This window comes from Mesorhizobium sp. BHscii (assembly GCF_053848065.1).
In genome coordinates this window covers 51,293-99,287 of record NZ_JBSPKW010000024.1, presented here as the reverse complement: position 1 = coordinate 99,287, position 47,995 = coordinate 51,293, and the positions used below count along the sequence as shown (strand labels likewise).

The following is a 47,995-nucleotide window of genomic DNA, read 5'->3' as shown; positions in this document are numbered from 1 at the left end:
GACCAGACCGCGGGCATCAGCATCGTGCGTCGCGCGCTGCAGGCTCCGGCTCGCCAGATCGCGTCCAACGCCGGTGCGGAAGCATCGATCGTTGCCGGCAAGATCCTCGAGAACAAGGGCCCGACCTTCGGCTTCAACGCCCAGACCGGCGAATATGGCGACATGATCGCCATGGGTATCGTCGATCCGGTCAAGGTCGTGCGCACGGCTCTCCAGGATGCGGCCTCGGTCGCCGGCCTGCTGGTCACCACCGAAGCCATGATCGCCGAGGCTCCGAAGAAGGAGTCGGCTGGCGGCGGCATGCCTGGCGGCATGGGCGGCGGCGGCATGGGCGGCATGGGCGGCATGGATTTCTAAGGAAATCCATCAGCACGACCATGAACTGATAATGCTCAAGCCCGCAAGCGGGCTTGAGTGGCGGCATGGATTTCTAAGGAAATCCATCAGCACGCCCATGAACTGATAATGCTCAAGCCCGCAAGCGGGCTTGAGTGGCGGCATGGATTTCTAATCCAGCCCATCAGCCTTCAGATACGGAAAGGGCGGCAGCGATGCCGCCCTTTTTATTTGTTACGCACCTCAATCGCCGTGGCAGCCGCGATCGGCGGGCGAGACCTCCTGTACCGCTGTACGCTTTGGCAATAGTTACGGCATGGATCGCAGGGCTGGAGCCATCTCTTGTTCGGCCTTCGGCGTTTTCGGCAGGGCTCCGCGCCGGCTTCGATGCGATGAAGGCCATAAAATATCAGCCCGCCGTTACCGCGACCTCTTTGGCAGGCAAGGCACCTTCTATCAGCGCGGCGACCTCATCAGCCACCGCCAGCACCGGGGCGCGGTCGCGGGTGGCGCGCGCGATCACCATCAGCCCTTCCAGCGATGATTCGACAAGCAGCGCCAGAGCGCGGGCGCGGCGCTCGGGCACCCCTGCCCTGACGAAGCCCGCCTGCAGCAAGCCTATCCATTGCTCGAAAGCCGACCGGCACAGTTCGGCCAGCTCCGGCACGTCGGTCGGCGAGTCCAGCACCACGGGCGCGATTGGGCAGCCAAGCGTGAACTGGTTGTCCTCCAGCATGCGCGCGACCGACTGATAGATATGGTGGACGGCCACCGCCGGATCTTTTTCGGCAGCCAGCTCTTCGCCAAGCCTTTGAGTCACCTTGTCAACGCTGTCGCGCGTCACTTCGATGACCAGTTGGTCCTTGCCGCCCGGAAAATGAAAATAGAGCGATCCTCGTGGCGCACCGGAGGCGCTCAAAATGTCGTTGAGCGAAGTACCGTGATAGCCGCGCTGCCTCAGCAGCAGCGCCGTCGCCTCGATCATGCGGGTACGGGTATCGTTGGCCATGTCAACCTCTGTCAGGAGTCAGCATTATAGACCTTGCACTAGATATGACAATCGGTTTACATAATATGTAGATCAGTCTATATATCTCGACGGCATTCGTGTAGGAGGAGAACGATAAAATGACCATCCGTGAAGCAGAGGCCCAATGGCAGGGGTCGTTAAAAGAAGGTTCGGGCCGCCTGCGGCTTGGCAGCGGCGTGTTCGAAGGCGCCTATTCCTTCCCGTCGCGCTTCGAAAACGGTCCCGGCACGAATCCGGAGGAACTGATTGCGGCGGCGCATGCCGGCTGCTTTTCAATGGCGCTGAGCGCCATACTAGGCAGCGGCGGCCATGTCCCCGTACGGATCCACACCGTTGCCAAGGTGCATCTCGGCACCAGCACGGCCGGGCCGACGATCACCCGCATCGAGCTTGAAACGGAAGCCGAAGTCCCGGGGCTGGCGCCCGAGGAATTCCAGCGGCTTGCCCAATCCGCGAAGACGACATGCCTGGTCTCCCGAGCTTTGGCCGGGGTGGCGGATATCAGGCTCAAGGCCGACCTCGTAACGGCCGCCGCTGCGGAAAATGAAATCAGGAGGTGCCAAGATGGAACAGAATAGCATCATGCTCGTCCATCCAGACGACCAATCCAGACGGACGGCCGAGATCATGCGGCGCTTCAACGACGTGTTCCAAAATCATGATCCGTCGGCACTCCCGGGCCTGGTGGCCGAGGACTGCGTCATCGAAAATACCATGCCGGCGCCAAATGGCGCCCGCCATGCCGGGCGGGAGGCGTGCGTCGGCCTATGGTCGGCGATCGCCAGCGAACCCGGCACGCGCTTCGACCTTGAAGAGACGTTCGTCGCCGGTGAACGGGCGACAATCCGCTGGCGTTACTGGCGTGCCGACGGCAACTCCATCCGCGGCGTCAATCTGATGCGCGTAGCGGACGGGCAGATCGTCGAGGCGATGGGATACGTCAAGGGATAGCCAACGGGTGCTACCGCTCGGTCAGCGCCAGTTTTGCGCCGAGCGCGACGAAGGCGCCGGCGAAGGTGCGGCGCATCCAGGTCAGCACCATCGGCCGCGACACGACATGGCTGCGGATCGAGGCGGCGAAGATGCCGTAGCCGACAAAGATGACGAAGGTCAAAAGCATGAAGACGGTGCTGAGCTCCAGCATCTTCGACAGGGCATGCGGCTCGGTGGTGCTGACGAACTGCGGCAGGAAGGCGAAGAAGAAGATCGACAGCTTCGGGTTGAGGATATTGATGAGGATGCCTGAGGTAATCACCTTGCCGGCCGAGCGCGGCGCGGCAGCGTGCCCGACGCTCAAGCTGCCGCTCTCTTTCAGCGTGTTCCACGCCATGTAGAGCAGGTAGGCGACGCCCAGATATTTCAGCGTCTCGAAGGCGAGTGCGCTGGTGTGCAGCAGCGCCGCCAGACCGGTGATGGCGGCCGCCATATGCGGAATGATGCCGAGCGTGCAGCCGAAAGCAGCGATGATGCTGGCGCGCGCGCCACGCGAAAGCCCGGCGCTCAGGGTATAGAGAACGCCAGTGCCGGGCGAAGCCACGACAATCAGCGAGGTCAACAAGAATTCGATGCTCACGGATGATCCTCCTGTGCCCTGCCCGTCGGCAAGGTAGCCAGCAAGATCAGTGTGCACAAGCCGTGGCGATTGGCGGTTCCTCGCCCCCATCCTTATGGGGGAGAGGTGTCTCGGCGAAGCCGAGACGGAGAGGGAGGAATAGCGCGAGCCTGCGCTCAAGCACCTTGTTCGAAGGGTCGCGTTTCCTGAACCGACCGCTTCGGCCACCTCTCCCCCACTAGAGTGGTGGCGAGGAACTCAAGCTTCCAAAAAGGCAAGACCCTACAGCGTCGGCAGGCCATTGCTGCGACGCGCCATCAGGCAATCGTCGCCACCAGGCATGCAGGCGCGGCAGACGTCCGGTCGGACCTCGTAGATGCCGCAGGCGGTCGACTTGCCGACCTCGCCGGCAAGCGCCGAGCAACGCATGCCGTCACAGCGCATGCCCGATTCGTCGACGGCCACATAGTCTCGCGGGATCAGGTCGAGCTGCGCGTCGTCCTCGGTCGAGAAGCGGGGCCATTCGGATGAATAGGAACAGCAGGCGCCGCAGCTCTGGCAGTCGAAGAGAGGGGCGGCGCGCTCCTCCAGAGGCGAAAAATCTCCAGCGCTCGCCAAGGCAAGCAGCCCTGACGCAACCGGATTCAGATCGGCGTTTCGCGGCAAAGGCGCTATTTTTTCTTTTTGGTCTTGCGCGACGCCACTTCTGCCGGCGACGTGAACAGATCGGTCGCGGCCTCGGCGGGAACGTCGGCTTTCGGCGCGGCGGCCGGCTTGGCCAGCCTTGCGGTGACAGCAGATGCCGCCGGCTGATCCTTGGCTGAAAATTTTATGGCCATATCAATCCTCGTCGGAGAAACGCGATGATGGCGCATTCGGGTTGCGAAGGCGGCCGATCAGCGCCGAGACCGCCGTGATGTTCATTTCCTCGGGCGACCAGTTCCTGGTCTCCTCGATGTGCCGGGGCGCCAGCTCGCGATGCGTGCTGCCGCTATAGGCGGCATCCTGATGGGTGACGCGCTCGTGGGTCTTGGCATTTTCGCGGACATACTCGATCAGATAGTTCGGGCATTCGGAGCGGCCACGCACGCCGAGCCTGACCTGGGCATCGCCATGGGCGCGCTTGCAGCGCTCCAGCTTCTCGAGCACCCGGCGGACATATTCGACCGGCTTGTCGAGCTCTCCCACGACATCGGCGATGGTCGAATCGGCGGCGATCGCCTTTTGCGGGACGCGCTTGGTGGCCATCAGCGTTTGCCCACGCGCTTCGGCGAGGCTGCGAGCGCGGCGGCCGCAGCCATCTCGTCGGCTTCCTTTTCCAGGCGCAGTTCGCGCAGCCGCGCGGTCTTGGCTTCCCGGGCCTCGCTGACAGCATCCTGTTCGGAAATGATGCGGTTGAGCGACATGGACTGGGTCTGGGCCTTGCTGAAGATGGATTCGGCCTGGTCGCGGGGTTTCTTTGAAGTAGCGGTCAAGGTCTTTCTCCCGGTTCGGAGCATGATGCCGCAAAATGGCGAGACCGGTCTTTCGACCAGGACCACGCACAAAGCAATACGGCAGTCGGATTCAAATTGCTGAGCATCCTTAACACGTTCAAGCGAACGCGCGGTGCTCTTTTCCAATTTTTGAAGCGCGAAATGCAAAAGGCCAGGCATTGCCTGACCTCCCGCTGAAGCGCCGCGCGTCCGGTTGAACCCGCCGACACTTTTCATCTGCGCATGATCCTTTCTGGAAACTGATTTCCCGGGTCATGCGCTGGAATTCGCCGTTCACCGGTGCCAGTACATCCGTGGTCACCGGCGAAGCTGAATTCCGTTTTAGGCCGCCTTCAACTGATCGGCGGACATCTTGCCCGACTTGTTGTCGCGGACCATCTCGTAGCCGAGCTTCTGGCCCTCGACGATGTCGCGCATTCCGGCGCGTTCTACGGCCGAGATGTGGACAAATACGTCGGTCGAGCCGTCGTCAGGCTGAATAAAACCAAAACCCTTGGTGGCGTTGAACCATTTAACTGTGCCTGTGCTCATAACGAACCCTTTCCGTGGCAAATATTCGTTCGCCGTCATGCGAATGCACAACAGCGTTTGTCTCGATTTTGATGGGGGAAGTTCGTCAAAGGCGCGCCTGGACACGCGGATAACAAAAGTCGGTCAAACAAATATCGACGAATTGCTTTTAGACTTCTTTTGCCACCGTGTCAATTTTTGCTTTTGGCGCCCGGTAACATCTCGCGCCGCTGTCTGCGCGGAATCGACGGGAGCCCGACTGCAAAATCACACCGACATGCGGGAACCGATTTGGCTCTCGTGCATTTTGCATATGTCGAAAGTTATTTTGAAAGAGCGATCTTGAGAAAGGCTGACGACAACAGGACGCCCCCCGCGCAGAAGCACGAGGGGCGTTCTTGTATGCGTCGGAGGAACCGCGCTCACGTCACCGCGGTGATCAACGGCAGGATCTCGTAGCGGAAGCCCAGCCCGGAGCGCACCGTGGGATCAGCTTCGGTCAGTTCCCTGGCGCCCTGTTCGTCTTCGGCCCGCACGATGCCAAGGCCCCATGGCCCGGCTGGATCGGCGACCGGTCCGAACAAAAGCACCCTGCCCTCGGCGAGTTTGCGGTGCAGATAGTCCGAATGCTGCTTCATCAGTGCCTCTTCCGCAGCGGTCATCGTGAAGGCGAAATCGGACCGTGGCGGTATGAGCCTGCAGTGGAACACGGCCTGTGGCTTGCCGTGCCCCTCGCTGGTGAGGAAATCGCCCAGCCAACCGAGCACGTGCTCCCAGCCGGAGCCGTGGGCGCGGCACGACTCCTTGCGCGCACCAAAACCTTGATGGCGCAGGGTCAGCCGGGTTCCTGCCTCGACCGCTTCGAGCATGTATACGACGGTAGTAACATTGTCGCCGGCCCACGGCGCCTTCCACGTCATCACCAGCCTGTGCGGCGGGTCGACCTCCAGATACTCACCCTGGACATGGAATTCCTCGCCGTCGGCGCCCTTGCCTTCCGAACGCCAAGCGCCGCCCGGCCGCACGTCTGCGATATGTCTGGTCGTTCGGTACTGTTCGTCCGAACCCCACCAGAGCGGGATCTGGTCTTCAGCGGTCAGTGCGTGAAACACGCGCTCCGGCGGCACTGCGATCGTCACAGTGGCAAGGATGGTGCCCGACGAAACGTCTGCGATCGCGCGCGGTCTGTCGTTGCTGGTCATCTTTCGCTCTCCAGATAGGATTTCAGATTGCCGAGGCTCGCCTGCCAGAAATCGCGATAGGGCAAGATCCAGTCGGCCACGTCCTTGAGCTCGGCCGGCTCCAACCGGTAGAGCCGCTCGCGGCCGATCTTCTGCTCGGAGACGACGCGCAGCTCACGCAGGACCCGCAGATGCTTGGAGATCGCCGGCCGGCTCTGCGAAAAGGCCGAGGCAAGTTCGTTGACGGGCGCCGGCCCCAGGCGCAATCGGTCGAGGATGGCGCGTCGGGTCGGGTCGGCGATGGCCCGGAAAACGGAACGATCATGGTCAGCCTGCGGCATAATACGTATCCATTTGGTTACCTATTATGCCGATCCTCTCCTCTTGTCAACTGCAACTCGTGTTCAGCGTTCCTGTTCGGATGGCCTGATGACGATTTTGTTGACGCGCGCCGCTGATCGAGGCCTGCTTTCGCAGGATTGGTGATGTGCCAGCCGGGCCCGGTCGGCACAGAGCCGTCTCGAACGGCGTCTCCAGACCTGCCTTCGCCAGATCGCCCGGCGGGTGAAGAAAAAGGCGGCTCGGCCGCCGGCTAGAAACTAAGACGCTTGGAGAAAGCGTTGGTGAAAGCGACCTCGCCGTTGTCGCCGGTGGCTTCGCCAAGCACAACGTCCATGCTGTCGCTGGTCACTCGCGCCAGCGCGAAGCCGCCCATATAGGCGGCCTTCGGCTTGAACAGGTCGAGCCCGTCGCGGCGGTAGATCATTGGTGTCTCGTGCTGGTGGCCGTGGAATATGCCGATGACATTGTAGCCCTTCAGCGCCGCCAGAAGCGCCTGCCGGTCCGCCTCGCTCCACCAATGCGGCGGACCGGTACCGTCATCGTCGAAGGTTCCTTTGGCGGCATTCCACCGTTCGGTCGAAAAAACATCCCAGCCATAGTGCTGGTACAGGATGACGGGGCGGCGATCCGCTGCATAGGTCGCCAGATCCTGCTCCAGCCATGGTAGGCTGGATACCGCGCCTTGGCCGGCGTCGCCGGCAAAACGGTGCGTCTGGACGAGATGCAGGCCGCCCCAGTCCCATGAGTAGCAGTCGGTGTCGACATCGTAACTGGTGGCCGGCACCGGCGGCTTGAAGAACACGCCGGCACGATGGTTGACCTCGACATAATCGCGCATTTCGCGGCGGTACCAGTCGACGTGCTGCGGCGGGCCGTTCTGGTCGAGATCATGGTTGCCGAGCCCGACATAGACCGGCATATGCACGCGATCGGGACCGACGCCCTGCTGGTAACGCTGGCTGAACTGGAGCAGTTGCGTGCCTTCGCTGGGTTGGGTGACCTGGCCGCCGCCGTCATCGGTCATGTCGCCGCCGACGACGAGGCCGAGCGGCGTGCCGATGCGGCTGCCGGCTGAGCGCAGGCCGGTGGCTATGCCGTTGATTTCGGCCGGCCAGTCCTTCTCGCCGATGGCGTTCAACGCGGCGACACTGCGCAGCAAGGCGGCGTCGGTCTTGCCTTCCTGCTGACAATTGGGGCTCAGCCCGCTGGCCATGCGGCAGGCATGGACATCGGCGACGAACAGGAAGGTGGCGTCGACAGGCGGAATGCCCTGCCCGGTCCCTCCGAGCGCCGGTCGCACAAGAGCGCCGGCTGCAGCAAACGCTGCTGCCTGTGCCAGGAAGCTGCGCCGGGAGACTGATCTTGCCGAGATGCGGTTCATGACGCGAGATTCAGCACAGCCGGCGCCTCTTCGTCTAGTTGGCTCGAACGGTATGTCGACACGGTGCCGCAGGTCTGGCATTCCTTCAGTGTCAGGACTCAACTTGCCGGGCAGACGAGGACGCTATGAAGACTATATCCATCGGCACGGCACTCACCATCCTGGCGAGCGCCGCTCATGGTGCCGAGTGCATCGACGCCAAAGCCGCCAAGGCCGGCTTCATTCTCGAAAGGCCCGGCATCCACAGCGAGTTTCGACCGGCGGCGGCTGGAATGGTGTCGGTTGCCAACGAATACCAATCCCAATCGCCGCAGACGCAGTTTCTGTTCGGCGGCCTGATCGAGGTGTTTCGCGACAGCGAGACCGGTCAGCTTGCCATGATCCCGTTTTCCGATCTCAGAAAGCTGTTTCCGCTCAAGGCCGGGGCGAAGAGCAAGACCATATTCGTCCGTCTCGCAGCAAACAAACAACCGAAGGGCACCGAGACGCTCGAGATCAACGTCAAGGGCAAGGAGACCTTCAGCCTGGGCGACTGCAAATACAACGTGCTCGCCGTGAGGCAGACGATCAAGAACGAGGCCGGCAAGACACAGGATGAATTCACCGCGCTGTACGCGCCCGACCTGCAGGCCGTTCTGGCCAGGCGCTATGACGAGGGCACCAGCGGCGAAAGCGTGGTCGGCTACGAGGTGATCAAACCGCTGCCAAATTAAGTCCCGGCAGGGCAGAGGGCGACTGGCGCTCCGGCATTAAAAGGCTTTGTACTGCCGCAGCACCCTGCGACGTCGCTTCGCTCCTGCTCCGCCCTTGGATGACGAAACTGGGGAAGCGCCCTGCTCCAGCGCGTTCAGGCAATCGCGCAGCACACCAGAATCCTGCGTCGTCTTGGCCATCGACATGGCGCCGGAATAGGTCGCGACCGCAAGCGCGGCGAAGCGCTGCGGATCGGTGTCCTGCTCCCTGCCCGCCTGCTGGTCGGCCCGAACCTTGTCGGCGATTGCCTGGCGCCATGCCGAAAAGATGCCGGCAAGGGCAGCGCGAAAATCCGCATCGGCCAGCGACAGTTCATGCGCCAGATTGTTGAGCGGGCAACCGCGCACGAAACCCTGTTGCTCCAGTTCCGCCGCCACGGCCTCGAACACGCTGCGCACGCCCTCGCGCGCCGAGCCTGCCGCCTGCACCGGCGCGATCCATGTTTCTTCGACGGCCGCGGAGACCCGCTCCTCGATCACCGCCAGCGCCAGCGCCTTCTTGGTCGGGAAATGATGATGCAGCGCGCCGCCGGTGACGCCCGCCGCCGCCATCAGGTCGCCGAGGCTGGAAGCGTGGTAGCCGCGCGCCTGAAAGGAGGCTTCGGCGACATCGAGCACGCGTTTGCGCAGGCCGTCCGGGTCGTTGGTGCGTTTCCCGGGCCGCATCTTCAGGCGAGCGATCATCTCTGCTGACATTTCCATACGATAGCAGATTGACAAAACAGGACAACCGGTCTGTTTATAAAACAGGATGAACACCCTGTTTTGGAGATTGTGCGATGAGCCTGCCCCCGAATGCCCCGTCGAAATCCAGCCTCAACGCCTCGCCGGTCGTCGAGCTCAGGCAATACACACTGAAACCTGGCCGGCGCGACACGCTGATCGACATCTTCGACGGTCACCTGATCGAGGGTCAGGAAGCGGCGGGGATGACGATCATCGGTCAGTTCCGCGATCTCGACCGGCCTGACATGTTCGTCTGGCTGCGCGGCTTCGAGGGTATGGAAGCGCGGAAAAATGCGCTGACCGCTTTCTACGAGGGACCCGTATGGGCGGCCTGGCGCGATGCCGCCAACGCCACGATGATTTCCTCCGACGACGTGCTGTTGCTGAAACCGGCATGGCCGGGCGCGGGTTTCCAGCTGACAGGCTCACAACGGACAGCCGTGCCGGCTTACGAAAAGCCAACCGGAGACAATCGCTTGTCGGATAGTGTTGTCATCAAGATTCATCATCTGCGGCCCGGCGCCGAGGCCGATTTCGCCAGCCGCTTCGAAACCGACGCCATCCCCACGCTGGCGGAATTTGGCGCACGGCCACTTGCTGCGTTTGTCACCGAACATGCCGAAAACAGCTTTCCCCGCCTGCCGGTGCGATCAGGCGAAAACGTCTTCATCAGCGTCACCGCCTTCGACAGCGCGGACGTCCACGATGGCGTTGAAGCCGCGCTTGCCGCTGCGCCGGCCTGGCAGGCATTGCTGTCGAGCCTGGCCAGACCGACGGAAACGCTGCGCCTATCTCCAACCTCACAGTCGCTGCTTGGTCAGTGAGAGAGGAGCCTCTTCCTTCTCCCCCCTGCGGTTGAAGGAAGTGAGGTTCCTTCAACCGATTTGCATCCTTGCGGCTCGCAATCTCCGCTTGAAGCCATTTCTGCAACGCGATACGCCGGTGCCGAATTCGACAGACTGGAGACACAAGTGAGCGCGCCAGAGACCAGAACCGAAACCGACACGTTCGGTCCCATCGACGTCGCCGCCGACCGTTATTGGGGCGCGCAGGCGCAGCGTTCGCTGGGCAATTTCAAGATCGGCTGGGAAAAGCAGCCGGCGTCGATCGTTCGCGCGCTCGGCATCGTCAAGCGGGCGGCGGCCGAAACCAATATGGAGCTGAAGCGGCTCGACCCGGCCATCGGCAAGGCGATCGTCGAAGCCGCTCAGGAAGTCATCGACGGCAAGCTCGACGATCATTTCCCGCTGGTCGTCTGGCAGACCGGCTCGGGCACGCAATCCAACATGAACGCCAACGAGGTGATCTCCAATCGGGCGATCGAACTGCTGGGCGGCGTCATGGGCTCCAAGAAACCGGTGCACCCCAACGACCACGTCAATATGAGCCAGTCGTCGAACGATACCTATCCGACGGCCATGCACATCGCCGGCGCCGAGCGCATCGTGCACGACCTGTTGCCGGCGCTGAAGCATTTGCATGCGGCGCTCGAAGCCAAGACCAAAGCTTTCGCCCACATCATCAAGATCGGCCGCACGCATACGCAGGACGCGACGCCCCTCACCCTTGGCCAGGAATTCTCAGGCTATGCCGCGCAGGTCGCCTCGTCGATCAAACGCATCGAGATGACGCTGCCCGGCCTGCAGGAACTGGCGCAAGGCGGCACGGCCGTCGGCACTGGCCTCAACGCGCCGATCGGCTTTGCCGAGAAGGTGGCGGCGCGAATCGCTGACATCACTGGCATCGGCTTCGTCACAGCGCCGAACAAGTTCGAGGCCCTGGCCGCGCACGATTCCATGGTGTTTTCGCATGGTGCCATCAACGCCTGCGCCGGCGCCCTGTTCAAGATTGCCAACGACATTCGTCTGCTCGGCTCCGGCCCGCGCTCCGGCCTCGGTGAACTGTTGCTGCCTGAAAACGAGCCGGGTTCATCGATCATGCCGGGCAAGGTCAACCCCACCCAGTGCGAGGCGTTGACGCAGGTCTGCATCCAGGTGTTCGGCAACAATGCCGCACTGACCTTCGCCGGCAGCCAGGGCCATTTCGAGCTCAACGTCTATAACCCGCTGATGGCCTATAATTTCCTGCAATCGGTGCAGCTGCTCGCCGACGCCTCCATCTCGTTCACCGACAATTGCGTCGTGGGTATTGAGGCGCGGGAAGAGAACATCAAGGCCGCACTCGACCGCTCGCTGATGCTGGTGACGGCGCTGGCGCCGACCATCGGCTACGACAACGCCGCCAGAATCGCCAAGACAGCGCACAAGAAGGGTACAACCTTGCGCGAGGAAGCGCTGGCCACCGGGTTGGTCAGCGAGGCCGACTACGACCGCCTGGTGCGGCCGGAGGACATGACGCATCCGGGATGATTTTGAGCTGATCGCAAAAACGTTACTGCTGTGAACAATCTGTAACCAAATCTGCATCTTTGGTGAACAGTCGCCCTACTCTATGTGGACGGGCAACGCAACCCTTCCGGAGAGAGCCCATCATGTCTACCAATACATCCGTTGCCGGTTCCGGCACCGTTTCCAACGCCTCGGCCACCATCCTGCTTGGCCGCGTTCTGCTTTCAGTCATTTTCGTGCTTTCCGGTTTCGGCAAGCTCACTGCGATCGCCGGCACCGCCGGTTACTTCGGCAGCATGGGCCTGCCGATGCCGACCGTAACGGCGATTGTCGTCGGCCTGATTGAGCTGCTTGGCGGTCTCGCCATCCTCATCGGCTTTCAGACCCGGATCACCGCCTGGGTGCTCGCAATCTTCACCGTCGCCACGGGACTGGTCGCCCACACCGGCTGGGCCGATCAGATGCAGATGATCAGCTTCATGAAGAACCTGGCGATTGCAGGCGGCTTCCTCGTGCTGGCTTCCTCAGGCGCCGGCGCCTATTCGGTCGACGCCAGGCGCGGCTGACGCAGGCTAATAACTAGTGCAGCAAGGGGCGCGGAATTTTTCGCGCCCCTTTTTCGTTGTCTCTGTGTGTGCCGATTTGCCGATTTCAGCGACAGCCCTGCGAGGTTCGCTGAGCCGGCACGGGCCTGACCGGGCGCCGGCAAGGGGGTGACGATGTTCCGCAATGCGCTGCTTCTCGTCTCCCGGCTGCTGTTCGCTGCCCTGTTCGTCCCTTCCGGCTTCCACGCGCTTGCCGATATCGCCGGCACATCAGGCTATTTTGCCGGGCTCGGCCTGCCGCTGCCGACGCTGGCGGCTTGGGCAACGGGCCTGTTCGAGCTGATCGCCGGGTTGCTCATCCTCGTCGGCCTGCAGACGCCGATCGTGGCGCTGCTGCTTGCCGCCTTCTGCATCGCGGCCGGCTTCATCGGCCATTATGGCCAGGGCGGCGACGATCCGACGCTGACCTTCATGCATTCACAGATGCTGATGAAGGACATCGCCTTATCAGGCGGTTTTTTGGCATTGGCGATGGCTGGCGCCGGCGCCTATTCGCTTGATGGGCGGATACTTCGGATCGGCCCTGAAACGACTTGACCGGCACAAGCTGTTTGTCTGAGCCAGATTACTTGGCTGGCATATTGGAGCCGCCCTCGACCGCCAGCACCAGCCGGCGGTTGGTGACCCTCGCCAGCTGTGCCAGCCGGCCGGCCGGCCGCTCGCCGTAAAGGTCGGCCAGCGACGCCGGCAGCACCAGCGCAAGCACGCCATTGCCGCGGCTCTCCCATTTCAACCGCGGCATGACGCCCGGCATCGCCGCCGTCAGCAGATAGACGACGCGCATCACGGCGGCCAGCACGCGAGCGCGCTCGATATAGCGTGGCGTCGCCAGTGCCTTGATTTCCGGCGCGATCGATTCGTTGAAGATGCCCTCATGACGGTAGGCGTTGGTCAGCGCCAGGAAGGCGCGGCCGGGATGGTCGACGCCGATGAAGGAGGCGTGGGCAATGATGTTGAGCGATTGCTTGCCGCGATATTCGGGATGTGCGCGCCAGCCGATGTCGGCAAGCAGACAGGCGGCCTGGCGGTAACGCGCCTCGTCGACCGTCTCCTCGATGCCGAAGGCGGCGAAGGTCTTGCCCGTCCACTCGACAAGCTCATGCGCGTGGGTGACCGAGCGCGAACGCAGCCGGGCGAGTTCCTCCGAGGCCGAGATCAGCGGATCTGCCTTCTGATCGGCTTTGTCGAGCAGCGAATAGAGGAAGCCCTCGCGCACGCCCAGCGCCGAGACGATGATCTTGGACGGCTGCATCGCCGCCATGATCTCCTGCAGCACGATGGCGCCATAGGGCAGCAGCGAGCGGCGGTTCTTTGAGACGCCCTCGATACCCCTTACCTTCTCGATCTCGCCCTTGGCGACCTGCTTGAGGAAGTTCGTAGCGCTGTCGATGCCGATCTCGTAATGGTGCATGACGCTCAGCGGATAGCTGGTCATTTCCATGTACAGCCGGGCGAGGTTTCGCCAGGTGCCGCCGACCGCGTAGAACGGCCTGCCCTGCCCGCCTTTCAGCAGCTTTGCCCGTGCCAGTTCGTCGCGCGCTATCTTTGCCGCCTGGGCCAGTGAGTTCTTGGCCATGTCCTGCAGACGCAGGCCGCCCAGCGGCAGCGTGATGCCGTCGCCGATTGCCTCGCCATCGACGTCGACCAGTTCGAGGCTGCCGCCGCCGAGGTCGCCGGCGATGCCGTTGGCCGGGTGGAAGCCGGAAATGACGCCAAGCGCGGAATAGTGGGCTTCCTGGCGCCCGCTCAGCACCTGGACCTCGGTCTTGAGTACATCTTCGGCGCGGTGGATGAAATCGGGGCCGTTGACCGCCTCGCGGGCGGCCGCGGTCGCCAGCACATACATACGCTCGGCGCCGACCTGCTCGGATAGCGCGCGGAAACGGCGAAACTCCTCCATAGAGCGGGTCACCGCCTCGGGATCGAGCTTTCCGGTCGAGACGATGCCGCGACCGAGGCCGGCCAGCATCTTTTCGTTGAACAGCGTGGTCGGCGAGCGCGCCAGCCCCTCATAGACGACAAGACGGATCGAGTTCGACCCGATGTCGATGATGGACAGCGGTCGGCGGTCCTGAAGCCGGCCCTGGGACGTTGAAATCATCAGCCGGTCGCTGCGGCGTTTTTCTTGCGGCGCTTGAACTGCGCGATGCGCTTGGGCGCATGCGATTTCAGCGCATCACCGCGTCCGGAAAGGCTCGGATTGGTCATGAAATATTCCTGCGCGTTGAACGGTTCCTCGCCCTCCTCAAGCGTGGCGCGCCGAGAGGTTCCGTCAGCCAATACGTCGAAACTTTGCTGGTTGTCCATGATGTTGCCCAGCATGATCTGGCCGAGGACTTGTTCATGCACCGTTGGATTGGTGATCGGCACCATGGTTTCGACGCGACGGTCGAGATTGCGCGGCATCAAATCGGCCGATGAGATGTAGACGACCGCCCCGTCCGACGGCAGTCCATGGCCGTTGCCGAAACAATAGATGCGGCTGTGTTCGAGGAAGCGGCCGACGATCGACTTGACCCTTATGTTTTCCGACAGGCCCGGCACCTGGGGCCTCAGACAGCAGATGCCGCGCACGACGAGATCGATCTCGACGCCGGCGCGGCTGGCGTCATAAAGCGCGTCGATGATGATCGGATCCACCAGCGCATTCATCTTCATCCAGATGCGGGCCGGCCGGCCTTCCAGCGCATGGGTAATCTCGTCTGAAATATGCTTGAGAATCCGGCTTCTCAGCGTGAAGGGCGAGATAGCCAGCCGCATCTCATCGGTCGGCTCGGCGTAGCCGGTGATGAAATTGAACAGCTGGGCGACGTCGCGGGCGATCGTCGGAGCGGTGGTGAAGAAGGACAGGTCGGTGTAGATGCGCGCGGTGACGGGATGGTAGTTGCCGGTGCCGAGATGCACATAGTTGCGCAGCTTGCCGTCCTCGCGCCGCACCACCAGCGACATTTTCGCGTGTGTCTTCAGTTCGAGGAAGCCGAACACGACCTGAACGCCGGCGCGCTCGAGGTCGCGCGCCCAGCGGATGTTGGCTTCCTCGTCGAAACGCGCCTTGAGCTCGACCAGCGCCGTCACCGACTTGCCGGCCTCCGCGGCGTCGACCAAAGCGCGCACGATCGGGCTGTCGTTCGAGGTGCGATAGAGCGTCTGCTTGATCGCCACGACTTCCGGGTCGGCCATCGCCTGGCGCAGGAACTGCACCACAACGTCGAAGGATTCGTAGGGGTGATGAACGATGATGTCCTTCTCGCGGATGGCGGCGAAACAGTCGCCGCCATGCTCGCGGATGCGCTCGGGAAAGCGCGGATTATAGGGCGTGAATTTGAGATCGTCGCGGGCGATGGCGACGATCTCGGAAATCTGGCTGAGCGCCAGCGGACCGGTGAGCACGCTGATGCGGCTCGATGAGACGCCAAGCTCGCCGGCGACGAACTCGCGCAGTTCGGCCGGCATCAGCTTATCGAATTCGATGCGGATGACCGAGCCGCGGCGGCGGCGCTTGAGCGCCGTCTCGAACAGGCGCACGAGATCCTCGGACTCCTCCTCGACCTCGATGTCACTGTCGCGGATGATGCGGAACGTGCCGGAGCCCTTGACTTCGTAGCCGGGGAACAGCTTGCCGATATAGAGGCCGACCGCCTCTTCCAGCGGAATGAAGCGGACATGATGCTTGCGGTCGGGCAAGCGAATGAAGCGTTTCAGCGCCACCGGCAGACGCAACAGCGCGCTCATCTCCTCGCCATTCCTGCGATGGCGCAATTGCAGGGCCATCGAGAAGCCGAGATTGGGAATGAACGGGAATGGATGCGCCGGGTCGATCGACAGTGGTGTGAGCACCGGAAAGACCTGCTCCTGGAAATGATCCTCGAGCCAGGCCTTCTCGTCCTTGGTCAGCCCATCGCGGCTGATGCTCTCGATGCCTTCCTTGTCGAGCAGCCGCATCAGCGCGGAAAGGCTATTCTGCTGATCTTCCTGCAGACGCTCGACTTCGCGCAGCAATTGTTCGAGCTGTTGTTCGGGGGTGCGGCCGTCCGGGCTCTTCAGCGTGATGCCTTCGCGAACCTGGCCGGCGAGACCGGCGACGCGGACCATGAAGAACTCGTCGAGATTGCCGGCCGAAATCGACAGGAAGCGGACACGCTCGAGCAACGGATGGTTGGCGTTCAGCGATTCCTCGAGGACGCGGCGGTTGAATTGCAGCCAGGAAAACTCGCGGTTCACGAAGCGGTCCGGGTTGCCGCCCTCTGGGCTCGCCACCTCGACGGTGGTGAATTCGCTCTGCACCGGCTTTAGTTCGTTCATGGTTCCTGCTCGTTTCGCACCCGCTGGCCAGAGCATCGCGCGTCTTTCCGGACCCGCAAAGGACGCTCTACCACTCTTAAGCTAGGCATGATCCCCAGCAAAACCGAATTCGGTTTTCGGGCCATGCCTTAACCGGCTTAGCTTATCCTGTGACAGGCTTTTACGACAGTTTGATTTCATCGATCTTGCAAAGAGACAGCTTATGATCCAGATGCAATCCAGGCTACAGCGCGGCGCGCCCTTGGACGCGCAAAGGACGCGGTGGAATTTTGATTTGCGCATGATCCGGGGTCATGCGGCAGATGTAGGAGACGACGATGGCAGGCGGTTCCATTCCCCATTTCCAGAACGATGCGGGCTATGCGGCGATCGACATCGGCGTCAAGGAATTCATGTGCACCGGCGCCAACCCGCCTTTCGACCATCCGCATGTGTTTCTCGACATGGGCGACGACAACGAAAAGGTCTGCCCCTATTGCTCGACGCTTTTTCGCTATTCGCCAAAGCTGAAGGCTACGGAAACGCAGCCTGCCGGATGCCTCTATATCGACCAGGCCGCCTGACGCGCACGTCATCCCCATGGACGACATCCGGTCCCGGCAGGTCGTTATCGCCGGAGCCGGCGTCGCCGGACTGACCGCGGCGCTGGCATTTTCCGAGCGCGGCTATCTGGTGCGGCTGTTCGAACAGGCGCCGCGCCTCGAAGCGGCCGGCGCCGGCATCCAGCTCTCACCCAACGCAACGCGCATCCTTCGCCAGCTCGGCGTGCTCGACCGGCTGTTGTCGGCGGCGGTGCGGCCGGAAGCGGTCGTGCTCAAGGACGCCGCCACGCTGCGCGAGCTGGCGCGGGTGCCGCTTGGCGAAGCAGCCGAAAGGCGCTGGCAGGCACCCTATCTCGTCGCTCATCGGGCTGACCTGCAAGACGCGCTGATGGCGCGCCTTGCCGAACAGCCGGACATCAGTGTCGTCACCGGCGCGCGCGTCGGCGGCGTCGCCGCAGGACCTCGCCGTACCACGGCAACAGTCGACATTCCCGGCAAGACGGTCGAAGCCGACGGCTTTCTGCTGATCGGTGCCGACGGCGTCTGGTCTGCGATCCGCGCTTGTGGCGGGTTTGGGGCCAAAAGCCGGTTTTCGGGCGAGCTTGCCTGGCGCGCCACGACCAGTGCAGACAGTGTCGCAGGAGAAGCCCTGGCGGCGGTCGGCGCCGCCAATTTCGTGACCGCCTTCTTGCATCCCGGTTTTCACCTCGTCGCCTATCCGGTCAGCAACGGCACGGCGTTCAACCTGGCCGCCTTCACCAGGGGCGAGATCATCGCCGAAGGCTGGTCGGGCCACGCCGACCCCAACATTCTCGTCGGCGCCATGCGTGGCACGGCGGCGGCACTGACCCGGCTTGTCGAGGATGCAGGCCCGTGGACCGCATGGCCGATCCATACGGTCGACCAGGCACAGCCATGGACGACGCCCGCCGGCATCGCGCTGATCGGCGATGCGGCGCACGCGATGACGCCTTTTGCGGCGCAGGGCGCGGCGATGGCGATCGAGGATGCCGCAACGCTTGCCGGCTTTGTCGCCGCCTCGCCCGCCGATCTCTGGGGCGCGCTCGCTGCCTGGGAAAAGGCGCGGCGCCCGCGCATCGCCAAGGTCGCCCGCCGCGGTGCTGTCAACCGTCTCGCCTGGCACGCTTCCGGGCCGGTGGCGGTCGCCCGCAACCTGTTTCTGAGATTGCGCTCTCCGGAAAGGCTCGCCGCCGATCTCGATTGGCTTTATGGCTGGCAGGTGCCGGAAACCGTCGGACACTAGTGCCAAGCATCAATTATAAATCCGCATCGACAGGTCGAGCGACGCCGGCAGCGGATTCCACCAGCCTGTCCGAAGGCCGGCGATACGCAGAGCCGCCGCCGTCCAGGTGTTGCAGCCAACCAGCGCATTGAAATGGCCGTTGGCTTCGTAGAAGCGGTCGAACCTGGAATAGGCGGCATTCTCGATCAGGATCGAGCCGTTCGGCCCTTGCTGGAAACTCGCGGTGATGAAGTCGAGCAGCGCTGCAAAACGCTCCTCGCTGATGTCGAAGCCGGAGACGTCGGGGTGCGGCTCGACAATGTTGCCGGCGACATCGACATGCATCACCGAAGCGTCCAGTGTCAGCGCCTTCATCACCGGCACCGCCTTTAGTTCCGACCAGGTCGACGTTTCCAGATAGAAGGCGCGGCCGCCCCAGCCGAAGACGATGTAGCGGACCCCAGCCATGTCGGCCGGAATGCCGTCATCGACCAGGAAATGGAAGCGCTTGCGCACCTCGTCATCGACCGGGACGGCGATATCGGTGTGGATCGGACTTTTCAACACCAGGATGTGCCTGGTGGCTACGGGATCGGCGGCGGCCGCCGGCAAGAGCGGCCGTGGAATGATTGTGCCCAAAACCACGGCAAGCACGATTGCCACCACCAGAATGGCGAGAAAACGCCCAAGCTTTTTCACGAGGGACGGCTTTTTCATGAGGGGCGGCCTCGCAATCGGGGCGCAATCGCCGGCTGAGGGCCCAGACGCAAAAGAGCCCGGCAGGATTTCGGCCGGGCTCTTTTGATTCGCGTAAGAGCGATCAGTGCAGGATCTGCGACAGGAACAGTTTTGTGCGCTCGTGGCGCGGATTGTCGAAGAACTCGGCCGGCGTGTTCTGCTCGACGATCTGGCCCTGATCCATGAAGATCACCCGGTTGGCGACCTTGCGGGCAAAGCCCATCTCGTGGGTGACGCAGAGCATGGTCATGCCCTCTTCGGCGAGGCCGACCATTGTCTCCAGCACTTCCTTGATCATTTCGGGATCGAGCGCAGAGGTCGGCTCGTCGAACAGCATGATGCGCGGGTTCATGCATAACGAGCGGGCGATGGCGACGCGCTGCTGCTGGCCGCCGGAAAGCTGGCCGGGATATTTGTTGGCCTGTTCCGGGATCTTTACGCGCGTGAGGAAGTGCATGGCGATTTCCTCGGCCTGCTTCTTCGGCGTCTTGCGCACCCAGATCGGCGCCAGCGTGCAGTTTTCCAGGATGGTCAAATGCGGGAACAGGTTGAAGTGCTGGAAAACCATGCCGACCTCGCGGCGCACTTCGTCGATCTTCTTGAGGTCGTTGGTCAATTCCTTGCCGTCGACGATGATCTTGCCCTTCTGGTGCTCTTCCAGCCGGTTGATGCAGCGGATCATCGTCGATTTGCCGGAGCCCGAAGGGCCGCAAATGACGATGCGCTCGCCGCGCATCACCTTCAGATTGATATCCTTCAGCACGTGGAATTCGCCGTACCATTTGTGCATAGCGATGATGTCGATGGCGACGTCGGTGGTGGATACCTGCATCTTGGCGGCATTGACCTTGATCTCTTCCGCGCTGACTGCATTTTCTGTGGCCATGGAAGGTTCCCTTTTTTGTTCTTAGCGTTTGTAGCTGGTATCGAGCCGGCGTTCCGTGAACATCGAATAACGCGACATGCCGAAACAGAACATCCAGAAGACGAAGGCAGCGAACACCAGGCCGGACCTGGCCGTCTGCGGCGTTGCCCAGTTGCCGTCGGAAAAATTCTGTTTGACGACGCCGAGCAGGTCGAACATCGAGATGATTGAGACCAGGCTGGTGTCCTTGAACATGCCGATGAAGGTATTGACGATGCCGGGAATGACCAGCTTCAGCGCCTGCGGCAGCACGATCAGGCCCATCTTCTGCCAATAGCCGAGGCCGAGCGAATCCGCCCCCTCATACTGGCCCTTGGGGATCGCCTGCAGGCCGCCGCGCACCACTTCGGCCATATAGGCAGCGGCAAACAGCGAGACACCGATCAGCGCCCTCAAGAACTTGTCGAAAGTGACGCCGGCCGGCAGGAACAGCGGCAGCATGACGCTGGCCATGAACAGGACGGTGATCAGCGGGATGCCCCGCACCGTCTCGATGAAGATGACGCACAGCATCTTGACGATCGGCATCTTCGATCGCCGCCCCAGCGCCAGCACAATGCCGATCGGCAGCGACACGGCAATGCCGACGAAGGACAGGGTGAGCGTCACCAGAAGCCCGCCCCATAGCGGGGTTTCGACATGCGGCAGGCCGAGCACGCCGCCAACCAGCAGGATGAAAGCAACGATCGGCAGCGCCCCGAAGAATAAGATTGCGTTCAGCCCCTTGCGCGGCACCTTCGGGATGAGCAGCGGCACCAGAAGCGCCACGAACAGGATGGCGACGAGGATCGGCCGCCAGCGCTCATCGATCGGATAGCGGCCGAACATGAACTGGCCGAATTTGGCGTTGACGAAGGCCCAGCAGGCGCCCGACCAACCATCCGGCTGGATGCCGCCCTGCGCCACCGTGGCGCAGAACGTACGGTCGGTGCCGGTCCATTGGGCGTTGATGAAAGCCCAGCTGATCAGTTGCGGCACGATCATCGCGACCAGCACGATGCCGATGATGGTCAGGATCGTGTCGCCGGTCGAAGCAATCAGGTTTTTGCGTATCCAGGCGCCCAGACCGCGCTCACTTGCTGGCGCCGACTGTGCCAGCGCCATTTCGACGCGGACGAAGGAAAGGTCGTGCTCCTGCATGTCGCTACCTCTCCACCAGCGCCATTCTGGCGTTGACCACGTTCATGATCGCCGACGTCAACAGGCTGAGCGCGAGATAGACCACCATCATGATCAGCACGCACTCGATCGCCTGGCCGGTCTGGTTCAGCACCGTGCCGGTCGTCGCCGTCAGGTCCGGGTAGCCGATGGCGATGGCCAGCGACGAGTTCTTGGTCAGGTTCAGATACTGGCTGGTCAGCGGCGGAATGACGATGCGCATGGCTTGCGGAATGACGACAAGCCGCAGAATCGATCCCGGCCGCAGCCCGAGGGCACCGGCTGCCTCGGTCTGCCCCTTACTGACGCCCATGATGCCGGCCCGCACGATTTCGGCGATGAAGGCGGCCGTATAGAAGGACAGCGCCAAATAGAGCGACAGGAACTCCGGCTTGACCTGAAAGCCGCCGGTCAGGTTGAAGGTCGATTGCTTTGGATAATCGAAGCTCAGCGGGAAGCCGCTCAGCGCATAGGCCAGCAACGGCAAGCCGATGATCAAAGCCGCTGATGTCCAGAACACAGGGAATTGCTGGCCGGTCGCCATCTGCCGCTGACGCGCCTTGCGGGCGACGAACCACGCCATGGCGATGCCGAGAAGCAGAGCGACCAGGATCAGCCAGGAGCCTTCGCCCCACACGGCGCGCGGAAAATAAAAGCCACGTTGGTTGAGAAAGGAGCTGAACGGCAAATTGATGCTCTCGCGCGGCGGCGGCAGCACCGAAAGCACGCCTGAATACCAGAAGAAGATGACCAGCAGCGGCGGGATGTTGCGGAAGACCTCGACATAGACCGTGCAGATCTTGCGGATCAGCCAGTTGTGCGAAAGTCGGCCGACGCCGAGGATAAAGCCGATTATGGTCGCGGTGATAATGCCGGAGACGGCAACGATGAGCGTGTTGATGAAGCCGACGAGAATGGCGCGGCCATAGGTGGAATCCGACGAGTAGGCGATGGCGCTGTCACTAATGTCGAAGCCGGCGCGGCCCCTGAGGAAACCGAAGCCTGATGCAATGCGCAGGCGCGTCAGATTGTCGATGGTGTTTTGGACGATCCACCAAACCAACGCCACCAGCACGATGACGACCACCGCCTGGAAGAATATGCCGCGGACCTTCGGATCGTTGATGAAGGAGCCGCGGCTTGGCTCCTCGCGAAGAATTTCCTGCGATGCCATTCAACCATCCCCTGGAAAGAGAAACCGGAAGGCAGGAAAGCTGCCTTCCGGATCACATTTCGATCAGCGGATCGGCGGAGCGTATTGTAGGCCGCCCTTGGTCCACAATGCGTTGATGCCGCGCGCGATCTTCAGCGGGCTGCCCGAACCGACATTGCGTTCGAACATTTCGCCATAGTTGCCGACAGCCTTGACGATGTTGACCACCCAGTCATTGGAGACACCGAGATCGGTGCCGATCTTGGTGTCGGGCTCAGTTCCGAGCACGCGCTTGATCTCCGGGTTGTCCGAGTTCTTCATCTCGTCGACATTGGCCTTGGTGATGCCGAGTTCCTCGGCCTGCAGCAACGCGAAATAAGTCCACTTGACGATGTGGTACCACTGGTCGTCACCCTGACGCACGGCCGGTCCAAGCGGTTCTTTTGAGATGATCTCGGGCAGCACAACGTGGTCGGCCGGGGCGCCAAGCGTCAGGCGGATGCCGTAGAGACCCGACTGGTCGGTGGTGTAGACATCGCAGCGGCCGGCGTCATAGGCGGCGTTGACCTCTTCCAATTTCTCGAAGACGACCGGGTTGTACTCCATCTTGTTCGACTTGAAATAGTCGGCAAGGTTGAGCTCGGTTGTCGTGCCGCTCTGCACGCAAACCGCCGCGCCGGAAAGCTGCAGCGCGGAATTCACGCCCGGCAGCTTCTTGGCGTTGATCATGAAGCCCTGGCCGTCATAATAGGTCACGCCAATGAAGTTCAGGCCGAGTGCGGTATCGCGGTTGATGGTCCAGGTGGTGTTGCGCGACAGGATGTCGATCTCGCCGGACTGCAGCGCGGTGAAGCGTTCCTTGGCGCTGAGCGGCGTGAACTTGACCTTGGTGCCATCGCCGAAAACGGCGGCCGCGACAGCGCGGCAGAAATCCGCATCGATGCCTTGCCAGTCGCCCTTGTCGTCCGGCGCCGAGAAGCCGGCCAGACCGGTCGAGACGCCGCATTGGATGAAACCCTTGGCCTTGACGTCGTCGAGCGTGGCCGCCGACGCGGTCGAAGCCACCAACCCAAGCGCGGCGGCGCCCAGAATGCCGATTGCAATGTGTTTCATAACCCACAGACCCTTTTCTGTTTTTTTTCAGGCGAACCTGACTTTTTTCCGTGTGAACGCAGCTTCCGGTTCCGGCCCATTCCCGGAACCCCGCATCGCAACCGACGCGCTGCCTCCCATTCACGAACTGCATCGAAGGCGATTATTTCAGTGAGGTCAAGGGAAATGACCTAAACCGAAAGAGTTTGAAAACCAATTGCCGCAAATCCCTGAATTGCAGACAAACGCGCCTGGAAACTAGCCAGCCGTGCGAACAAAGCCGGCAAAGCCCGGTCAACGCAAATCGGGGACTGGGCCGGCAAAACCCGTCGCTCGGATTTACGGCCCATGACTGACTTGTCGTGCGATGAATTGGCATATCCAAAGTCCGCCGGCTGGCGGGTGGCGAACGGTTGCGCGGCCAATGCCGCCGCACTATGGCTAGCGCTTCATCAGAGGCGAAGCGCAATGGCAAAAGACGGCAACGAAATGGGCATCAACACGCGGCTTGCCCATTCGGGCAACAATCCGCACGACTATTTCGGCTTCGTCAATCCGCCGGTCGTGCATGCCTCGACCGTGCTCTATCCCAACGCGGCGACGATGGCGGCACGCAGCCAGAAATACACCTACGGCACGCGCGGCACGCCGACCACGGACGCGCTTGCCGGCGCGATCGACGCGCTCGAAGGCTCGGCCGGCACGATCCTGGTGCCCTCGGGCCTGGCGGCGGTGGCGGTGCCGCTGCTCGCCTTCCTGTCGGCGGGCGACCATGTCCTGATCGTCGATTCCGTCTATCACCCGACCCGCAATTTCGCCGACACGATGCTGAAACGGCTGGGCGTCGAGGTCGAGTACTACGATCCGCATGTCGGTGCCGGTATAGCGGCGCTGATCAAGCCCAACACCAGGGTCGTGTTCACCGAATCGCCGGCCTCCAACACGTTCGAGGTGCAGGACATACCGGCCATCGCCAGCGCGGCACACGCCGCAGGCGCGATCGTCATGATGGATAACACCTGGGCGACGCCGCTCTACTTCCGCCCGCTCGACCACGGCGTCGACATCTCGATCCATGCGGCGACGAAATACCCGGCTGGCCATTCCGATGTGCTGCTCGGCACCGCGTCGGCCAACAAGGCCTGCTGGAAACAGCTTTGCGAGACGTTCTACACGATGGGCTGCTGCGCCGGGCCGGACGATGTCTATCAGGTGCTGCGCGGCCTGCGCACCATGGGTGTGCGCCTTGACCACCATCAGCGCAGCGCACTGGCCATCGCCGGCTGGCTGGAGGGCCAGCCGGGCGTGGCGCGCGTGCTGCATCCAGCGCTTGCCAGCCACCCCGATCACGCTCTCTGGAAGCGCGACTTCTGCGGCTCGAGCGGCATTTTTTCGATCGTCCTTGCTGGCGGCGGCCAGAAACAGCAGCATGCCTTCCTCGACGCGCTCAGGATATTCGGCCTTGGCTATTCCTGGGGCGGCTATGAGAGCCTTGCCGTGCCGGTGTTCCTCGGCGACCGCGTCGTCGCCAAGGGCCCTTATGACGGCCCGCTCGTCCGCTTGCAGATCGGGCTTGAAGACGTCGACGACCTGAAAGCCGATCTGGCGCGCGGCCTCGCTGCGGCGGCGGCTGCTTGAGCGACGGCAGGGTCTTCCAACAGGCACATCCTCGGCCTGATCACGCAGAACGATCTGCTGGCCGCAACGGCGCGCGCAAGCTGCGGACAAGCTGCTGGTCGAAGCGGTAGCGTAGTCGGGCCGCCGGGAAAAATGTTCGGGAACCTTTTCTCGGTTAGCCCGTCCAATGTTTCGATCGGAGGATTTGCTTCCGGTCAGGAGATTGGCTCAATGAGGAAACCGCTCACGGCTGCGACCGTCATGCCCGCCGCATCTGGCGAGATGCAGCTTGTCGGCCGCGCCCTGGCACGCGAGGGCGGAGCCTTCCGCACGATTATCAAGACGCACAACCAGCGGCTCTATCGTATCGCCCGCAGCGTCGTCCGCAACGACAGCGAGGCTGAGGACATCGTGCAGGAGGCATATGTCAGGGCCTTTGCCCAGCTCGGGGATTTTCGCGGCGAATCCTCTCTCGCCACATGGCTGTCGCGCATCGTCATCAATGAGGCGCTTGGGCGTTTGCGCAAAAGGCGGCGAACGGTAGCGATGCCGCAGAGTCTACAAGCCGAAATCATCAAGTTTCCCCTTAATCCCAGCGACGATCCGGAGCGGACGATGGCGCAACGGCAGATCCTCGAGCTTGTCGAACGGGCGACCGATCGCCTTCCCGATGTCTACCGGACAGTATTCGTGGCGCGGGTGATCGAGGGTCTCAGCATAGACGAGACCGCAGAATTGCTTGATGTGCGGCCCGAAACCGTCAAGACCCGGCTGCACCGCGCCCGCGCCCTCGTCCGCAAGGCCCTGGACGATCAGATCGGCCCGGTGCTGCTCGATGCCTTCCCCTTCGCCGGCCGCCGGTGTCAACGGCTGACCGCAGCGGTGATGCAGCGGCTTGGCTTTACAGACTGATTTTTCCCGAATTCCCGGGAACGTTTGCCCCCGCCCGGCATCCAATCATCGTCAACTGGAAATGCCCGGAGCCATTCGCATCCGGGCGAAGGAGAACGTCATGTTTATTCGATCGACCACCGCACTGGCAGCGCTTTTCCTGCTCAGCACAGCAACGTTGGCGCAAGCCTCCGATAAGCCGAGCGACCCGCAGATCGCCCACATCGCCTACACAGCCGGCGTGCTTGACGTCGAGGCGGCCATGCAAGCGCTGAAGAAATCGAAAAACAAGGAGATTCTCGACTTCGCCAAAGACATGGTGCGAGACCATGAAGCCGTAAACAAACAAGCGCTTGACCTGGTCAAGAAGCTCAACGTAACGCCAGAGGACAACGCCACCAGCAAGGCGCTGACCAAGGCGGCGGACGAGGAACGGGCGAAGCTCGCCAAGCTCGACGGCGCCGCGTTCGACAAGGCCTATGTTGACAACGAGGTCGCCTATCACAAGCAGGTCAACGGCGCGCTCGAAACCCTGCTGATCCCCTCGGCCGAGAATGCCGAACTGAAGAGCCTTCTGGAGACCGGCCTGAAGCTATTCCAGGGCCATGAACAGCATGCCGAACATGTCGCCGGCATGCTGAAATGAGTACAGCACCGACGGTGTCGAAACGGCATCTGTGGATTGCAATGGCGCTTACTATTGCTTCCGCATCCGCCAAGGCCGAAACGATGGAGGTGACGATCGAGAAGCTGGTGTTTTCGCCCGCAAGCATCGAGGCGAAGGTCGGCGACACGATCGAGTGGGTCAACAAGGACGTGTTCGCCCACACGGCGACCGTCACCGGCGGCTGGGAGGTGATGATCCCGCCGAAGACATCGGCGAGCCTGACGCTGAAGAGGGCAGGTTCGTTTGAATATTTCTGCCGCTTCCACCCTAACATGAAAGGCCAAATGACGGTGACGTCGCCCTAGCCAAGCCAGCAGAGACCGCCCTGCACGCGCAGGGCGGTCGGGCGGCATCAAGCCGCCTGGTAGCGAGGCGCCGGCTCGCCGGTCTGCGTCGCGGCGAACAGGGTGGCGCGAACAGGGTGGCAGGCAGCGTCGTAGGCTTCCCACAGAGGTCCGCAAGGATGCCCACGACCGACCGAACGAAACATGCTGTGCTGACGCCACTCGGAAAAGCGATACCAGCAGGCATATGTCGTGTCGGTCGAGGCCAACCGGCGCTTCGAGGCGATTTTGGGGGCGGCCGCGGCCGAAAAGCTGGGGAGCCTCGCCGACGATGTCGCCTCGCAGGACTTTCCCGACGCCTATGTTTCGAAGCCGGCGAGCAGCACCGACTCGTCGAAGCGATAGAGCGCCGCGCATCCTTTGGGACGCGCCACGGACGGTGCGGTCCAGTCTTTCTACGACCAGCGACCGCCGCTCGAATGCAGGCGGACGACAATCTGTGCTAAAGTAACCCTATGAAAGCATGGCTGGAAGCGGCAAAGAGCCGGGCGCGCGACATCAAGCTTGATGTCGTCGCCCTGTGGTTCGCCGCACGCGATCCTCGGGTGCCCTGGTCCGCGAAACTCGTGGCGGGGATGGTGGCCGCCTATGCGCTTTCCCCAATCGACCTGATCCCGGATTTCGTTCCGTTGCTCGGCTATCTTGACGACCTGATCATCGTACCGCTCGGCGTAATCCTGGCCATAAGGCTTGTTCCGCCGCCGCTGATGGACGAGTTTCGAGCGCAGGCTGCCGCGCTCGAAACACGTCCGCAAAGCAGGACGGGAATGTTCTTTATCGTGGCGCTCTGGCTGGCTTTGGCAGCTTTGCTGATCTGGGCCTTTTGGCCCACCCACGCCAGATAGTCCGGAGGCTTGCTTGCACTTGAAACCGCCCTTGCCTGCTGCGCCGGCGACCTAAAACCCAAGCGCCAGCCACGCAGTCCCAGCAAGCAGCGTGATCAGCGTCAGCGGCAGTCCGACCCTGAAGAAGGCTCCGAAAGACAGGGCCTTGCCGGCGGCGCGCGCCTGCTCAGCGACAATCAAATTGGCGATCGAGCCGAGCAGCGTGAAATTGCCGGCCAGAGTCGAGCTCATGGCGACGACAAGCCAGGCGCGCTCGGGGTTCTCCAGGCCGGGTATGAATGGCCGCAGCGCAAGCACCGCCGGAACGTTGCTCATGATGTTGGACAGCACTGCGGTGAAGCCGGACAGCCGCCAGACATCGTCCAGCCCCAGGTCCTTTGCCGAGGCGATGATCTCGGGGGTGAGAAGCGCCTTCTCGGCGCCGGCGACGACGATGAAAAGGCCGGCGAACATGAACAGCAGCGGCCCGTCTATCTCGCGGTAGATGCGCGCCGGCTTGATGGCGCGGGTCACAAGAAGGATGGCGCCGCCGATCAGTGCGGCCTTGGCAACCGGAACGCCGGCAAAGAAGGCAATTGCCAGTCCGATGCAGACGACCACGGCCTTGAGCACCTGTCCCGACAGCATGCGGCCGCGATAGACCTCGGGGCTGAGCTCGGTCTTGCGCGCAAATTCGGCGCGATAGACGATGCGCACGATGACGACGACGGCGACGAGGCCAAACAGCGCGACCGGCGCCAGGGCCGCCGAGAAGGCCGGATAGGAAATCCCCGACAGCGCGCCGATGACCATGTTCTGCGGGTTTCCGGTGATGGTGGCGACGCTGCCGCAATTCGAAGCCGTGGCGGTGGCGATCAGGTATGGAATTGGGTTGCGGTTGATGACCCGGGTGACGTAGACGACGATCGGCGCCATGACCAGGCAGATCGCGTCGTTGACCAGGAACGCTGACAGGACGCCGGTCAGCAGCGTCACCATCACCAGCAGCATAAACGGCGCATGTGCGTGCTCGATGGCAACGGCGCCGAGTGCGCGAAAGGCGCCCGATACCTTCAGATGCGCGACGACGATCATCATGCCGAGTAGCAGCGTGATGGTGTCGAAATTGATGGCGCGGTAGGCGTCCTCCAGGCTGAGCGCGCCGATGGCGATCATCGCCGCACCGCCGAGCAGCGCAATGCCTGCCCGGTCAAGGCGCAAGCCGGGGATCCTGCCGATGGCAACGCCGGCATAGGTCAGGATCAGGATCAGCAGTGCCGCCGCACCCATCAATGTCATTCGTGGGAAAGCCCCGTTCAGATCCGCCCTGCCCCGCCATAGGGTAGCCGGCGCAAGCTGTGATTCCTGCCGCCATACTCACCTGAGCTCAATCCGATCGGGCAAGCCTTGGCAATATCAAACATTGATGCGACGCGCACAGCGTCGAACCATCGAAGAGACTGGCGCACCATCGGCCAACTCATCCAGACAATCACACCAGCAGAGTTTCTCGTAAACGCTGGGTATGCTTCCGTCGAAGCCCAGGCTCATTGAAATCGTGGCTCGATCATGGCGAGGATAGAGACTGTCCCCACCTTTGGGCCGGCCGACCAGCAAAGCGAAGAACGCGCCTCGGCATGGCAAGGCGAGCGCTGAATACCCGACTGACGCTGGAACAAGCAGCCGATTGCGGAGTTGAAACGGCGGTAGAGGTTTGCCGGAATGAGTTCCACTCCCGTGCTGCGGTACATCTATTGGGTAATTGTTCTCGACGTTTCGGTCGTGCTTGCGCCTTACGCTCTTAGCGCGGCGTGGCCGCAATGACGCAGCGCGATCCTAACGCCACTTCACCACAGGAAGACAAGAAAGACGGCATAGGACGAGCACTTGGACTCGGCCTTATCACCGGCGCTGCTGACGACGACTGCTCGGCCATCGGTACCTATGCGAGTGCCGGCGCGCGCTTTGGCCCAGACCTGCTTTGGACCGCTCCTGTAACGCTGCCGATGATGTACACTGTCGTGTATCTCTCGTCGAAGCTTGGACAGGTTTCGGGCCGCGGCCTCTTTCATGCGATCAAGGACTTCTACCCACGGTGGCTGCTCTGGGCTGTTCTTGTGGGCGTGCTGATCGGCAACACGATCGAAGCAGCCGCCGATCTCGGCGGCATGGCTGCATCAATCAACATCTTCCTTCCTATTCCGATCCCCCTCATTGTGATCGTAGTCGCGGCCGCGATCTTTGCTCTCCAGCTTTGGGGCTCCTACACGCTCATTCGTAACATCTTTCGCTGGCTCGCGCTGGCCCTGCTTGCCTATGTCGGCTCAGCCATCATGGCGAAGCCGGATGCGGCAGCCGTGCTGTGGGGCACCCTTGTTCCGAAGATCGAGTTCAGCCGCGAGTTCCTGTCCATCCTGGTGGCCATCATCGGCACCACCCTTTCAGCGTATCTCTACACCTGGCAGTCGAATGAGGAGGTGGAGGAAGAGATTGCCGAGGGGAGAACGACGCTGAAGGAGCGCAAGGGTGCCACGGACGGTGAACTGCGCCGCTCCCGCCGCGATATCCTGATCGGCATGATCTTTTCCAATCTCATCATGTACTTCATCATCCTGTCGACAGGGTCTACGCTCTATGAAGCCGGCGAGCACGACGTAGAGACCGCCGCTCAAGCAGCCGAAGCTCTCAAGCCGCTCGCTGGTGCAGCCGCTGGCGTACTGTTCGCTGCCGGCGTGATCGGGGTCGGGTTCCTTGCCGTTCCGGTCATGACGACAGGTGCGGCATACGATCTGGCGCAGGCAGTTGGATGGAAGCACAGTCTTCATGCCAAGCCGCGTGAGGCGCCAAAGTTCTATATCGCGATCGGCGCCTTCACGCTGATTGCTGTCGGCCTGAATTTCCTGGGTTTCAACCCGATGAAGGCGCTCGTCTGGTCCGGCATCGTGCAGGGCTTTTCTACGCCGCCACTGCTTCTGCTTATCATGCTAATGACGAACAACCCGCGGATCATGGGAGACAAGGTCAATAGCCGCACCACCAACGCTCTGGGATGGGCTACTACGATCGCAATCTTTTCCGCCTCTTTAGGGCTGGTAGCGACCTGGTTTATCTAGTCACCATGACGCTCGCGCCATACCCCGGCATCGAGCTCACTTCCATGAAGGATTCGGTCCGCACATCTCTACCGCGCTCCTGGCGGGGTCGTGGCCAAGTGCGCGTGCTTCTGGAAGATCGCAATCTTGTCGGGATAGGTAATCCGGATTTCGCGTCCGCATCCGTCGCACTTGTAATGGGAAACGACCTGAAACCAGCTGCCGTTCTTGATGACGGTGAAGTTGCACTGCGGGCAGTGGAAAGTCAGGCCAACAGAGAACAGACTGGGAGAGAGAGACATTGCAGCACTTCACATTGTGGAGAGTTTTGAGGCGGCTTGTTAGTCCAGCGTCTCCACGACGAAGGATGCGGCAATCAAATCGTCGGCATCGATTCTGCCCTTGCCGTCCTCCATGACGGCTGCGACTTTTCCAAAGATCTTCAGTTCGTCGTCGGTAATCCGGGCGCCGCGCATCCTCTCGCTGAGGTCGGCCACCCGCATTCGCAGCGCCTGGGACGCTCCAATCTCACGGTTCGACATAATGATCACATTCCTCCCTTGCTGGCTTCCCACCGCACCTTTCGGCACGGCGGGCTGTCCTCCCAGTCGCTTAGGTCATTCAATAATTTTGATGATCTTGCGTGTGCCAGGGTCAACGACAACGGTCCGGTTGTCGACGACCACGTAGCGGTATTCGGTGTCAGGAACTTCATGAAGCTCGACCGTCTCGGGCAGGGTTGAGCCGATATTGAGCTCCACTCCAGGGATTTTCACTGAGGCGAGCGGCTGCTTCTTCACATACTCTCTGATGACCGTCTCCTGTTCAGGCGCGATAACAACGTCCTGAGCGGCAGCGGCGCCGATACCTGCCAGCAGCAGAAACCCCGCGGCTGCAGTGGAAAGACGCATTCTCATAAGTGCCTCCTTTATACGAGCTCTGTTGCGCTGAACGGCATCGTCTTCGCGCCAGCCTCACCAAACCTCGGGCAGCTGCAAACGTTCCTTACCTGGGCTTCGGTCTGATAGGAGACAGGACCTAAGTCTCACCTGTTTTCGCGTAATAGCCCCTGACATTGCGCCACCCGGAACTGCGGTTGCTCGTAGTAGTTGCTCGCTGTGAGTTCACGGGAGGAGGCCAATGGAGAATAGCGTCCACCAAGCCCGCTGGTTGCTCGCTCCGGTCTTCGCCGTCTCCATCGCGTTCCTGGCGATTGGAATGGTCGTTAGCTAGGGCACAATCGGACTTTGACGATTGAACCGAAGAACGAAATTGAGATCTGCGCAGCTAAGTCCCTTCCTGCGCTGATAAAGGACCACCCGCCACTCCTCGATTTGGCGGGTGGTCCGAGCGAGCGCGACTGAGGCGTCCTCGTCGCTGGAGCCCAGCACCGAGGCGGGCGCAGCTCTTCCTCGCCACGGAGATGCCTGATGTGGAGCCTCATGCCGGGGCACAGCGCGGTTCGTCGCGGTTATTATGCCTTCGGTGTAGCCGGTCGCGCGGTTTTGAGTTTCTGACACCGGATTTTAGAGCACTCACCCGGCTCTCGACTTTCTCGAAGCGTTCTCGCAGCCGTGGATGCCCTAGCCATGGAATCCGCCAAAGCTACAAGCACGGATTCGTCCGCAGGTTTCGCGACAAAAGTACCGGCCTCACCGCGGCCCTCGATGTCCGTGGCACTATAAATTACAAAAGGGATATTACGGGCCACGAGTTCTTCAGCAACCGAAGAGCTGATGCAGTCCTGCAAGAGCACGTCCAGGATGACGACGTCAGGCTCAACAAAAATTTATCGTGCACGATTGCAACTTGGCTCTGAGGCCACCGCAAAGCCAGCCTCTCTGGGTGACGTCTCGATATCGATGACGATCATCGGCTCGTCCTCAAAGATGAGCGCTAGAGGCTTTCTCATGTCCTCCTCCTTGACGGGCAGGAGCACGATGTGCGCTGACCTCCCGGCAACGGCGCCCGGATAATCCATAATCCTGTCAGGATCAGAGTCCAAACTCATTTTTAACGAGCGAAAACAGTCGCGTCGCACCTAGTCTTCCCAAAGCCTTGGAAGCGAGCGTGCCGAAGATCGTCCTTGCCGCGCAAGTGCTTCACCCCGGTCTTGATCGGAAGGGGACACCGATCTCGCAGCTTGGTTCACAGGAGATGCGGCAGAAGCCGAAGGCCCTCCCCGAGTCGGCTGTTCCGTACGGAAGTCAAAAAGCCCGCCGCACCTTTCGGCACGGCGGGAGATCAGTCGTTCACCAGGCACAGGGTGGGCGGGGGTGGGTGTGCCCGGATCGTAGGAAATCCTACGCGCGCCGGCTGCATCTCGTCTACCAACCGGCGGTTGGGAGCATCAACTCGTAAGGCTTGCTTTACCCGGGCCTACCGCCCCAGAGCTTGTTTCGAAGCCGACAGAAGTTCTTCCTCGTCCACCACTCCCGCCATGTAATTGGCAATAATTCGGGACGCGAGCGACTCGCGCTGTTGTTCCGATTGGCCGTCAATCTTCAAACGATCGAACACGCGGCCAAGTAGCGCCAGCTCTGACGGGTTGAAAACACCCGAATCCTCTGCTCTTCCACGAAGCGGCATGACAAACCCCCTTCGCCCAGAGATTTTGTTCGTGCAGCATTATTATACACAAAAAAACCGCGCCCCGTTGCAGAATCGCAGACCCGAGATGCGCCCTAGCGGAAGATCGGCGAGCGGGCGAGGACGACCTCACATCAGATCTTCAGCAACCCCGTCGAATTTCTTGAGGCCTTCGCTTGGAGGCTTCTGCTTAAGCAGTCCCTGTGCAGTTGCAGCCGCCTCGAAAGCGGCGAACGCAGCCTGGTGACTGCAATGTCCGGCCAAGCATTCCTCGATCATTCGGATTGCTTCAAGTCGGGACGGCTTGTCCATGAATGGCCATGGTTGCTGAAGCGCTTTCGCAGCGTCGGCTATCGACGCGACCACCATCGGCCTGTGATTCAGGTAGATTGTAATCGGGATGAACGCCGTCATTTTTGTCGCTCCGCAGGATTGAAGGCGGTTAAACGCAAAGACATGGCGGTGGTTGCATGAACGTGCATCATCGTGAATTCAGAGCGCCGCCGCCCGAGCCTTTAGACACGACGCAATCGGAACTGGCCGAGCGATCAAGCGTATCGGTTCCCATGAGAAGGCGGTCACCGTCACCACCTGCGGGCGCATCTGCTACAATCGCAAGAAGATCAACCTCAGCCAGGTCTTCGCCGGCCAGACCGTCGGCGTCAAACAGGTCGAGGACCGAATCTGGCTGGCCAGCTTCATGGACTATGATCTGGGGTATTTCGACGATGAGACATGCAGACTGGAACCACTCGAGAACCCTTTCGGGCCGAAAGTGTTACCTATGTGTCCGGTATAAAATGTAATCTATGTGTCCGGAACGGACCCTGAAAATGCTGGCGATCCCGACAGGATTCGAACCTGTGACCATCGGCTTAGAAGGCCCAAAGCCGATCCCAGTTTTCTGCGGGTTTGCGCCTCATCTGTCTGTAAACCGAACCCATCAATCCGCTTACGAATTTGCCTTTGCTGTAAACGGAAATAGGGAAATAGAGCATGGCTGACCTAACGCCCGAGAAGCGCAAAACCGCGCTGGGAGAGATTGCCGGCCTTGGCCTCTTGACGCCAGACGGTGAACCTGTCCGGGCAGTGGACGCGCTCAAGCCGTGCTCGGTGGTCTACCCAGCATCGGTTGACGAGATGGCTTGTGTGTACCTCAATGAGGTCGGGGCCCTATCTGGGTTCGCCGCCGTCAATGGGATTGAGCCATGACCCTACGCACGATGATCACCATGGCCCCGGTAGGAGTGGTGGTGATTGGTGGATATTGGCTTGGGGTGCGGATGGGCTGGATCTAGCGCCAATCCGCCTTGACGATCCGTCGAGTGTAGGCGCGCTCGACCTCGACGGCCGCCTCCTCCTTTGTCTTGGCCGTCCCACGCGCGCCGCCTTCATGGCATGTCCAGAACCAGGTGCCTACTTCGGAGCCGTGCAGTCTTTTCATGATGCGGCCGACGCTGTCCTGCTGGAACTGTGCGGCAAAGTCATAGGGTGGTGACTGCCCGCCGATCACCGTCCTGCCCCATTGCAGCCAGGCGCGGGCGCCACGGTCAAGTACGAACCGGAAGGCATCCTCCTTCTTGTCGAACGTGCTCAGGATCGCGCTGCCGTCCACGACTTGCCAGCCGCGTTTATAGGCGAACCGGACCTTTAGGCGTTCGCTCATCCTCGGAACCGCTCGACGAACCACTCGATCTTGCCGCCGACCTTCATCGGCTTGTGGATCATGAGACGTTTCGGCAGATGTTCCGGATGCACTTCCAACAGCGTGATCTTGATCGACGGCTTGCACCGATCGCAGCTGAAAGTGAGGCTTTGTGGATCTCTGCCGCCGCCGAACACCATCATCAGATCGGCCGAGCGGTGGTAGCGCACGTTACCGCAACTGCATTCGGCCTTGACCAGCATGTTGTGCCGGGTCGCCTTGCCAAGGGTATCGATCGGATCATGCGCCATGAGAACGAATAAGGAACATTTTCCTTGATCGTCAAGACTGGCTGTGGAATCTTCCAACAAACTGAAGTGAGAAAATATTCGATGGGCGACGAGCTGATCCGCCTCCCCGGTGCAATGGAGCCCGTCACGCGCCCTGGGATTCAGCACCACAGGTGCGAGCATCCCGGCTGCGGCAAGAATGCAGGATGGGGCTTTGCCAAGCCGCGTCAGCCATCGCACTGGTTCTGTTTCGAGCAAGCGCAATGGGTGAGCCGGATCCACAAGGGGAGGCGTCGTGCCCTACCAGATCTTTTTGATGATGCCCTACGCGCTGTCGATCCTGGCCCTTATCCTGGTCGCGCGCCGCGCGACCTATCCGAAAGCGCTGATGATCCCTTACCAGAAAGGCGAAAGATGAGTTCTGACGGCATCGTAAGATGAGGAAGCTCTTAGCGCTAGCGCTCCTGATCGTTTCGCCGCCGCTCGCTTTTTACGGCTGGTTCGAAGTGAGCGTCCGCCGGATCGTGACTGAGCAAGGCCTTGACGGGAGCTATCGCAACGCCCTCAAGCATGCTTCGGCGTCTTCCTATCTCTATTCCGGACTGAGGCTTCTCGGGCTTTCGGAGGCAATAGCCGAAGAGATGGTCGTCCGGTGTGGAATGATCAATGAATTTGCTGAACTCTATGTGAAACGCGGAAAGCCTGACACGACTTTGGAAATCATGAAAGACCTACAGAACAATATGGTCGGTATCGGGGTCGCCAGATGGCTTGAGAACAATTCCGCCGAAACACGTGTCACTCTTTTCGTTGTATTGGGGCAGCAAGGTATCCTTGCCTTGTCCCAAAACACGCTAGGTTTTTCAGACTCCAGGGAATCGGCGGCTGACTATCCAGGCGCTAAAAAGTGGTTCATGGCGCGGCGGGAGCAGATCGACCGGGATGTGCAATCCGCATTGGACATAGTCGCTCGGCGCAACGGCATTTGATTGGAACGTCTATGGGCGAAAGATGAGTTTTTGACCTGATCGTCAAGGGCTGCATCCTGCCCGACGGAAACACCACCGAGCCAAAGGGGAACATTTTATGAGAAGCCGGCAACGCCGCGTTGGTTACCTTCGACAGCCAGACTTGGAGCATACCCGCGGTTGTATGCGCCATCGACAGGATCGCTAAAACGGTCTTTCGACACGCTGTTGTCATAGTTTCCTCCAGAACCGGTCGTTGAGAACATTCCGCATTGGATCGCCGAACGCCAAATTCTTGTTCAGCGGGATGCATGCTTTTCCAGACTTGAGACAAGGAAGCAGCCTGGTAATTCGGCGCTCGGTCACTTTTTCATCGGTGATTTCAAGCGTGATGCGCTTGAGCGCCACTCCCGGCCCGAAGGTGGCGGCGAGATTGTCGGGATCGACCTTGGTGACGGTCTTCGGGTCGGCGATGTCGGTAAAGGTGACCAGAAGAGGATATTTCTCGCGTGGCACATCGCGCACCTCGCGTATCTGTTCGAGAAAGGCTGGCCTCTCATTGCCGATGATTCCAACAGGGATAAAGAGCGACAACGCTCTGCTCGCTTCGCCGTCTAGTAGCGCGAACAAATATCTGCCGGGAGCAATTTCGACAAAAGACGCTTCTCCCTTAATGCTGCTGTGCAGGCCGCCGGCACCGTCTACGGGAATCCACTTTGGTTCCGTAGTGGCATGAACCGCGACCACGCTTCCGCCGGACACGATTCCCGCCGGCGTCTCGACACTAAGGGTCAGCTTCTGATGCCAATCCCAGCTTTGGAAGCCGAGCGCTCGCCAGCCTGCCGCGCCCGTCGCAAGCAATACCGCCGCAACAATTGCCAATTTGACGGCAGCCTGCGCCATCAGCAACTCCCAGCTACCAGTGCAGCCGAGCCACTGCCAAGTGAATTTCCCGTCACGATGGCGTTCCCGCCCTCTATAGCGAACGGGTTTTGGCAAAGGCGTTCTGCGAGCACATGAGCCGACACAGCCATTACAATCGCCATGCCTGGCATGTCGGGGCTCTGGCTCTTTACGCAGTCGGCCGCTTCAGCAGGAGCTGGTAGCAGAATCCCTAGGAGAATTGGCAGGGCCAAACTAAATTGCATGTTATCTCGCCCGGTTACGCACCCGCTCACCACCTTGCGCGCGCTCACCCGCTCACAGTGCATGCAACGGCTCGCCCGCCATGACTCCCACCTTTGGCATCGTAAGGACTAGTCCTTACCAGAGGTCGGCACCGCTGAGAGGATCAATCCGTCGAGATCGAACACTGAACTACTTGACCCGTTGCTTTGTCACGAACCCTTTTCGAAAACACGCGATGAAGGCCCATTGCGCGTGATTCAGCTTCACTGCTCGCAACGAAATCGGGAGTGCCGACATGCATTCGCCAGCGAATGTCTCTGGGGACAGGTTTCCACGTAACTTTTGATCCATAGGCCGCTTTGCCCGGAGCTGTGCTATCGAACCGGCAGTCGATTGCTGCGGGCATCATGCCTTTCTTAGCCATCGCTTCGTCAACCCTGGCAAAATTTGACTTCGTAAGCCATCGATTCGCACCGCTAGTTGAAACTGTAGTGCACCCTCCCAGAGATATGCTCGATATCAAAAGCCCGATGGCCAATGCGCTGCCTACGGATGACCGCCGATTGCCTTCCTGATTCTGTTTCACACCCGCCCCTCAGACTGAAAGTAGTTCGGGCTAGATAGGACGTCGGCGGGAAACAACGCAAGGCCACCTTTTTAGTATTCCTCCCAAAAATCCTGCAGCGAGGCGTGCCGAAGGTCTTCCTGGCCCCGGAGGTGCTTCACGCGGGCTTTGATCCCGGCTTGACCCACTGAGTTGCCAGCCGCTTCATGCCCCTCGGCGCCGGCCCGGCGTGCTCCTGGACGCGCTTCCATAGGCGCTCGCGGATCGCCCGGTTCGAATTGATGAAGGCCGAGCCGACATATTTGCGCGTGCCAATTTCGCCCATCAGGGCGAAAGCCGGCTTGCCAGCCTCACGCTCGACACCAAGCAACTCGAACTCGCCAACCGCGAAGCATTTCGCCTTCAGCCAGTTGGTCGACGGGCCGCTGCGGTACTTGCTGTCCCGGCGTTTGGAGACCATGCCCTCTAGGCCGGCCTGGTCGACCAGGTGATAAATCGCCTTGGCGTCCCCAGGCAGATCCTGGCTGAACTGGATGCGAATATCAGACGGGAGGATGGCAGCGAGGATTTCGCGGCGTTCCTCCAGCGCCATGTCCCGCAGATCATGGCCGTTGAGGTGCAGAAGATCGAAGGCGACGAAATAGAGGTCATGCTGGCGCCGCGTAATCGCCTTGCGCAGTTCCGCGTAGTCCGACAGGCCGGCCCCATTGAGGACTACGATCTCGCCGTCGATGATTGCGTTCTCGACGTCGAGCGTATTGGCGGCCGCAGCGAGATCCCGGTATTTCGCGGTCCAGTCCAGCCCGCGCCGGGTGAAGATGCGAACGCCGCCGGCGTCTATGATGATCTGTGAGCGGTAGCCGTCGAACTTGACCTCATGGATCCAGGCGTCGCCTTCCGGAGGCTTGTCGACCAGGGTCGGCATCAACGGTTCGATGAACTGCAACCGACCTTCGCCGGAACGCTTACGCATACTGGAACCCCACGCCACAGACGCGACTCAAGGCACGAATGGCGATTCAGTTCCGGAACATTTTAGCCAAATTGAATATTATGACTGGTAAGGAGTGGCACCCATGCTGATCAAGGTCTGTCCGCAATGCACAGGCGATGGCTTCCGGCGTTTTCCTATAAATTACATCGACGATCGCTACGACATCGCCGATGCCACCAAGATTGCATCGAGCCGATCCCTGCTTAACTGTGTTCAATTGTAATCTCACGTGCATGCGGGAGGATGCGAATGATCGACGGGAGCTGTACCGCCCTGATCCGAAAGCTCGAGCACTTCAGGAAGCTTTCTGATGAAGACAAGCAGGTGCTTGCCGGGAGCGTGGCCAAATCCGTAGAGTTCTCGGCCGGCAGCGACATCATCACATACGGCGAGAAGCCCACCCACGTCCATCTGCTGGTTGACGGCTGGGCCGGACGCTACAAGCTCCTACCGGAGGGCGGCCGGAACATCATGGCCTATCTTATTCCGGGGGATCTCTGCGACGTGAATGTCGCATTGCTCGATGAGATGGATCATTCGATTGGAGCACTGTCGCCATGCACGGTCGCCCTAATCCCGCTCGACACCGTTCGTGAGATGATGGACGAGAACAGGACGTTGGCCCAAGCCCTTTGGTGGGCCGATTTGGTCGACGAAGCGGTGCTTCGCGAATGGCTGGTAACGGTAGGGTCGCGTGGGGCGCAGCAGCGCGTCGGTCACTTGATTTGCGAGATGCTGATACGCACCGCAGCCGTCGGCTTGGCACGAGACAACAGTTTCGACCTGCCGCTGACTCAGCAGGAACTTGCTGACAGCATGGGAATGTCATTGGTCCATATGAACCGGGCGCTTCAAGGCCTACGGGGCAAAGGGCTCATTAAAAGTGAAGGCAAGCGGATCACCGTCAAGAACGTGAACGGCCTCATGCAGTTTGCGGCATTCGATCCGCTATACCTTCACCAACAGGCAAAACAGTTCAAGGACACGCAATCAGGTTCGTTGACCTCGGCCGCGCGATGAATTTCTGTCGCGAGCTCCGAGTGTCAACGCCGCGATGTCAGCACCCGCGCCTCACGGATCAATGAATTCCAGTTGGTGCCGATCAGTTCTATTAGCACCCGGGCATCAGCCTCCGAGATGCCTGTTTGCTCGGCCAGTCGCCGGGCCAGCGCTTCGCGGGCAGACCCGGCGCCAGGGCTTCCCTTGCCAGCATCTTCGCTCATAAGCGTTCCTTTTGATCCGAACGCCGAACGAAGCCGGAAGTTTCGCTAAAGACAGACGGAGAAGCGAAAAAATCCGCGCCGGCCGATTTCGGGCAGACGTTGCCTTAAGACAAAAAGAGTGACAGCGAAAGAAAGCCCGCGCCCTCCGGGAGAGAGCGCGAGCTTGATCGGAGGACACCGATCGCAGCATCGGTCTGCGAGAGATGCTGCAGGCACCGAACTTTCTTCTCCGGGTTGCGTTCCATCCAGACACGCAAAAGGCCCGCCCCGGCGTGAGCCGAGGCGGGCGATGGTTGAAGAACGAAAGACGAAGGGTGTCAGCCGTAGAATACCCACATCCGAGCGACACCAACTGCCACGATCCACAGGGTGAAGAAAGCCACTCCACCCAGACCAATGCTCCAGAACCGCCAGCCGCTGCCGATGATACTTGGCCGCGCAGTAATGCTGGAGATAAAGATCGCGGCAGGCAAGGCCAGCAAGGCCAAGATCAAGAAGAATAGTTCTGCTGCCAATCGCGTCATGTTTGAAATTTAACAGGGGGTACTAGAACAGTAAAGCGTCGTTGAGAATTTTTCAGAAATGCGGCCAGGGTCAGCGCTCCGGCGGCGAGCGATTCCTTTGCTCGGCAATCGCCTGCATCGTGGCGGTGAGCGCGGATACCGCATTTGACAAGCCGACGATGCTGTCTTGCACCCTGTCGAGGCGGGTAAGTGTGGCGGCCTGAAACTTATCGCTTGAAGCGGAGTCTTGCGCCTGCTTGGTCTCAACTGAGATCAAGCGCTCGTTGACCTTGCCGGCTTGATCGATGGCGGATTGCGCCGCCTTCTCCACCGTCTCCACGCGTGCCGTCGTTAGCTTCGCCTGGTTCTCTGTCGCCTCGCGCTGCGAAGCGATCTTCTGATCCTGGGTGTCAAATTTTCCATCGAGATATTGCCCGCCCAGCCAGGCGACGAAGCCTATGAGGGGCAGCGAGAGCGCCATCGACACTCGCGCTATGGCAAGAAGCAAGACGTTCTCTGCTATCTTCTGTGCGTTTCCGCTCATGTCGTCACCTTCCACAAGCCCAGCCCCTTTCTGGAATGCACTGCGTTATTTCCAGCACTTGCGGCGCTGGCCATTGCGATCGTTGCCGATCACCCGCTCGTAGCCAGGCCGATCGGCGCCGATCAGCGCCACGGTGCCTTCAGGGCTAAGGCTGTTCTTCTGGAACCCCGCGCAGCTGCTCGCAGGCGCCGACTGGCATGCCACTCCCGCGCAGGCCAGAAACACAAAGATCATAGTCGGACATGCCGTGAAGCAACGCATTGTCGCCCTTCCTTTCGAGTTCGGCTTTGAGATCGGCCGCCGCGACTTCGGCGACGCGGCGGCTGTAGCCGGCGTTGTCGCCCTTGCCCTGGCCGACGAGATAAGCGACCGGCACCGCCGCGATAAGCGTGCCGAGCGCGATGGGTTTCCAGTTCTTGAGTGCGATGGCCAGGAGCTCGAGCATCAGCGCCGTGCCCCGGTCTTGAACGCCTCGACGCCCTTGGCCTCGCCGTGGCGGGCAATGAGGAACAGGCCGCCGGCGACGCCGGCGATCGCCAGCATCCAGACCCAGCCGGGCACGTCGCCGGCGGCATCCTTGACCGGCTGCATGACGCCGGAAGCCTCGTCGAGATTGCCGAGAATGCCGTCGAAGAACGTGCCGATCGTCGCGGGAATACCCACGACGGCCGCCACGACCTTGGTCAGCCAGTTGGTGCGAACCTCAGGCACCTTCTCGCGCACCACTTCAGGCGGGGCTTCGCTGCGCGCCGGCGCAATCACGCGTGGCTTGGCCTTCTGCAGGGCGAGCAGCAGCGCATCGTCGATGCCATCGCCTGCCGGCAAGCCATTCTCGGCACGGAAGGCGCGGATCGCCGTCGCCGTCATCGTGCCGATCTTGCCGTCGACGCCGCCGACCTCGGTGTAGCCGAGATCCTTGAGCTGCTGCTGAACACGCGCGACCGTTTCCTTGTCGAGGGTCGGGAGAGAAGCAGGGGCGGGAGCGGGCTTTGGCTGGGCCGGTGAGGCTGGAGCGGTGGCTGGCGGGGCTGCCTTGTGCGCGGCAGCGCCAGGCTTATAGGGCGTGTCGCTGATCTTCTGCCACTTTGCGAAGGCCGTGGCGAGTTTCGCATCGTAGCGGTTTTTCTTGTAGCCAGGACCGTTCCACGTCCGGGCAACCACTGACCAGCGATGCGCCTTGAGGTCGTCGTCGACCTTCCAGGCCACAAGCAGCTTCACCGTCGCCTCGAGGTGCGCCGCCTCATCGGCCATGAACGCCTGCACCATGGCCTGCACGGTCGAGAATCCGGCGGCCTTGTGGTTTTCGCCGAGGATCTGGGTCAGGCCCCATGACGCCGATTTCAGCGCCGCTGTCTCGTCGATCGCCATGGCCGCGACCAGGCGCGGATAGCTGTCCTTCGGATAGGGCTTCGCGCCCCATTTGGCGTAGGCAAGACCGGCCTTGACGGCAGCGCTGCGCTTCGCGCCGGTGAGATTGCGATAAAAGACATGCGGCTCGAACAGCAGCTTCGGCCGGCCGGCGCGGTCGAAGCCGGATCCGGCCGCCTCGACGTCCATGAAGGCGTGGATCTCGTCCTCGCCGACCCCGATCGTCGCGCCGATGCGCGGAATGTCGATATCGGTGATGCGCTTGGCGGCGCCCTTGAACGTGCTGTCCATAAGGAGATCCTTTCCGCCCTCGCGGGCAGGTTGTTTGGTTTTCGAATGTGGTTAGGATCGGCGGCGAAAGGCGGTCCGGCCTCTCAGGCGGCCAGTGACACGGGAGCAAATCGCATGAGTTCTCGAACAAAGGCTGCAATCAATGAGGCGTTCGGAGATCAGATCGCAGCGCTTCGCACGTCCGCCAAAGCCTATGACGAAGGATCAAAATGGGAAGCCAAAAGGCTTGCGGTTTGCGTCTCTATCCTCGTCCATGACAAAAAAGGACGGGCAGTATCCATGTTTACTCAGATGGGGATGAAGGAGCATCTCGAGTTCGTAAGCACAGCAGGTGCCCTTACCCCGGGGAACGCAGCACCAGAATTTCCGCTGGCGGTACTGGTGCCTACCCAATCAATCGCCGAATATGTGCCGCTTTGTACTATGTATTCGACTTTGGAGTGCAGGGCCTTTTCATTCGCACTTTGGTGGGAGCAGCCGATTCTCCGTGCACAAAACAACGATATCTTAACCAGAAGAACACTCGTGATGTCCTTGCGCGACCAAGACGGAGGTGCTCATTTTGATACCTCCCTCAGTCCCATCTATCGAGGATTTGCTGCCGAGCATAAAGGCGGCTTTTTCATCGTTCACGCCGACGATGGCCGCCAGGAGCCGATGCCTTTTGGGCCACACTATGCGTCGATGCGGCAGATCGCCTGGGAGATCGAGGCAACTTTAGCTCGCGCGACGCACGCTGAGCATTGACAAAGGCTCGGTCCGGCTCGCCGGTCTGCTTCCTACGCGATGGTCGCCCTCGCGGGCAGGTTGTGCGGTTTGGGATTTTTCGGTAAGGCTCAGCCTGTTCGGGAGGCTGGATGATCAATTTTTACTTGGCGAAGATGCGCGGCGGCGAGGCTTTGGCAATCACCGCCGTTGCCGCCGGAAGCGACATCCTTGCGGCGCTGGTCGCCTTCGACCGGCCGGTTAGGCCAGCGCGGAAGCCGGCAAGTGCTAACGCGGAATGGCTTCTCATCACCCATATCGCCAGCGGCCGGACCAGCGAGTTTCTGTTCGCGTGAAGTTGAGTTGACTGCTCAGCCGGATGACGATTTGTTTTGCGCTGCACAATCTGGCGGAAATCAAATGACGTTGCGGATCAAGTTGCCTGGAGGCACCCTGAAGGTGAAAACCTATCGAGAGCTGCGAACGCGGGAGCGTGATCGGCGGGTCCCAGTTATGAAGCTAGGCTCTATGTACCTGATTTGGTGGTCGAACAAGCAGGGGCCAGACGTCGACAAGACTAAGCTTGGGTAAACAAACACAACACTATTTTGACGAGCAGAGTGCTCCGGCCATGTACGCCATGTTGCGCACTGCGGTCTTCGGCGCGAACCTGAGAAATTCGGTTCGCAGCTTGTATTTCAACCACCCTTTTGACGGTCCGGCCAAGTGCTGCTCATAAGCGAGATCGTGGGCAAACGTCATCATCCTCTCAACTTGGAGACCGGACGTCTTGAGCAGGTTTTCAAAGGTCAAAGGTGTGTAGAAATTGATGTGCCCATAGGGCCCGGACATGCGGATCGCCTTGCTGAGATTCCGCGTATGCTCCAAGGGTATCTCGATATAAAGCTTCTTGCAGACCCTAGCAGCCTCCATCAAAAACATCCGCTCGTGCTCGACATGTTCAACGACGTGGATGGCAAGACCCAGATCAAAAGACTTGTCAGGATGCGGGATGTGGTAGCCATCGAAGATGTCTAGGCTGGCAAGGTTGGCGATCTTCCTGGCCTTGATCGCCTCGACGCCGCTCGTCGATATCTCAACCGCCCCAAGAACCTTCCCGAGGCCCTTCTTGTTCAGCTTGTCCAACACAGCTCCCTCGCCGGCACCGATGTCGAGTATTTTCTCGAACTTTTGCCCGGCTATGATCGCCTCGATGTGCCCGACAGACTGCTTGGAAGCGATCTCCCTTTTCGCGGCCACCTTCCCATCAGTGTAGTAGTCGTCATAGATGGCAATGATGCTATCGGCGTTGGCCATGAACCCCCCTTACGAACCACCCGGCGACGGCGCCGCGATCCTTGGGGCAGCATTTACCAGATCGACCAACGCGACAAAAGCCAGAGTTTTCGGTAGTGGGTCAGTTTGAAATTCCGCTCCGAAGCGAAAGAAGCCTAGAAACCAATGGTTCGCGGGCCTTATCGAAAGAAACTGAATTGAGGCAGAGAACGTTCAGCGACAGGCAAATCAAAGAGTTTCTGCAACTGCATCTGACAAAATACCCAGATGCCATTGAACGTATGCATTTCGTCATGAAACATCCGTTTCGGGATAATGACGAGCAAATGTCCAGAAGTACGCGAGAAATTCTGGATACAGCGCAACACCTAGCGTTTTTCCATGCCCATGCGCAGGAAATGCCCAAAGATCGCCTCGTGAAAGTCGCCGACCCATACTATCACGCACGCTACGACATCGAATCCGACGTGATCGCTTATGTCGCCGCCATGCTCGGCCCCATAGGTTCCTATGATGTCGAGGAATGATGCTGGCAATTTCAAACTGACCCACTACCGAGTTTTCGCTTCCCTTTCAAATCGTCATCGTCTCGTGCTATCGACCGAGTCCCGCCGCTGGCCTCCTAAGGGGATTTCCGATGCTGAGAGTGCTCAAAAAAGTCACGCCGCTGAGGCAGATGTACTATCGGTATCTGATCGCCAAAGGCATCGGCGGCCAGTCCGACGAGGGGCAAATCCTTTTGAGGTTGGCCAAGGAGACCGCCGCGCCGAAAACCTTCATCGAATTCGGGTTTCATCCGATCCAGTTCAACTGCGCCGCCCTGATGAACTCGTTTGACGGTCTGCTCATCGATGCGAACAGTGAGCAGGTCGCCGATGCGAGGGCGGTGCTCCCCTCCAACGTCCGCATCGAGGAGCGGTTTCTCGATCTGAACAACCTCGACTTTATTCGCAAGGCCTTCCCGAAGGTCGGCGTGCTCTCGATCGACATCGACGGGAACGATTATTGGTTCCTCGAAAAACTGCTGGACATCGAGCCGTCGGTTATCTCGATTGAATACAATCCGAGCTTCTTAAACCGTTCGATCTCCGTCGTTTACGACCCCATTTTCGACCGCCATAAAAAGCATTCCACGGCCTGGTATCATGGCGCTTCGCTGACCGCGATGGCTAAGCTTTGCGCGACCAGGGGTTACGGCCTCGCGGCCGTGTCTAACGGCGGCGTCAATGCTTTTTTTACCAAGACCGGAAAACTCGATCCGAAGAGGGCATGGAGGCCGTCTGAGCTGAGGGCGAAGTGGTCGGGCACCACACCGCAGCAGCAGTGGGACGCCGTCAAACATCTGCCCTTTGTCGAGATTTAGCCCGCACCGCCTCGATGCATTCGACCAGCAGAGGTCGCCAGTGCCGATAGCCGATCTCTGAGATGTGGACACCATCTGAAAAGCCGACCGAAACCTCTAGGCCGGCTTTCGCGATCGACGCCCTGAACTTGGCGTCCATATCGAAAACGATCGCCCGACTAGCTACGGCGCGGATTTCATGGTTCTGGCGTTCGATCAAGTCCCGGCTAAAACGATCGACATGCACGCCTACTCTGTCGGGCTCCGTGATCGTCAGGATCGCAAGCGGGATGTCGAGGCTGGCGCGTATGATAGCATCCAACACCGACCTGAAATAAATCGTTCTCGATTGCAGGTCATCGCCCTCGCGCCATTCGGCGTCATTAATGCCAACACCGACTACGATCCCGCCGACCTTGTCCCACAAGCCGTTCGACTTAACGCGGCTGGCGATCGCCAAAACATCAGCTATCCGAGATCGGCCGACGGCGCCCATTATCACGTTTGGGGTGTTGATCTGAGCCTGAGACGTTGCCACCAGGCTATCGCCCAACAACAGGATTGAGGGCTCCCGCGACCTGTTCAACTGAGCCATCAACTCAGCTTCCCGATCGGCTCGCGACCTTCCGAGGGCCGCCCTCATAATGCCAATGGCCGGCTTAAGTGCCCGATGCATGTTAACCCCCTAGGCGTTTCGCCGGGAAGTAATTGCCATACAGATCGATGCCGGTCTAGATTCCAAAGTAGCCCGCGCGCGACAGACGACGAAGACCTTCGACGCAATAGGTTCCGTACCTCAGGCCGCCCACGGCGTTGATGTGGAGGCCGTCTGAAGTGGATGAGGCAGGCATGAAGTAGCCGAGGCCGCTCTCGCCGCCGACATCCAGATAGGCGCACGAGGTCAGCAAGGCCACCTCGCGCACCGCCCTCATGAACTGATCCAGAGTGTTGCCCTGCCCGTTGGTCCTCATGATCCTGTGGGTGGCGTGGGTGGAGTCGCCGCTGTACGGGACGAAGAAAATGATCTTCGCGTTCGGTGCCTGAGTCCTGATGGCGACGACGGCGGCCCACAGAGCTCCGTAGAACGTGGCCGTGGTGGTCTGCCCCAGCACACCAAGGACGACCTCCTGGGCTCCGAAGTCGTTGATACCTGCCGCGATTGTGACGACCTCGGTATCTGCCGGTATGTTCGCAATCTGGTTGTAGATGCCGAAGCTGGCGTATGCTGTCGTCGACTGGCCGAGCGACGCGCCGCTGACGCCGAGGTTTGTCAGGACCATCCCAGTCTGGCTGGCTATGACGCTGGTATAAAAGCCGGCGATCGTGATGCTGTCGCCTAGTGCCGCCAATTTCTTGCCGACCAGAGCTTCGCGGCCGTCATCGTAGGGATCGCCACCGATGTCAGCCCCGTTGGCCAGCAAGCCGAGGTAAAGCGCGGCATTGGCGACAGTCGTTACGCCTGCGCTCTTGGTCCACGCGGAAGTGGAGAGGTTTTCAGAATCGCCAAAGAGGTTCGCGCCGCCATTGAGGTGGAGCTTGGACGATTGAACATAGAGACCAGATGCGCCATCGCCGACGTAGGGGTGCGTACCGGCGGCTGCGAAGATGCGGTGCTGCCAGTTCGTCGACGCCGAGGCCGTCGCCGTGACAGTGACCGTGCATTCATACCAGCCATTGCCGAGCGCGACCATGCTCGC

General features: G+C 60.8%; 59 protein-coding genes and 4 pseudogenes (1 of these 63 only partly in view). 29 read left to right on the top strand and 34 right to left on the bottom strand.

The window, feature by feature from the left end:
- Positions 1-357, top strand: a 357-nt coding sequence (locus ACWTU7_RS26705; RefSeq protein WP_455846555.1) for a TCP-1/cpn60 chaperonin family protein, incomplete at its 5' end; no start/stop codon positions are given.
- Between the two features lie 388 nt (positions 358-745).
- On the opposite strand, the gene ACWTU7_RS26700 is transcribed toward ACWTU7_RS26705, so the two are convergent.
- Entirely contained in the window at positions 746-1,345 is a 600-nt protein-coding gene (locus ACWTU7_RS26700; protein WP_455841473.1) for a TetR/AcrR family transcriptional regulator, read from the bottom strand.
- 119 nt (positions 1,346-1,464) lie between these two features.
- On the opposite strand from ACWTU7_RS26700, the gene ACWTU7_RS26695 reads away from it, so the two are divergent.
- Both ACWTU7_RS26695 and ACWTU7_RS26690 read left to right on the top strand, forming a co-directional pair.
- Positions 1,465-1,944, top strand: a complete 480-nt coding sequence (locus ACWTU7_RS26695) for an OsmC family protein (protein ID WP_455841474.1) — start codon at positions 1,465-1,467, stop codon at positions 1,942-1,944.
- Positions 1,931-2,317, top strand: a complete 387-nt coding sequence (locus tag ACWTU7_RS26690) for a nuclear transport factor 2 family protein (RefSeq protein WP_065009021.1) — start codon at positions 1,931-1,933, stop codon at positions 2,315-2,317. Before ACWTU7_RS26695 ends, ACWTU7_RS26690 begins: the two co-directional genes overlap by 14 nt.
- 10 nt (positions 2,318-2,327) lie before the next feature.
- Here ACWTU7_RS26690 and ACWTU7_RS26685 read toward each other — a convergent pair whose 3' ends face one another.
- The 9 genes from ACWTU7_RS26685 to ACWTU7_RS26645 all read right to left on the bottom strand — a co-directional run bounded on the left by ACWTU7_RS26685 (position 2,328) and on the right by ACWTU7_RS26645 (position 7,828).
- Positions 2,328-2,939, bottom strand: a complete 612-nt coding sequence (locus ACWTU7_RS26685) for a LysE family translocator (protein WP_455841475.1) — start codon at positions 2,937-2,939, stop codon at positions 2,328-2,330.
- A 261-nt stretch (positions 2,940-3,200) separates the two neighbouring features.
- Positions 3,201-3,584, bottom strand: a complete 384-nt coding sequence (locus ACWTU7_RS26680) for a YkgJ family cysteine cluster protein (protein ID WP_455841476.1) — start codon at positions 3,582-3,584, stop codon at positions 3,201-3,203.
- A 5-nt stretch (positions 3,585-3,589) separates the two neighbouring features.
- The gene (locus ACWTU7_RS26675) at positions 3,590-3,757 is read right to left on the bottom strand and encodes a hypothetical protein (RefSeq protein ID WP_455841477.1); all 168 of its coding nucleotides are present in this window, start codon (positions 3,755-3,757) and stop codon (positions 3,590-3,592) included.
- A gap of 1 nt (position 3,758) precedes the next feature.
- On the bottom strand, positions 3,759-4,166 hold the full coding sequence (locus tag ACWTU7_RS26670) for a hypothetical protein (protein ID WP_455841478.1): 408 nt from the start codon (positions 4,164-4,166) through the stop codon (positions 3,759-3,761).
- Positions 4,166-4,393, bottom strand: a complete 228-nt coding sequence (locus ACWTU7_RS26665; protein WP_455841501.1) for a hypothetical protein — start codon at positions 4,391-4,393, stop codon at positions 4,166-4,168. Before ACWTU7_RS26665 ends, ACWTU7_RS26670 begins: the two co-directional genes overlap by 1 nt.
- A 342-nt stretch (positions 4,394-4,735) precedes the next feature.
- On the bottom strand, positions 4,736-4,945 hold the full coding sequence (locus ACWTU7_RS26660) for a cold-shock protein (RefSeq protein ID WP_027055304.1): 210 nt from the start codon (positions 4,943-4,945) through the stop codon (positions 4,736-4,738).
- A gap of 401 nt (positions 4,946-5,346) precedes the next feature.
- Positions 5,347-6,126 (bottom strand): SRPBCC domain-containing protein, encoded by a 780-nt coding sequence (locus tag ACWTU7_RS26655; protein WP_455841479.1) that lies wholly within the window; start codon positions 6,124-6,126, stop codon positions 5,347-5,349.
- On the bottom strand, positions 6,123-6,446 hold the full coding sequence (locus ACWTU7_RS26650) for an ArsR/SmtB family transcription factor (RefSeq protein WP_455841480.1): 324 nt from the start codon (positions 6,444-6,446) through the stop codon (positions 6,123-6,125). The genes ACWTU7_RS26655 and ACWTU7_RS26650 overlap by 4 nt, the downstream gene beginning before the upstream one ends.
- A 251-nt stretch (positions 6,447-6,697) precedes the next feature.
- Entirely contained in the window at positions 6,698-7,828 is a 1,131-nt protein-coding gene (locus ACWTU7_RS26645; protein ID WP_455841481.1) for a metallophosphoesterase, read from the bottom strand.
- 125 nt (positions 7,829-7,953) lie between these two features.
- On the opposite strand from ACWTU7_RS26645, the gene ACWTU7_RS26640 reads away from it, so the two are divergent.
- A complete protein-coding gene (locus ACWTU7_RS26640; protein ID WP_287340219.1) occupies positions 7,954-8,541 on the top strand; it encodes a hypothetical protein in 588 nt (195 codons plus the stop codon).
- 36 nt (positions 8,542-8,577) lie between these two features.
- Here ACWTU7_RS26640 and ACWTU7_RS26635 read toward each other — a convergent pair whose 3' ends face one another.
- On the bottom strand, positions 8,578-9,264 hold the full coding sequence (locus tag ACWTU7_RS26635) for a TetR/AcrR family transcriptional regulator (protein WP_455841482.1): 687 nt from the start codon (positions 9,262-9,264) through the stop codon (positions 8,578-8,580).
- A 95-nt stretch (positions 9,265-9,359) separates the two neighbouring features.
- Between ACWTU7_RS26635 and ACWTU7_RS26630 the strand changes: the two genes are divergently transcribed.
- From ACWTU7_RS26630 to ACWTU7_RS26615, 4 genes are all read left to right on the top strand, one after another.
- A complete protein-coding gene (locus ACWTU7_RS26630) occupies positions 9,360-10,130 on the top strand; it encodes an NIPSNAP family protein (RefSeq protein WP_455841483.1) in 771 nt (256 codons plus the stop codon).
- Between the two features lie 147 nt (positions 10,131-10,277).
- Positions 10,278-11,675 carry a class II fumarate hydratase gene (gene fumC / locus ACWTU7_RS26625; RefSeq protein WP_455841484.1) on the top strand — a complete coding sequence of 466 codons (1,398 nt, stop codon included), beginning with the start codon at positions 10,278-10,280 and terminating at the stop codon, positions 11,673-11,675.
- A 122-nt stretch (positions 11,676-11,797) separates the two neighbouring features.
- Positions 11,798-12,220, top strand: a complete 423-nt coding sequence (locus ACWTU7_RS26620) for a DoxX family protein (protein WP_095490857.1) — start codon at positions 11,798-11,800, stop codon at positions 12,218-12,220.
- A 153-nt stretch (positions 12,221-12,373) separates the two neighbouring features.
- Positions 12,374-12,796, top strand: coding sequence for a DoxX family protein (locus ACWTU7_RS26615; protein ID WP_455841485.1), 423 nt, complete (start codon positions 12,374-12,376; stop codon positions 12,794-12,796).
- 28 nt (positions 12,797-12,824) lie between these two features.
- Here ACWTU7_RS26615 and ppx read toward each other — a convergent pair whose 3' ends face one another.
- Both ppx and ACWTU7_RS26605 read right to left on the bottom strand, forming a co-directional pair.
- Positions 12,825-14,360: an exopolyphosphatase gene (ppx, locus tag ACWTU7_RS26610; RefSeq protein ID WP_455841486.1), complete on the bottom strand. Its 1,536-nt coding sequence runs from the start codon at positions 14,358-14,360 to the stop codon at positions 12,825-12,827.
- Entirely contained in the window at positions 14,360-16,561 is a 2,202-nt protein-coding gene (locus ACWTU7_RS26605; RefSeq protein WP_455841487.1) for an RNA degradosome polyphosphate kinase, read from the bottom strand. Before ACWTU7_RS26605 ends, ppx begins: the two co-directional genes overlap by 1 nt.
- 317 nt (positions 16,562-16,878) lie before the next feature.
- Here ACWTU7_RS26605 and ACWTU7_RS26600 point away from each other — a divergent pair, with 317 nt between their 5' ends.
- Together ACWTU7_RS26600 and ACWTU7_RS26595 are read left to right on the top strand one after the other, a co-directional pair.
- Positions 16,879-17,124 carry a zinc-finger domain-containing protein gene (locus ACWTU7_RS26600; RefSeq protein WP_254026757.1) on the top strand — a complete coding sequence of 82 codons (246 nt, stop codon included), beginning with the start codon at positions 16,879-16,881 and terminating at the stop codon, positions 17,122-17,124.
- Between the two features lie 16 nt (positions 17,125-17,140).
- On the top strand, positions 17,141-18,367 hold the full coding sequence (locus ACWTU7_RS26595; protein WP_455841488.1) for an FAD-dependent monooxygenase: 1,227 nt from the start codon (positions 17,141-17,143) through the stop codon (positions 18,365-18,367).
- Positions 18,368-18,376: 9 nt separating this feature from the next.
- Here ACWTU7_RS26595 and ACWTU7_RS26590 read toward each other — a convergent pair whose 3' ends face one another.
- From ACWTU7_RS26590 to ACWTU7_RS26570, 5 genes are all read right to left on the bottom strand, one after another.
- Positions 18,377-19,063, bottom strand: coding sequence for a TIGR02117 family protein (locus ACWTU7_RS26590; RefSeq protein WP_455841489.1), 687 nt, complete (start codon positions 19,061-19,063; stop codon positions 18,377-18,379).
- A 103-nt stretch (positions 19,064-19,166) separates the two neighbouring features.
- Complete coding sequence (locus ACWTU7_RS26585; RefSeq protein WP_065008990.1) at positions 19,167-19,970, bottom strand: amino acid ABC transporter ATP-binding protein; 804 nt, start codon at positions 19,968-19,970, stop codon at positions 19,167-19,169.
- Positions 19,971-19,991: 21 nt separating this feature from the next.
- Positions 19,992-21,149 carry an amino acid ABC transporter permease gene (locus ACWTU7_RS26580; protein ID WP_455841490.1) on the bottom strand — a complete coding sequence of 386 codons (1,158 nt, stop codon included), beginning with the start codon at positions 21,147-21,149 and terminating at the stop codon, positions 19,992-19,994.
- 4 nt (positions 21,150-21,153) lie between these two features.
- Complete coding sequence (locus ACWTU7_RS26575) at positions 21,154-22,341, bottom strand: amino acid ABC transporter permease (RefSeq protein ID WP_029354257.1); 1,188 nt, start codon at positions 22,339-22,341, stop codon at positions 21,154-21,156.
- Positions 22,342-22,404: 63 nt separating this feature from the next.
- Positions 22,405-23,433, bottom strand: coding sequence for an amino acid ABC transporter substrate-binding protein (locus ACWTU7_RS26570; protein WP_455841491.1), 1,029 nt, complete (start codon positions 23,431-23,433; stop codon positions 22,405-22,407).
- A gap of 447 nt (positions 23,434-23,880) precedes the next feature.
- Here ACWTU7_RS26570 and ACWTU7_RS26565 point away from each other — a divergent pair, with 447 nt between their 5' ends.
- From ACWTU7_RS26565 to ACWTU7_RS26540, 6 genes are all read left to right on the top strand, one after another.
- Positions 23,881-25,050, top strand: coding sequence for a cystathionine beta-lyase (locus ACWTU7_RS26565; protein ID WP_455841492.1), 1,170 nt, complete (start codon positions 23,881-23,883; stop codon positions 25,048-25,050).
- Positions 25,051-25,260: 210 nt separating this feature from the next.
- Complete coding sequence (locus tag ACWTU7_RS26560; RefSeq protein ID WP_455841493.1) at positions 25,261-25,941, top strand: RNA polymerase sigma factor; 681 nt, start codon at positions 25,261-25,263, stop codon at positions 25,939-25,941.
- Positions 25,942-26,041: 100 nt separating this feature from the next.
- Positions 26,042-26,566, top strand: a complete 525-nt coding sequence (locus ACWTU7_RS26555; protein WP_029354260.1) for a DUF4142 domain-containing protein — start codon at positions 26,042-26,044, stop codon at positions 26,564-26,566.
- On the top strand, positions 26,563-26,892 hold the full coding sequence (locus ACWTU7_RS26550; RefSeq protein ID WP_455841494.1) for a cupredoxin domain-containing protein: 330 nt from the start codon (positions 26,563-26,565) through the stop codon (positions 26,890-26,892). The genes ACWTU7_RS26555 and ACWTU7_RS26550 overlap by 4 nt, the downstream gene beginning before the upstream one ends.
- A 231-nt stretch (positions 26,893-27,123) precedes the next feature.
- Complete coding sequence (locus ACWTU7_RS26545) at positions 27,124-27,276, top strand: hypothetical protein (RefSeq protein ID WP_455841495.1); 153 nt, start codon at positions 27,124-27,126, stop codon at positions 27,274-27,276.
- A gap of 110 nt (positions 27,277-27,386) precedes the next feature.
- Positions 27,387-27,776, top strand: coding sequence for a YkvA family protein (locus ACWTU7_RS26540; protein WP_455841496.1), 390 nt, complete (start codon positions 27,387-27,389; stop codon positions 27,774-27,776).
- A 51-nt stretch (positions 27,777-27,827) separates the two neighbouring features.
- On the opposite strand, the gene ACWTU7_RS26535 is transcribed toward ACWTU7_RS26540, so the two are convergent.
- Positions 27,828-29,054 (bottom strand): anion transporter, encoded by a 1,227-nt coding sequence (locus ACWTU7_RS26535; protein WP_455841497.1) that lies wholly within the window; start codon positions 29,052-29,054, stop codon positions 27,828-27,830.
- 63 nt (positions 29,055-29,117) lie between these two features.
- Here ACWTU7_RS26535 and ACWTU7_RS26530 point away from each other — a divergent pair.
- Together ACWTU7_RS26530 and ACWTU7_RS26525 are read left to right on the top strand one after the other, a co-directional pair.
- Positions 29,118-29,309 (top strand): annotated as a pseudogene (locus ACWTU7_RS26530) (IS630 family transposase); the annotation flags it as partial.
- A gap of 266 nt (positions 29,310-29,575) precedes the next feature.
- Positions 29,576-30,868, top strand: coding sequence for an Nramp family divalent metal transporter (locus ACWTU7_RS26525; RefSeq protein ID WP_455841498.1), 1,293 nt, complete (start codon positions 29,576-29,578; stop codon positions 30,866-30,868).
- Between the two features lie 320 nt (positions 30,869-31,188).
- Here ACWTU7_RS26525 and ACWTU7_RS26520 read toward each other — a convergent pair whose 3' ends face one another.
- The 4 genes from ACWTU7_RS26520 to ACWTU7_RS26505 all read right to left on the bottom strand — a co-directional run bounded on the left by ACWTU7_RS26520 (position 31,189) and on the right by ACWTU7_RS26505 (position 33,850).
- Complete coding sequence (locus ACWTU7_RS26520; RefSeq protein ID WP_455841502.1) at positions 31,189-31,389, bottom strand: hypothetical protein; 201 nt, start codon at positions 31,387-31,389, stop codon at positions 31,189-31,191.
- Positions 31,390-31,464: 75 nt separating this feature from the next.
- Complete coding sequence (locus ACWTU7_RS26515; RefSeq protein ID WP_095519499.1) at positions 31,465-31,764, bottom strand: DUF1236 domain-containing protein; 300 nt, start codon at positions 31,762-31,764, stop codon at positions 31,465-31,467.
- A 1,462-nt stretch (positions 31,765-33,226) separates the two neighbouring features.
- Positions 33,227-33,436 carry a hypothetical protein gene (locus ACWTU7_RS26510; protein ID WP_029354275.1) on the bottom strand — a complete coding sequence of 70 codons (210 nt, stop codon included), beginning with the start codon at positions 33,434-33,436 and terminating at the stop codon, positions 33,227-33,229.
- 129 nt (positions 33,437-33,565) lie between these two features.
- Entirely contained in the window at positions 33,566-33,850 is a 285-nt protein-coding gene (locus ACWTU7_RS26505) for a DUF982 domain-containing protein (protein ID WP_065009013.1), read from the bottom strand.
- A 151-nt stretch (positions 33,851-34,001) separates the two neighbouring features.
- On the opposite strand from ACWTU7_RS26505, the pseudogene ACWTU7_RS26500 reads away from it, so the two are divergent.
- Together ACWTU7_RS26500 and ACWTU7_RS26495 are read left to right on the top strand one after the other, a co-directional pair.
- Positions 34,002-34,235, top strand: a pseudogene (locus ACWTU7_RS26500) (IS481 family transposase); the annotation flags it as partial.
- Positions 34,236-34,432: 197 nt separating this feature from the next.
- The gene (locus ACWTU7_RS26495) at positions 34,433-34,648 is read left to right on the top strand and encodes a hypothetical protein (protein ID WP_455841499.1); all 216 of its coding nucleotides are present in this window, start codon (positions 34,433-34,435) and stop codon (positions 34,646-34,648) included.
- An 82-nt stretch (positions 34,649-34,730) separates the two neighbouring features.
- On the opposite strand, the gene ACWTU7_RS26490 is transcribed toward ACWTU7_RS26495, so the two are convergent.
- Positions 34,731-35,102, bottom strand: coding sequence for a hypothetical protein (locus ACWTU7_RS26490; protein ID WP_455846554.1), 372 nt, complete (start codon positions 35,100-35,102; stop codon positions 34,731-34,733).
- Positions 35,099-35,635 carry a hypothetical protein gene (locus ACWTU7_RS26485; protein WP_455846553.1) on the bottom strand — a complete coding sequence of 179 codons (537 nt, stop codon included), beginning with the start codon at positions 35,633-35,635 and terminating at the stop codon, positions 35,099-35,101. The genes ACWTU7_RS26490 and ACWTU7_RS26485 overlap by 4 nt, the downstream gene beginning before the upstream one ends.
- Before the next feature lie 25 nt (positions 35,636-35,660).
- Here ACWTU7_RS26485 and ACWTU7_RS26480 point away from each other — a divergent pair.
- Positions 35,661-35,789, top strand: a pseudogene (locus ACWTU7_RS26480) (ABC transporter permease); the annotation flags it as partial.
- A 19-nt stretch (positions 35,790-35,808) separates the two neighbouring features.
- Positions 35,809-36,360: a hypothetical protein gene (locus tag ACWTU7_RS26475; RefSeq protein ID WP_455841151.1), complete on the top strand. Its 552-nt coding sequence runs from the start codon at positions 35,809-35,811 to the stop codon at positions 36,358-36,360.
- Positions 36,361-36,570: 210 nt separating this feature from the next.
- Here the strand turns inward: ACWTU7_RS26475 and ACWTU7_RS26470 are convergent, their stop codons facing one another.
- Both ACWTU7_RS26470 and ACWTU7_RS26465 read right to left on the bottom strand, forming a co-directional pair.
- A complete protein-coding gene (locus ACWTU7_RS26470) occupies positions 36,571-37,242 on the bottom strand; it encodes a hypothetical protein (RefSeq protein ID WP_455841150.1) in 672 nt (223 codons plus the stop codon).
- Positions 37,243-38,124: 882 nt separating this feature from the next.
- Positions 38,125-39,005 (bottom strand): annotated as a pseudogene (locus tag ACWTU7_RS26465) (ATP-dependent DNA ligase).
- A gap of 103 nt (positions 39,006-39,108) precedes the next feature.
- Between ACWTU7_RS26465 and ACWTU7_RS26460 the strand changes: the two are divergent.
- Together ACWTU7_RS26460 and ACWTU7_RS26455 are read left to right on the top strand one after the other, a co-directional pair.
- The gene (locus tag ACWTU7_RS26460; protein ID WP_455841149.1) at positions 39,109-39,249 is read left to right on the top strand and encodes a hypothetical protein; all 141 of its coding nucleotides are present in this window, start codon (positions 39,109-39,111) and stop codon (positions 39,247-39,249) included.
- A gap of 26 nt (positions 39,250-39,275) precedes the next feature.
- On the top strand, positions 39,276-40,046 hold the full coding sequence (locus ACWTU7_RS26455; protein ID WP_455841148.1) for a Crp/Fnr family transcriptional regulator: 771 nt from the start codon (positions 39,276-39,278) through the stop codon (positions 40,044-40,046).
- 23 nt (positions 40,047-40,069) lie between these two features.
- Here the strand turns inward: ACWTU7_RS26455 and ACWTU7_RS26450 are convergent, their stop codons facing one another.
- On the bottom strand, positions 40,070-40,249 hold the full coding sequence (locus tag ACWTU7_RS26450; protein ID WP_135937384.1) for a hypothetical protein: 180 nt from the start codon (positions 40,247-40,249) through the stop codon (positions 40,070-40,072).
- Between the two features lie 369 nt (positions 40,250-40,618).
- On the opposite strand from ACWTU7_RS26450, the gene ACWTU7_RS26445 reads away from it, so the two are divergent.
- Entirely contained in the window at positions 40,619-40,786 is a 168-nt protein-coding gene (locus ACWTU7_RS26445) for a hypothetical protein (RefSeq protein WP_455841147.1), read from the top strand.
- A 57-nt stretch (positions 40,787-40,843) separates the two neighbouring features.
- On the opposite strand, the gene ACWTU7_RS26440 is transcribed toward ACWTU7_RS26445, so the two are convergent.
- The 3 genes from ACWTU7_RS26440 to ACWTU7_RS26430 all read right to left on the bottom strand — a co-directional run bounded on the left by ACWTU7_RS26440 (position 40,844) and on the right by ACWTU7_RS26430 (position 42,955).
- Positions 40,844-41,296 carry a hypothetical protein gene (locus tag ACWTU7_RS26440; RefSeq protein ID WP_455841146.1) on the bottom strand — a complete coding sequence of 151 codons (453 nt, stop codon included), beginning with the start codon at positions 41,294-41,296 and terminating at the stop codon, positions 40,844-40,846.
- Between the two features lie 145 nt (positions 41,297-41,441).
- Entirely contained in the window at positions 41,442-41,741 is a 300-nt protein-coding gene (locus ACWTU7_RS26435; RefSeq protein ID WP_455841145.1) for a hypothetical protein, read from the bottom strand.
- Positions 41,741-42,955: an N-acetylmuramidase domain-containing protein gene (locus ACWTU7_RS26430; protein ID WP_455841144.1), complete on the bottom strand. Its 1,215-nt coding sequence runs from the start codon at positions 42,953-42,955 to the stop codon at positions 41,741-41,743. Before ACWTU7_RS26430 ends, ACWTU7_RS26435 begins: the two co-directional genes overlap by 1 nt.
- A 114-nt stretch (positions 42,956-43,069) precedes the next feature.
- On the opposite strand from ACWTU7_RS26430, the gene ACWTU7_RS26425 reads away from it, so the two are divergent.
- Together ACWTU7_RS26425 and ACWTU7_RS26420 are read left to right on the top strand one after the other, a co-directional pair.
- Positions 43,070-43,702, top strand: coding sequence for a hypothetical protein (locus ACWTU7_RS26425; protein ID WP_455841143.1), 633 nt, complete (start codon positions 43,070-43,072; stop codon positions 43,700-43,702).
- A 110-nt stretch (positions 43,703-43,812) separates the two neighbouring features.
- A complete protein-coding gene (locus ACWTU7_RS26420; RefSeq protein ID WP_455841142.1) occupies positions 43,813-44,016 on the top strand; it encodes a hypothetical protein in 204 nt (67 codons plus the stop codon).
- Between the two features lie 247 nt (positions 44,017-44,263).
- On the opposite strand, the gene ACWTU7_RS26415 is transcribed toward ACWTU7_RS26420, so the two are convergent.
- Complete coding sequence (locus tag ACWTU7_RS26415) at positions 44,264-44,977, bottom strand: class I SAM-dependent methyltransferase (protein WP_455841141.1); 714 nt, start codon at positions 44,975-44,977, stop codon at positions 44,264-44,266.
- Between the two features lie 95 nt (positions 44,978-45,072).
- Here ACWTU7_RS26415 and ACWTU7_RS26410 point away from each other — a divergent pair, with 95 nt between their 5' ends.
- Both ACWTU7_RS26410 and ACWTU7_RS26405 read left to right on the top strand, forming a co-directional pair.
- A complete protein-coding gene (locus ACWTU7_RS26410; RefSeq protein WP_455841140.1) occupies positions 45,073-45,483 on the top strand; it encodes a hypothetical protein in 411 nt (136 codons plus the stop codon).
- Between the two features lie 218 nt (positions 45,484-45,701).
- The gene (locus ACWTU7_RS26405; protein ID WP_455841139.1) at positions 45,702-46,319 is read left to right on the top strand and encodes a hypothetical protein; all 618 of its coding nucleotides are present in this window, start codon (positions 45,702-45,704) and stop codon (positions 46,317-46,319) included.
- Here ACWTU7_RS26405 and ACWTU7_RS26400 read toward each other — a convergent pair.
- Positions 46,291-46,893 carry a hypothetical protein gene (locus tag ACWTU7_RS26400; RefSeq protein ID WP_455841138.1) on the bottom strand — a complete coding sequence of 201 codons (603 nt, stop codon included), beginning with the start codon at positions 46,891-46,893 and terminating at the stop codon, positions 46,291-46,293. The genes ACWTU7_RS26405 and ACWTU7_RS26400 overlap by 29 nt on opposite strands.
- A gap of 136 nt (positions 46,894-47,029) precedes the next feature.
- Positions 47,030-47,995, bottom strand: partial view of a phage head spike fiber domain-containing protein gene (locus tag ACWTU7_RS26395; protein ID WP_455841137.1) — the 3' portion only. It continues 1,497 nt past the right edge of the window; the window shows 966 of its 2,463 coding nt (coding positions 1,498-2,463); its start codon lies beyond the right edge, outside the window; its stop codon occupies positions 47,030-47,032.

Coding starts and splice junctions, on each gene's coding strand:
- ACWTU7_RS26700 (WP_455841473.1), bottom strand. CDS start 1,345: ATGGCCAACGATACCCGTACCCGCATGATCGAGGCGACGGCGCTGCTG.
- ACWTU7_RS26695 (WP_455841474.1), top strand. CDS start 1,465: ATGACCATCCGTGAAGCAGAGGCCCAATGGCAGGGGTCGTTAAAAGAA.
- ACWTU7_RS26690 (WP_065009021.1), top strand. CDS start 1,931: ATGGAACAGAATAGCATCATGCTCGTCCATCCAGACGACCAATCCAGA.
- ACWTU7_RS26675 (WP_455841477.1), bottom strand. CDS start 3,757: ATGGCCATAAAATTTTCAGCCAAGGATCAGCCGGCGGCATCTGCTGTC.
- ACWTU7_RS26670 (WP_455841478.1), bottom strand. CDS start 4,166: ATGGCCACCAAGCGCGTCCCGCAAAAGGCGATCGCCGCCGATTCGACC.
- ACWTU7_RS26660 (WP_027055304.1), bottom strand. CDS start 4,945: ATGAGCACAGGCACAGTTAAATGGTTCAACGCCACCAAGGGTTTTGGT.
- ACWTU7_RS26655 (WP_455841479.1), bottom strand. CDS start 6,126: ATGACCAGCAACGACAGACCGCGCGCGATCGCAGACGTTTCGTCGGGC.
- ACWTU7_RS26650 (WP_455841480.1), bottom strand. CDS start 6,446: ATGCCGCAGGCTGACCATGATCGTTCCGTTTTCCGGGCCATCGCCGAC.
- ACWTU7_RS26645 (WP_455841481.1), bottom strand. CDS start 7,828: ATGAACCGCATCTCGGCAAGATCAGTCTCCCGGCGCAGCTTCCTGGCA.
- ACWTU7_RS26640 (WP_287340219.1), top strand. CDS start 7,954: ATGAAGACTATATCCATCGGCACGGCACTCACCATCCTGGCGAGCGCC.
- ACWTU7_RS26635 (WP_455841482.1), bottom strand. CDS start 9,264: ATGATCGCTCGCCTGAAGATGCGGCCCGGGAAACGCACCAACGACCCG.
- ACWTU7_RS26630 (WP_455841483.1), top strand. CDS start 9,360: ATGAGCCTGCCCCCGAATGCCCCGTCGAAATCCAGCCTCAACGCCTCG.
- ACWTU7_RS26620 (WP_095490857.1), top strand. CDS start 11,798: ATGTCTACCAATACATCCGTTGCCGGTTCCGGCACCGTTTCCAACGCC.
- ACWTU7_RS26615 (WP_455841485.1), top strand. CDS start 12,374: ATGTTCCGCAATGCGCTGCTTCTCGTCTCCCGGCTGCTGTTCGCTGCC.
- ppx (WP_455841486.1), bottom strand. CDS start 14,360: ATGATTTCAACGTCCCAGGGCCGGCTTCAGGACCGCCGACCGCTGTCC.
- ACWTU7_RS26605 (WP_455841487.1), bottom strand. CDS start 16,561: ATGAACGAACTAAAGCCGGTGCAGAGCGAATTCACCACCGTCGAGGTG.
- ACWTU7_RS26600 (WP_254026757.1), top strand. CDS start 16,879: ATGGCAGGCGGTTCCATTCCCCATTTCCAGAACGATGCGGGCTATGCG.
- ACWTU7_RS26595 (WP_455841488.1), top strand. CDS start 17,141: ATGGACGACATCCGGTCCCGGCAGGTCGTTATCGCCGGAGCCGGCGTC.
- ACWTU7_RS26590 (WP_455841489.1), bottom strand. CDS start 19,063: ATGAAAAAGCCGTCCCTCGTGAAAAAGCTTGGGCGTTTTCTCGCCATT.
- ACWTU7_RS26585 (WP_065008990.1), bottom strand. CDS start 19,970: ATGGCCACAGAAAATGCAGTCAGCGCGGAAGAGATCAAGGTCAATGCC.
- ACWTU7_RS26580 (WP_455841490.1), bottom strand. CDS start 21,149: ATGCAGGAGCACGACCTTTCCTTCGTCCGCGTCGAAATGGCGCTGGCA.
- ACWTU7_RS26575 (WP_029354257.1), bottom strand. CDS start 22,341: ATGGCATCGCAGGAAATTCTTCGCGAGGAGCCAAGCCGCGGCTCCTTC.
- ACWTU7_RS26570 (WP_455841491.1), bottom strand. CDS start 23,433: ATGAAACACATTGCAATCGGCATTCTGGGCGCCGCCGCGCTTGGGTTG.
- ACWTU7_RS26565 (WP_455841492.1), top strand. CDS start 23,881: ATGGCAAAAGACGGCAACGAAATGGGCATCAACACGCGGCTTGCCCAT.
- ACWTU7_RS26560 (WP_455841493.1), top strand. CDS start 25,261: ATGAGGAAACCGCTCACGGCTGCGACCGTCATGCCCGCCGCATCTGGC.
- ACWTU7_RS26555 (WP_029354260.1), top strand. CDS start 26,042: ATGTTTATTCGATCGACCACCGCACTGGCAGCGCTTTTCCTGCTCAGC.
- ACWTU7_RS26550 (WP_455841494.1), top strand. CDS start 26,563: ATGAGTACAGCACCGACGGTGTCGAAACGGCATCTGTGGATTGCAATG.
- ACWTU7_RS26540 (WP_455841496.1), top strand. CDS start 27,387: ATGAAAGCATGGCTGGAAGCGGCAAAGAGCCGGGCGCGCGACATCAAG.
- ACWTU7_RS26535 (WP_455841497.1), bottom strand. CDS start 29,054: ATGACATTGATGGGTGCGGCGGCACTGCTGATCCTGATCCTGACCTAT.
- ACWTU7_RS26525 (WP_455841498.1), top strand. CDS start 29,576: ATGACGCAGCGCGATCCTAACGCCACTTCACCACAGGAAGACAAGAAA.
- ACWTU7_RS26520 (WP_455841502.1), bottom strand. CDS start 31,389: ATGTCGAACCGTGAGATTGGAGCGTCCCAGGCGCTGCGAATGCGGGTG.
- ACWTU7_RS26515 (WP_095519499.1), bottom strand. CDS start 31,764: ATGAGAATGCGTCTTTCCACTGCAGCCGCGGGGTTTCTGCTGCTGGCA.
- ACWTU7_RS26510 (WP_029354275.1), bottom strand. CDS start 33,436: ATGCCGCTTCGTGGAAGAGCAGAGGATTCGGGTGTTTTCAACCCGTCA.
- ACWTU7_RS26505 (WP_065009013.1), bottom strand. CDS start 33,850: ATGACGGCGTTCATCCCGATTACAATCTACCTGAATCACAGGCCGATG.
- ACWTU7_RS26495 (WP_455841499.1), top strand. CDS start 34,433: ATGGCTGACCTAACGCCCGAGAAGCGCAAAACCGCGCTGGGAGAGATT.
- ACWTU7_RS26490 (WP_455846554.1), bottom strand. CDS start 35,102: ATGAGCGAACGCCTAAAGGTCCGGTTCGCCTATAAACGCGGCTGGCAA.
- ACWTU7_RS26475 (WP_455841151.1), top strand. CDS start 35,809: ATGAGGAAGCTCTTAGCGCTAGCGCTCCTGATCGTTTCGCCGCCGCTC.
- ACWTU7_RS26470 (WP_455841150.1), bottom strand. CDS start 37,242: ATGGCGCAGGCTGCCGTCAAATTGGCAATTGTTGCGGCGGTATTGCTT.
- ACWTU7_RS26460 (WP_455841149.1), top strand. CDS start 39,109: ATGCTGATCAAGGTCTGTCCGCAATGCACAGGCGATGGCTTCCGGCGT.
- ACWTU7_RS26455 (WP_455841148.1), top strand. CDS start 39,276: ATGATCGACGGGAGCTGTACCGCCCTGATCCGAAAGCTCGAGCACTTC.
- ACWTU7_RS26450 (WP_135937384.1), bottom strand. CDS start 40,249: ATGAGCGAAGATGCTGGCAAGGGAAGCCCTGGCGCCGGGTCTGCCCGC.
- ACWTU7_RS26440 (WP_455841146.1), bottom strand. CDS start 41,296: ATGAGCGGAAACGCACAGAAGATAGCAGAGAACGTCTTGCTTCTTGCC.
- ACWTU7_RS26435 (WP_455841145.1), bottom strand. CDS start 41,741: ATGCTCGAGCTCCTGGCCATCGCACTCAAGAACTGGAAACCCATCGCG.
- ACWTU7_RS26430 (WP_455841144.1), bottom strand. CDS start 42,955: ATGGACAGCACGTTCAAGGGCGCCGCCAAGCGCATCACCGATATCGAC.
- ACWTU7_RS26425 (WP_455841143.1), top strand. CDS start 43,070: ATGAGTTCTCGAACAAAGGCTGCAATCAATGAGGCGTTCGGAGATCAG.
- ACWTU7_RS26420 (WP_455841142.1), top strand. CDS start 43,813: ATGATCAATTTTTACTTGGCGAAGATGCGCGGCGGCGAGGCTTTGGCA.
- ACWTU7_RS26415 (WP_455841141.1), bottom strand. CDS start 44,977: ATGGCCAACGCCGATAGCATCATTGCCATCTATGACGACTACTACACT.
- ACWTU7_RS26400 (WP_455841138.1), bottom strand. CDS start 46,893: ATGGCTCAGTTGAACAGGTCGCGGGAGCCCTCAATCCTGTTGTTGGGC.